49 protein-coding genes are annotated in these 49,966 nt (G+C 74.0%); 28 read left to right on the top strand and 21 right to left on the bottom strand.

What is annotated here, in order from left to right; translation table 11 throughout:
* Positions 1-76: 76 nt before the first annotated feature.
* The 3 genes from ABZ924_RS23330 to ABZ924_RS23340 form a co-directional block, all read right to left on the bottom strand.
* Positions 77-499 (bottom strand): hypothetical protein, encoded by a 423-nt coding sequence (locus ABZ924_RS23330; RefSeq protein WP_361912971.1) that lies wholly within the window; start codon positions 497-499, stop codon positions 77-79.
* Between the two features lie 117 nt (positions 500-616).
* Entirely contained in the window at positions 617-1,243 is a 627-nt protein-coding gene (locus tag ABZ924_RS23335; RefSeq protein ID WP_361912974.1) for a potassium channel family protein, read from the bottom strand.
* 311 nt (positions 1,244-1,554) lie between these two features.
* Positions 1,555-3,426, bottom strand: coding sequence for a diacylglycerol kinase family protein (locus tag ABZ924_RS23340; RefSeq protein WP_361913104.1), 1,872 nt, complete (start codon positions 3,424-3,426; stop codon positions 1,555-1,557).
* Between the two features lie 259 nt (positions 3,427-3,685).
* On the opposite strand from ABZ924_RS23340, the gene ABZ924_RS23345 reads away from it, so the two are divergent.
* The 7 genes from ABZ924_RS23345 (at position 3,686) to ABZ924_RS23375 (ending at position 12,433) form a co-directional block, all read left to right on the top strand.
* Complete coding sequence (locus ABZ924_RS23345) at positions 3,686-6,301, top strand: LuxR C-terminal-related transcriptional regulator (RefSeq protein WP_361912976.1); 2,616 nt, start codon at positions 3,686-3,688, stop codon at positions 6,299-6,301.
* Positions 6,302-6,426: 125 nt separating this feature from the next.
* Entirely contained in the window at positions 6,427-6,624 is a 198-nt protein-coding gene (locus tag ABZ924_RS23350; protein ID WP_361912979.1) for a hypothetical protein, read from the top strand.
* A gap of 44 nt (positions 6,625-6,668) precedes the next feature.
* Positions 6,669-8,078, top strand: a complete 1,410-nt coding sequence (locus ABZ924_RS23355) for a DUF2252 domain-containing protein (protein ID WP_361912982.1) — start codon at positions 6,669-6,671, stop codon at positions 8,076-8,078.
* A 55-nt stretch (positions 8,079-8,133) separates the two neighbouring features.
* Positions 8,134-9,492 carry a hypothetical protein gene (locus tag ABZ924_RS23360; protein ID WP_361912984.1) on the top strand — a complete coding sequence of 453 codons (1,359 nt, stop codon included), beginning with the start codon at positions 8,134-8,136 and terminating at the stop codon, positions 9,490-9,492.
* An 86-nt stretch (positions 9,493-9,578) separates the two neighbouring features.
* Positions 9,579-9,986 (top strand): SHOCT domain-containing protein, encoded by a 408-nt coding sequence (locus ABZ924_RS23365; protein WP_361912987.1) that lies wholly within the window; start codon positions 9,579-9,581, stop codon positions 9,984-9,986.
* Positions 9,987-10,007: 21 nt separating this feature from the next.
* Positions 10,008-10,979 (top strand): hypothetical protein, encoded by a 972-nt coding sequence (locus tag ABZ924_RS23370; RefSeq protein ID WP_361912990.1) that lies wholly within the window; start codon positions 10,008-10,010, stop codon positions 10,977-10,979.
* Between the two features lie 185 nt (positions 10,980-11,164).
* The gene (locus ABZ924_RS23375) at positions 11,165-12,433 is read left to right on the top strand and encodes a phosphatase PAP2 family protein (protein WP_361912993.1); all 1,269 of its coding nucleotides are present in this window, start codon (positions 11,165-11,167) and stop codon (positions 12,431-12,433) included.
* Between the two features lie 36 nt (positions 12,434-12,469).
* On the opposite strand, the gene ABZ924_RS23380 is transcribed toward ABZ924_RS23375, so the two are convergent.
* Positions 12,470-12,934, bottom strand: a complete 465-nt coding sequence (locus ABZ924_RS23380) for a hypothetical protein (RefSeq protein ID WP_361912996.1) — start codon at positions 12,932-12,934, stop codon at positions 12,470-12,472.
* A gap of 438 nt (positions 12,935-13,372) precedes the next feature.
* Between ABZ924_RS23380 and ABZ924_RS23385 the strand changes: the two genes are divergently transcribed.
* Positions 13,373-14,311 (top strand): Rieske (2Fe-2S) protein, encoded by a 939-nt coding sequence (locus tag ABZ924_RS23385; RefSeq protein WP_361912999.1) that lies wholly within the window; start codon positions 13,373-13,375, stop codon positions 14,309-14,311.
* A 12-nt stretch (positions 14,312-14,323) separates the two neighbouring features.
* Here the strand turns inward: ABZ924_RS23385 and ABZ924_RS23390 are convergent, their stop codons facing one another.
* From ABZ924_RS23390 to ABZ924_RS23405, 4 genes are all read right to left on the bottom strand, one after another.
* The gene (locus ABZ924_RS23390) at positions 14,324-15,070 is read right to left on the bottom strand and encodes a DUF6766 family protein (protein WP_361913002.1); all 747 of its coding nucleotides are present in this window, start codon (positions 15,068-15,070) and stop codon (positions 14,324-14,326) included.
* 81 nt (positions 15,071-15,151) lie between these two features.
* The gene (locus ABZ924_RS23395; protein ID WP_361913005.1) at positions 15,152-15,640 is read right to left on the bottom strand and encodes a hypothetical protein; all 489 of its coding nucleotides are present in this window, start codon (positions 15,638-15,640) and stop codon (positions 15,152-15,154) included.
* Between the two features lie 191 nt (positions 15,641-15,831).
* Positions 15,832-16,074, bottom strand: coding sequence for a DUF6480 family protein (locus tag ABZ924_RS23400; RefSeq protein ID WP_361913008.1), 243 nt, complete (start codon positions 16,072-16,074; stop codon positions 15,832-15,834).
* A gap of 47 nt (positions 16,075-16,121) precedes the next feature.
* The gene (locus ABZ924_RS23405; protein ID WP_361913011.1) at positions 16,122-17,099 is read right to left on the bottom strand and encodes a helix-turn-helix domain-containing protein; all 978 of its coding nucleotides are present in this window, start codon (positions 17,097-17,099) and stop codon (positions 16,122-16,124) included.
* Between the two features lie 426 nt (positions 17,100-17,525).
* Between ABZ924_RS23405 and ABZ924_RS23410 the strand changes: the two genes are divergently transcribed.
* The gene (locus ABZ924_RS23410; RefSeq protein WP_361913014.1) at positions 17,526-18,287 is read left to right on the top strand and encodes a GAF and ANTAR domain-containing protein; all 762 of its coding nucleotides are present in this window, start codon (positions 17,526-17,528) and stop codon (positions 18,285-18,287) included.
* 37 nt (positions 18,288-18,324) lie between these two features.
* Positions 18,325-19,080, top strand: a complete 756-nt coding sequence (locus ABZ924_RS23415) for a GAF domain-containing protein (RefSeq protein WP_361913017.1) — start codon at positions 18,325-18,327, stop codon at positions 19,078-19,080.
* A 45-nt stretch (positions 19,081-19,125) separates the two neighbouring features.
* On the opposite strand, the gene ABZ924_RS23420 is transcribed toward ABZ924_RS23415, so the two are convergent.
* Positions 19,126-19,905 carry a VOC family protein gene (locus tag ABZ924_RS23420; RefSeq protein WP_361913019.1) on the bottom strand — a complete coding sequence of 260 codons (780 nt, stop codon included), beginning with the start codon at positions 19,903-19,905 and terminating at the stop codon, positions 19,126-19,128.
* A 186-nt stretch (positions 19,906-20,091) separates the two neighbouring features.
* On the opposite strand from ABZ924_RS23420, the gene ABZ924_RS23425 reads away from it, so the two are divergent.
* Positions 20,092-20,454 (top strand): hypothetical protein, encoded by a 363-nt coding sequence (locus tag ABZ924_RS23425; RefSeq protein WP_361913022.1) that lies wholly within the window; start codon positions 20,092-20,094, stop codon positions 20,452-20,454.
* Positions 20,455-20,519: 65 nt separating this feature from the next.
* Here the strand turns inward: ABZ924_RS23425 and ABZ924_RS23430 are convergent, their stop codons facing one another.
* The gene (locus ABZ924_RS23430) at positions 20,520-20,828 is read right to left on the bottom strand and encodes a hypothetical protein (protein WP_361913024.1); all 309 of its coding nucleotides are present in this window, start codon (positions 20,826-20,828) and stop codon (positions 20,520-20,522) included.
* A 256-nt stretch (positions 20,829-21,084) separates the two neighbouring features.
* Here ABZ924_RS23430 and ABZ924_RS23435 point away from each other — a divergent pair, with 256 nt between their 5' ends.
* From ABZ924_RS23435 to ABZ924_RS23460, 6 genes are all read left to right on the top strand, one after another.
* Entirely contained in the window at positions 21,085-22,275 is a 1,191-nt protein-coding gene (locus ABZ924_RS23435; RefSeq protein WP_361913027.1) for a zinc-dependent alcohol dehydrogenase, read from the top strand.
* Positions 22,276-22,346: 71 nt separating this feature from the next.
* Positions 22,347-22,775: an STAS domain-containing protein gene (locus ABZ924_RS23440; protein ID WP_361913030.1), complete on the top strand. Its 429-nt coding sequence runs from the start codon at positions 22,347-22,349 to the stop codon at positions 22,773-22,775.
* A gap of 84 nt (positions 22,776-22,859) precedes the next feature.
* Positions 22,860-23,411, top strand: a complete 552-nt coding sequence (locus ABZ924_RS23445; RefSeq protein WP_361913032.1) for a hypothetical protein — start codon at positions 22,860-22,862, stop codon at positions 23,409-23,411.
* A gap of 20 nt (positions 23,412-23,431) precedes the next feature.
* On the top strand, positions 23,432-24,007 hold the full coding sequence (locus ABZ924_RS23450) for a hypothetical protein (protein WP_361913034.1): 576 nt from the start codon (positions 23,432-23,434) through the stop codon (positions 24,005-24,007).
* 94 nt (positions 24,008-24,101) lie between these two features.
* The gene (locus tag ABZ924_RS23455; RefSeq protein ID WP_361913037.1) at positions 24,102-25,034 is read left to right on the top strand and encodes an endopeptidase; all 933 of its coding nucleotides are present in this window, start codon (positions 24,102-24,104) and stop codon (positions 25,032-25,034) included.
* On the top strand, positions 25,031-25,291 hold the full coding sequence (locus ABZ924_RS23460) for a carboxypeptidase-like regulatory domain-containing protein (protein WP_361913039.1): 261 nt from the start codon (positions 25,031-25,033) through the stop codon (positions 25,289-25,291). Before ABZ924_RS23455 ends, ABZ924_RS23460 begins: the two co-directional genes overlap by 4 nt.
* Before the next feature lie 57 nt (positions 25,292-25,348).
* Here the strand turns inward: ABZ924_RS23460 and ABZ924_RS23465 are convergent, their stop codons facing one another.
* From ABZ924_RS23465 to ABZ924_RS23480, 4 genes are all read right to left on the bottom strand, one after another.
* Positions 25,349-26,527: a cytochrome P450 gene (locus ABZ924_RS23465; RefSeq protein ID WP_361913042.1), complete on the bottom strand. Its 1,179-nt coding sequence runs from the start codon at positions 26,525-26,527 to the stop codon at positions 25,349-25,351.
* A complete protein-coding gene (locus ABZ924_RS23470) occupies positions 26,524-27,225 on the bottom strand; it encodes a tRNA-dependent cyclodipeptide synthase (RefSeq protein ID WP_361913045.1) in 702 nt (233 codons plus the stop codon). The genes ABZ924_RS23465 and ABZ924_RS23470 overlap by 4 nt, the downstream gene beginning before the upstream one ends.
* Before the next feature lie 315 nt (positions 27,226-27,540).
* On the bottom strand, positions 27,541-27,837 hold the full coding sequence (locus ABZ924_RS23475; RefSeq protein WP_361913048.1) for an SHOCT domain-containing protein: 297 nt from the start codon (positions 27,835-27,837) through the stop codon (positions 27,541-27,543).
* Between the two features lie 45 nt (positions 27,838-27,882).
* Positions 27,883-28,338: a DUF6325 family protein gene (locus ABZ924_RS23480; RefSeq protein ID WP_361913051.1), complete on the bottom strand. Its 456-nt coding sequence runs from the start codon at positions 28,336-28,338 to the stop codon at positions 27,883-27,885.
* A 175-nt stretch (positions 28,339-28,513) separates the two neighbouring features.
* Between ABZ924_RS23480 and ABZ924_RS23485 the strand changes: the two genes are divergently transcribed.
* Both ABZ924_RS23485 and ABZ924_RS23490 read left to right on the top strand, forming a co-directional pair.
* Positions 28,514-29,353, top strand: coding sequence for a class II glutamine amidotransferase (locus tag ABZ924_RS23485; protein ID WP_361913054.1), 840 nt, complete (start codon positions 28,514-28,516; stop codon positions 29,351-29,353).
* 9 nt (positions 29,354-29,362) lie between these two features.
* Positions 29,363-30,028, top strand: a complete 666-nt coding sequence (locus tag ABZ924_RS23490; RefSeq protein WP_361913057.1) for a DUF308 domain-containing protein — start codon at positions 29,363-29,365, stop codon at positions 30,026-30,028.
* Positions 30,029-30,068: 40 nt separating this feature from the next.
* Here ABZ924_RS23490 and ABZ924_RS23495 read toward each other — a convergent pair whose 3' ends face one another.
* On the bottom strand, positions 30,069-34,784 hold the full coding sequence (locus ABZ924_RS23495; protein ID WP_361913059.1) for a CHAT domain-containing protein: 4,716 nt from the start codon (positions 34,782-34,784) through the stop codon (positions 30,069-30,071).
* A gap of 38 nt (positions 34,785-34,822) precedes the next feature.
* On the opposite strand from ABZ924_RS23495, the gene ABZ924_RS23500 reads away from it, so the two are divergent.
* On the top strand, positions 34,823-35,263 hold the full coding sequence (locus ABZ924_RS23500) for a hypothetical protein (RefSeq protein ID WP_361913062.1): 441 nt from the start codon (positions 34,823-34,825) through the stop codon (positions 35,261-35,263).
* A complete protein-coding gene (locus tag ABZ924_RS23505; protein ID WP_361913065.1) occupies positions 35,260-36,069 on the top strand; it encodes a hypothetical protein in 810 nt (269 codons plus the stop codon). The genes ABZ924_RS23500 and ABZ924_RS23505 overlap by 4 nt, the downstream gene beginning before the upstream one ends.
* Before the next feature lie 28 nt (positions 36,070-36,097).
* Here the strand turns inward: ABZ924_RS23505 and ABZ924_RS23510 are convergent, their stop codons facing one another.
* Positions 36,098-36,793, bottom strand: a complete 696-nt coding sequence (locus tag ABZ924_RS23510; RefSeq protein ID WP_361913107.1) for a hypothetical protein — start codon at positions 36,791-36,793, stop codon at positions 36,098-36,100.
* A 313-nt stretch (positions 36,794-37,106) separates the two neighbouring features.
* Here ABZ924_RS23510 and ABZ924_RS23515 point away from each other — a divergent pair, with 313 nt between their 5' ends.
* On the top strand, positions 37,107-38,918 hold the full coding sequence (locus ABZ924_RS23515) for a VanW family protein (RefSeq protein ID WP_361913068.1): 1,812 nt from the start codon (positions 37,107-37,109) through the stop codon (positions 38,916-38,918).
* 52 nt (positions 38,919-38,970) lie between these two features.
* Here ABZ924_RS23515 and ABZ924_RS23520 read toward each other — a convergent pair whose 3' ends face one another.
* Both ABZ924_RS23520 and ABZ924_RS23525 read right to left on the bottom strand, forming a co-directional pair.
* Positions 38,971-39,192 carry an acyl-CoA carboxylase epsilon subunit gene (locus ABZ924_RS23520; RefSeq protein WP_361913071.1) on the bottom strand — a complete coding sequence of 74 codons (222 nt, stop codon included), beginning with the start codon at positions 39,190-39,192 and terminating at the stop codon, positions 38,971-38,973.
* On the bottom strand, positions 39,189-40,433 hold the full coding sequence (locus tag ABZ924_RS23525; RefSeq protein WP_361913074.1) for a cytochrome P450: 1,245 nt from the start codon (positions 40,431-40,433) through the stop codon (positions 39,189-39,191). The genes ABZ924_RS23520 and ABZ924_RS23525 overlap by 4 nt, the downstream gene beginning before the upstream one ends.
* Positions 40,434-40,657: 224 nt before the next feature.
* Here ABZ924_RS23525 and ABZ924_RS23530 point away from each other — a divergent pair, with 224 nt between their 5' ends.
* From ABZ924_RS23530 to ABZ924_RS23545, 4 genes are all read left to right on the top strand, one after another.
* Positions 40,658-41,719, top strand: a complete 1,062-nt coding sequence (locus ABZ924_RS23530; protein ID WP_361913077.1) for a type III polyketide synthase — start codon at positions 40,658-40,660, stop codon at positions 41,717-41,719.
* 16 nt (positions 41,720-41,735) lie between these two features.
* Positions 41,736-42,953, top strand: coding sequence for a cytochrome P450 (locus ABZ924_RS23535; protein ID WP_361913080.1), 1,218 nt, complete (start codon positions 41,736-41,738; stop codon positions 42,951-42,953).
* Positions 42,950-43,486, top strand: a complete 537-nt coding sequence (locus tag ABZ924_RS23540; RefSeq protein WP_361913083.1) for a cupin domain-containing protein — start codon at positions 42,950-42,952, stop codon at positions 43,484-43,486. The genes ABZ924_RS23535 and ABZ924_RS23540 overlap by 4 nt, the downstream gene beginning before the upstream one ends.
* A gap of 82 nt (positions 43,487-43,568) precedes the next feature.
* Positions 43,569-44,597, top strand: coding sequence for a hypothetical protein (locus tag ABZ924_RS23545; RefSeq protein WP_361913086.1), 1,029 nt, complete (start codon positions 43,569-43,571; stop codon positions 44,595-44,597).
* 3 nt (positions 44,598-44,600) lie between these two features.
* Here ABZ924_RS23545 and ABZ924_RS23550 read toward each other — a convergent pair whose 3' ends face one another.
* The 3 genes from ABZ924_RS23550 to ABZ924_RS23560 form a co-directional block, all read right to left on the bottom strand.
* Complete coding sequence (locus ABZ924_RS23550) at positions 44,601-46,142, bottom strand: MFS transporter (RefSeq protein WP_361913089.1); 1,542 nt, start codon at positions 46,140-46,142, stop codon at positions 44,601-44,603.
* A gap of 154 nt (positions 46,143-46,296) precedes the next feature.
* Entirely contained in the window at positions 46,297-47,385 is a 1,089-nt protein-coding gene (locus tag ABZ924_RS23555; RefSeq protein WP_361913092.1) for an NUDIX domain-containing protein, read from the bottom strand.
* A 77-nt stretch (positions 47,386-47,462) separates the two neighbouring features.
* Positions 47,463-48,086 (bottom strand): LysE/ArgO family amino acid transporter, encoded by a 624-nt coding sequence (locus ABZ924_RS23560; RefSeq protein WP_361913095.1) that lies wholly within the window; start codon positions 48,084-48,086, stop codon positions 47,463-47,465.
* Between the two features lie 69 nt (positions 48,087-48,155).
* Here ABZ924_RS23560 and ABZ924_RS23565 point away from each other — a divergent pair, with 69 nt between their 5' ends.
* Positions 48,156-49,082: a LysR family transcriptional regulator ArgP gene (locus ABZ924_RS23565; RefSeq protein WP_361913098.1), complete on the top strand. Its 927-nt coding sequence runs from the start codon at positions 48,156-48,158 to the stop codon at positions 49,080-49,082.
* Positions 49,083-49,091: 9 nt separating this feature from the next.
* Entirely contained in the window at positions 49,092-49,487 is a 396-nt protein-coding gene (locus ABZ924_RS23570; RefSeq protein ID WP_361913101.1) for a TOBE domain-containing protein, read from the top strand.
* The last annotated feature ends 479 nt before the right edge of the window (positions 49,488-49,966 follow it).

Below are 49,966 nucleotides of genomic sequence, written 5' to 3' on the forward strand. Positions count from 1 at the left end.
GCCGCCCCGCGGGGGTGACCCGCGGGCCCGGGGGGGGGGGGGGCGGCGGTGGTCCGCGTACCGGCGCCTCGTCGCGTTACCGCATGTCCGCCGGGGAGATGATGCACAGCGCCCAGATGACGAAGCCGCTGATGGCGACGGCGATGAGCGACCAGAACGGGTAGTAGGGCAGGGAGAGGAAGTTCAACAGGATGACGACGGCCGCGATGAAGATTCCCGCGATCCGCCCCCACAGGGGTGCCTTGAAGAGGGCGGCGCCCACGATCACGGCGATGATGCCGAAGATCAGGTGAAGCCATCCCCACGCGGTCACGTCGAACTGGAAGATGTAGTGCGGCGTCCGGACGAACACTTCGTCGCGGGCGATGCCCATGATGCCGCGGCAGATGCCGAGCACCCCGGCGACGAGCAGCATCACGGCAGCGAATACCACCAGTCCTCCGGCAGCCGCCAGGGTCTTTGCGGAGTGGCCGCGTGACGTGGTCGGTGTGTTTGCCATGGTGATCCTTACTCTTTCCGGCCCCCGCTGTTCGCCTTCAGGATCAGTCCGCGGGCAGCCCGGTGCCCTCACCCGTGACGGGTGGTTCGACAGGCCGGTGTCGGTGCCGGGGGGCCGCTACTGCGGTTCCTGAGGTTCCTGCAGTTCCTGCGGCTCCTGCGGCGCCCGGGTGTCGGTGGACTGGCGTCGCACGGCCGCCTCCACCGCACCGAACAGGATCCGCGTGGCCACGCCGACGGCCAGGATGTTGCCCACCATCTGCGTCATCGTCACGATCCGCGCGGGCTCGGTGAGGGCCACGATGTCCCCGAAGCCGACGGTGCTGAACACCGTCAGCGTGAAGTACAGGGAGTCGGTGCGGGTGAGCGGCTGCGTGAAGCTCCCGGGCGTGGACGCCTCGAGGAGGTAGTACGTCGTCGCATAGAGCAGCAGAAAGAGCGGGACGGTCGTCGCGAGCGCCTCGACCGCCCGCAGCCGCGGGTGGTCGGAGCGGGCGATCGACCGGATCTGCGCGGTGAAGATGACCGCGACGGCGCTCAGGCCGAGGATAAGGGCGGTGGCGTCGACTTTCTTCCCGGTGAAGGGCAGCAGGTAGTACGCGGCGAGGAGGACGGTGACCGTGGTCAGGGACCTGACGGTCACGAACAGCGCCGCCCGGCCCGGCCGGCGCAGGCCGGGAGCCGGTGTCGCGGCTGCGCCGGGGCCGGGCGGAGGGCTGCCCTGGGCGGAGTCCGTCGTGTCCATCCTGCCTCCTGCCCCGACCCTCACCCGTCCTGGGTGACAGCATGGACCACACCGCCCCGGATCACGGCCATGCGGTGCCGCGGGCGCCGGGGTGCACACGGATGGGCGCGCGCCCCGCCGTCCCTAGTGCTGTGGCCGGAAAGGTTTGCCGGGTCGCGGCGTCCGGTGCGGTGCATCGCAAGGCGGAGGGCCTCGGCTCGTACTGGACGTACTTGCGAGGGCCGACAACGCGGCGAGGTGCCGTGCCTGGGGCACCTCCCAGCGGTAGCCGGGGGAGCGTCGCGACCCGGTGAACCTTTTCGGTCACAGAACTAGTGGGACAGGGCCGACTTGGCAGCCACGATCACCGCGCCGAGCACCAGGTTGACCGCGGCGGACGCGGCGACCAGACGGCGCGGCGCCCCAGCGCGCACGGCTCCGGCGACGGCCCAGCCGATCTGGCCGCACAGGGCGACGGCGAACGCCAGCCACACCGTCCCCTTGAGGTCCAGCCCGAGCAGGGAGCCGACCGCCACGGCGGCGGCCGGAGGCACCGAGGCCTCGATGATGGACCGCTCGCCCTTGCACACCGCCCGGAACTCGCGCCAGGTCAGGTGCCCCTCGGTCAGCGAGATGCCGAAGAGGTGCGCGTAGACGTGGGCGGCCCAGAACACCAGACCCGTGCACAGCAGCAGTGCGCCCAACTCCACCCGGGGGTAGTGCCCGAGCGTGCCCGCCCCGACGATCACGGAGGCGGCCAGCAGCGATCCGTAGACGGCGCCGGTGTAGTCGACGGGCGCCCGGTCCGGTGGGCGCCGCCAGTGCCAGTGCCGCTTGCGCACCGGTGCCCCACCGGGCTCCCCGCGCGCCACGGCCCCGGGGCCGTCCGCGGGCCCGGCGGGCGGCTCGGGTCGGCGGCCGCCCGCCGCCCGGCCCATCGTCAGGGCGAGTCTGCGCACACCGGCCCAGTCCATCGGGACGCCCGCGCGGTTCCCCGGCCGGTGCCTCGGTACGAGGACGCGCAGCGCGCCGGGCTCCACACGGCAGCGCACCGGCGCCGGCACCATGAGCGACTCGCCGTCGATCCCGACGCGCACGAGCGGCGCGTCGGAGTCCACCAGCACTTCGCGGGCCGTCAGCGCGGTCAGGCCCGCGGCGTACCGGCCGCGCAGGATGCCCGCGGCCTGGGCGGCGTTGTCCACCTTCACGCCGAGGACGCCGAGGACGCCCGCGTCGAGCCGGCTGCGCCGGCCCAGGCCCGCCGGGTCACCGGTTCCGTAGGGGTTGTTGCTGACCAGCACCGCCTGGGGGTCCTCGACCGTGGTGCCTTCGGCGTGGAGCGTCAGCCGGGGGCCGGTGTGCCGCGCCAGCAGGTCCGGCAGCAGGCTCAGCGTCGTACCGATCTTGTCGTCGCGGTACGCCGGGCTCTGCACCACCTCGGCGTAGGTGCCGAAGGAGGCGTTGTTGACGAATGCCCGCTCGCCCACGCGGCCGAGGTCCACCCGCAGTTCGATGCCGTCGGTGAGGGCGTCCAGGCAGGTCGACGGGTCGCGCCGGTCCAGCCCGAGGTCCATCGCGAAGTGGTTGCGGGTGCCGGCGCTGATGACCAGGAACGGCACCCCGCGCTCGGCGGCGACATCGGCGACCAGGGCCTGCGTACCGTCGCCCCCGGCGACCCCGAGGAGGTCGGCGCCGCGGTCCGCGGCGCGGCGCGCCAGCTCCGCGACGTCCTCGTGGCGGTCGGGGTCGAGCAGCACCACCTCGGCACCGAGCGCCTCGGCCTTCTCGCGCAGGCGGAAGGCGGCGACCTTCCCTCCCCCGGACCGCGGGTTCATGATCAGGAAGGGGTGTCGCGGCACCGGCGCCGGATACCCCGGCATGCGGGAGCGCCCCTCGTCGGCCAGGGCCGACCGCCCGGTCCCCACGGCCAGCGCCCACAGGGCCACCGCGCACAGCACGACCCACAGGAGCTCTGCGCGTACGTACGAGAGGACCACGGCGACGGGCGCCGCCACGGCCAGGACCAGGGCGATCCAGCGGACCGGCCCGCGGTGCGCCAGGAACAGCCACACCGTCGCCGCGGTGACGGCCACCCCCGCCAGGCCCACCGCCACCAGGAGGATGCTGCGCAGCCCGGCGAAGGCCAGCATGACGGCGAGCGCCGCCGTGCCCGCCAGCAGCGCCACACGGGCCTTGGCGTGCATGCTCACGCAGCCCACCTCCCTTCCGCGACACCCGTTCCCCCGTCCATTGGCGGCCGGGACCCGTCCGGCCCGCATCGCCCGGGCCGGGCGATGTGCGCGGCGTGCGATCAAGACGGCGGGGCGTGACCATAGGAGGGCAGTGCTCGGGGCCCCGCCACCGCCCGGCAGCGGCTCCGGCGGCGGGGAGCGGACACGAACACGAGGCCGAGAGAAGCGGCCCCGCACCGTGCTGAGCCGCTCCACCCGGGGGTATGACCTCATGACCGTGCCTCTGTCCGTGCCTCTGACCGGCGACCCCCTGCTCGCCGCCAAACTCGCCGTGCCCTTCCAGGCGCCCGGCCTGGTGCGCCGCCAGCGGCTGCTGAACCGGCTCACCCGGGGCACCGAAGGACCGCTGACGCTGATCACCGGAGCGCCGGGCGTCGGGAAGACCGCCCTGGCCGCCTCGTGGGCCCGGTCCGCGTCCGCGCCCGGCCCGGTGGTCTGGCTGACGCTCGACGAGGACGACACCCCGGGCGTCTTCTGGGCCTACGTCATCGAAGGGCTCCGGCGCTCCGGGGAGCTGGCCGAGGACGCCCTCGGCACACCCGTCTGCGCGGACGACGTCGACCGCTCGCTGCTGATCCGCCTGGCCTCCGCGCTCGAAGGCGCGCCCGGTCCGCTCGTGGTGGTCGTCGACGGCCTCGAAAAGGCCCGGGGCAACGCCGTGCACAGCGGCCTGCGGTTCGTCTCGGACCACGCCGGCCCGGCCCTGCGGCTGGTCCTCATCAGCCGGGAGGACCCGCCGCTGCCGCTGCACCGCTACCGGGCCGAGGGGCGCCTGCACGAAATCCGGGAGCACGACCTGGCCTTCACCCGGCGCGAGGCGGTCCAACTGCTGCGGGACCAGGGGCCCGCCCCCGACGACCACGTCGTGGACCTCCTCCTGGAACAGACCGAGGGCTGGGCCGCGGGCCTGCGCCTGTGCGCGCTCGCCATGGCGCGCTCCGAGGACCCCGCCGCCTTCGCCCGTTCCTTCACCGCGTCCGAGCAGGCGGTGTCCGACTACCTCCTCACCGAGGTGCTCGCCGTCCAGCCCGAGCCGGCCCGCGAACTGCTGCTGCGCACGGGCATCCTCAACCACGTCCACCCCGACCTCGCCGCGGCCCTGACCGGGCGCAGCGACTCCGGCCGCATCCTGCAGAACCTGGCCCGCTGCCACGCGTTCGTGGAACCGCTCCCCGGCACCCGGTGGTACCGCTTCCATCCCCTGTTCGCCGAGGTCCTGCGCGCCCATCTGCGCAGCAGGCAGCCCGAGCTGGAGCCCCTGCTGCACCGCCGCGCCGCCCGCTGGTACGCCGAACAGGGCCGCAGCGCCGAGGCCGTGGACGAGGCCGCCGCGGGCGGCGACTGGAGCTTCGCCGCCGCCCAGACCGTCCGGCACCTGCTGGTCGCCCCCATCCTCGCCGGCTCCGGGGCCTCCCCCTCCGCCGACACCTTCTCCCGCATGCCCGACGACACCCCCGGCGTCAGACCGGCCCTCGTCGCCGCCGCCTGCTGCATGGCCCGCCAGGACGTCGAGGGCTGCCGCTCCCGCCTCGCCCGCGCCGAGGGCGGACCGGACGGCGCTGGCCCGGAGGCCGAACCGGCCGACCGGCTCACCGCCGCCCTCCTGCGGCTGCTGTCCGCCCCCGGCCCCGCCGACGAGGCGGCGCACCGGATCACCGCACTGCTGGCGCGGGTACCGGCCGAGGAGTGCATCCGGCACCCCGAGATAGAACCGCTGCGCCTCTACGGCCAGGCGTGCGCCTGCCTGCGCGGCGGCCGCCTGCAGTCCGCCCGCGAGGGTCTCGAACAGGCGGTCCGGGCCTGTTCCGGCGATGCCACGGTGCTGCTGCGCCACCGCTGTCTGGGACGGCTGGCGCTGGCCGACGCCGTCGCCGGAGCCCTGACCCTCGCCGAGGAGCACGGCGCGGCCTCCCTGGCCATCGCCGACGAGCACGGCATCCCCGACTCCCACCGCTCCGGTGCTGCCGGCCTGGCGCTCGCCGCCGTGGCCGTCGAACGGGAGGAACTCGCCGCGGCGGCCGTGCAGCTGGACCGCGCCGAGCTGCTCGCCGACACCCACCGCGACCCCGACCTCCTGATCGAGCGGTCGGTGCTCCGCGCGCAGCTGGAGACCGCCCGGGGCCGCTGGGACGCCGCCCGCAGCCACCTCGACGGCCACCTCGACGAGGCGGCCGCGCCCCCGCCCGGGCCGGCCGCGCGCCTCGCCGTCGCCTACGCCACCGCGGCCCTGGCCCGGGGCGACGTCGACGCGGCGGCCACCGCCCTGGACCACGTTCCGGCGGAGGACGGCCCTCCCTCGCACACCGTGGCCCTCGCGCAGGTCCGAGCCGCCGCCGACCGTCCCGTACAGGCCCTGCAGCTGATCGAGACCGCGGAGGAGTCCGACGCGGTGACCGTCCCCGACCGGGTCCGCCTGGTCCTGCTGCGCGCCCACCGGGCACTGCTCGACGGCCACGAGGACAGGGCGCGCACCCTGCTCGTCCAGGCCCTCGACACCGCGCGCCCCGAAGGACTCAGGCGGCCGTTCACGGAGGCCGGCCCCTGGGTACGGCACCTGGCCGCCGGCCTCAACGGGCGCAGCGGCTCCTACGCGTGGCTCGCCACCCCGCACGGCCCGGCCGACCACCGGGTGGTCGAGGAGCTGAGCCGCCGTGAGCGGGAGGTCCTCCAGCAGGTGGCGCGCATGATGTCCACCGAGGAGGTCGCCGCCGAGCTGCACCTGTCCGTCAACACCGTCAAGACCCACCTGCGCGGCATCTACCGCAAGCTGTGCGTCTCCCGCCGGCGCGACGCGGTGGAACGCGCCCGCGAACTGCACATGCTGTGACGCCGCCGACACCGGCGCGGCCCCTCCTCACCTGCGACGGGTGAAGTGCGCCGGCGGGCCGCGGACCACCATGGACGAGGCGGGCCCGACGGGCTGCGGCGACCGGGAGGGAAGGACGGATGCCCATGCGCTACGAATTTCGGATCACGGGCCAGGTGTCCGAGCCGGTCTCCCATGCCTTCCCGGAGCTCAACGAGTACCCGGCGGCCCGTCAGACCCTCTTCTTCGGCACCGTGACGGACGAGGCACACCTCTACGGCCTGCTCGGGCGGTTCCGGGACCTGGGGCTGCACGTCGAGGAGATGCGACGCCTGCCCGACTGACCGGGCAGGGTCGCCCAGGACCCACGCAGGCAGGAGGCGGCGCCGTGACCACGTCCGCGGTTCCCCCGGTCCACGCCCTCACACCGGCCGAGCGCGCGGAGCGCGGCAAGCGGGCGCGCGCGAACGTACCGCGCTCCCGGCAGGCGCTGTTCGATCCGGGCGGGGACAGGCCCGATCCCGTCGAGGTGCTGCTGGCCCAGGCCGGGACACGGGTGCCGGAACTGGTTCCCATCCGGCACGGGCGCATGCTGGCCTCGCCCTTCCGCTTCTACCGCGGTGCCGCCGCCGTCATGGCATCCGACCTGGGACGCGCACCTCACACGGGCCTGACCGTCCAACTGTGCGGGGACGCCCACGTCCTGAACTTCGGTCTCTTTGCCTCGCCCGAGCGCTCCCTCGTCTTCGACGTCAACGACTTCGACGAGACGTACCCCGGCCCCTTCGAATGGGACGTCAAACGGCTCGCGGCGAGCCTCGCCGTCGCCGGCCGCGACAACGGGTTCACACCGCAGGAGCGGGCCGCCGTCGTGAGCGAAGCCGTCTCGGCGTACCGGCGGCGGATGCGACGCCTCGCCGAGATGCGCGTCCTGGACATCTGGTACGCCCGGGACGACTCCGAGGACCTCCGCCTGATCGCCGCGCAGGGCGGCGAGCGCATCCTGCGGCGTATGGACCGGGCCCTGGCCAAGGCCCGCACCAGGGACCACCGCCAGGCCCTGGCCAAGCTCACCCACCGGGTCGACGGGAAGCTGCGCATCGCGCCCGACCCGCCCCTGATCGTGCCCCTGTCCGACCTGCTGGACGACTCCGCCCGCACGGACCAGGACACCGCCGTGCGCGGCCTCGTCGAGGCCTACGCGCAGAGCCTGTCCCCCGAACGCCGCGCACTGCTCGCGCGCTTCCGCCTGGTCGACATCGCCCGCAAGGTGGTCGGCGTCGGCAGCGTCGGCACCCGCTGCTGGATCCTCCTGCTGGCCGGCCGGGACGAGGACGACCCGCTCCTGCTCCAGGCGAAAGAGGCACAGGAGTCCGTCCTCGCCCCCTACGCCGCCCCGGCCGCCTACGAGAGCCAGGGCCAGCGCGTCGTGTCGGGGCAGCGGCTGATGCAGGCCACCAGCGACATCTTCCTCGGCTGGATGCGGGCCACCGGCATCGACGGCCTGGACCGCGACTTCTACGTCCGCCAGCTGCTCGACTGGAAGGGCGGCGCCCCCGTGGAGACGATGCGCCCGGAGGGCCTGCGCTTGCTCGCCCGGGCCTGCGGCTTCTCCCTCGCCCGGGGCCACGCACGCTCCGGCGACCCCGTCGCCATCGCCTCCTACCTCGGCATGGCCGACACCTTCGACCGGGCGCTGACCGCTTTCGCCGAGGCCTATGCCGAACAGAACCTGCGTGACTACGACGCGCTCGTCGACGCCGCGCGGATCGGCCGCGTACCGACGGCCGAGGGCTGACCCACCGACCGTCCGCGGGCCACGCCGGCGGGCACCGAGAAGAGGGACGAAGAACATGGATCCGACCGCCCCGGTCCCCCCGGAAGGCCAGAGCCCCCAAGGGCCCCACCCCCCGCTGAGCGCGGAGGAGTACGCGGAGTACAGACGGCTGCACAAGGCCGCCACGGTGCGCCACCGGCGGCTGCGCTACTCGGGGGCCTCGGTCCTGCTCCTGCTCGCGCTCCTGCTGTCACCGGTCGCCGTCGTGGCGGCCTGGCTGGACGAGACGATCAGTGACTCCGACCGGTACGTGCAGACGGTGGCGCCCCTCGCCGACGAGCCCGCCGTCCAGAACGCGGTCACCGACCGGCTGACCAACCGGGTCGTCTCCAACGTCGACGTCAAGGCGATCACCGAGGCGCTCGGCCGGGCCCTGGAGAAGGCCGACGCGCCGCCCCTGATCGTGGAGAAGTCGCAGGCCCTCGAAGCCCCGTTGAAGAGCGCCCTCACCTCGGCGGTCCATGCCGTGGTGGCCAAAGTGGTGACGAGCGACCAGTTCGAGACGGTGTGGACCGAGGCCAACCGGCGCGCCCAGGCGGCCGTGGTCAAGGTGCTGACCGGTGAGGGCTCCAGCGCCGTACAGGCCAGCGGGGACACGATCGTCCTCGACCTCGGCACGCTCACCGACCAGCTCAAGAAGCGCCTCGTCGACGCCGGGTTCGAGAAGGCGTCCGCCATCCCCGAGGTGGACAAGCAGATCCCGCTGCTCAAGGTCGACAAGCTCAACCAGGCCCAGGACGCCATGCGGCTGTTGAACGTCGTCGGCGTGTGGCTGCCCGTGGTGGCCCTCGCCCTGGCGGCCCTCGCCATCTGGTGCGCCCCCGCCCACCGGGTGTGGCTGATGGCCACCGCCATCGGAGTGGGCGTGATGATGGCGGTGCTGCTCATCGCCCTGGCCGTGGCCCGGCGGATCTACCTCGACTCGGTGCCGCCGGCGACCCTGCCACCGGACGCCGCCGCCGTCATCTACGACACGCTGGTGCGGTTCCTGCGGGAGAGTGCCCGCACGCTCATCGTCGTCGCCGTGATCACCCTGCTGGCCGCGTACCTGTACGGGCCGGGGCGCGGCGCCCGCGTCGTGCGCACCGCGGCCGGCCGGACCACCGGCGCCGCAGGGCGTTCCCTCGCCCGGCTCGGCCTGCGCACCGGTTCCACGGGGCGGTGGCTGGACGGCCACCGGCGCTGGACGACCGGCGTGGTGATCGGGGCCGGAGCGCTGGCCCTGCTGCTCTGGAACCATCCGACACCCGCGGTCGTGGCCGTCGTCTCCGGGATCGTCGTCCTCGTCCTGGCCCTGCTCGGGATCCTCGCGGCCGCCCCGGGGGACGGACCGCACCCCGGCCAGGAGGCGGGCCACCCCACCCGGAGCGGGTGATGCGGACGGGGACGAGCGGAGGGAGCGTGGAGTAGGCCAAGCAGACGCCGCCCCGACCTCGGGGCGGCGGCCCGACGGAGGCGAAAATGAACGATTATCCGCTGCTCAACGCGTTCCTCACCATGCTCTACTTCTTCCTGTGGATCATGTGGTTCTTCCTGCTCTTCAAGATCATCGCGGACATCTTCCGGGATGACAGCCTGAGCGGCTGGGGAAAGGCCGGCTGGACCGTCTTCGTCTGCCTCCTCCCCTTCCTGGGCGTCTTCGTCTACCTCCTCGCCCGCGGCCGCGGCATGGGCGAACGCGATGTGAAGCAGGTGCGTGAGCAGGAGCAGGCCTTCCGGGCGTACGTGCAGCAGGCGGCCGAGACCACCCCGTCCGCGGCGCCGACGACCGGCGAGGAGCTGTCCAAGCTCGCCGCACTGCGCGACCACGGCGACATCACCCCCGCCGAGTACGAGCAGGCCAAGACGAAGGTGCTCGCATCCCACTGACCGCGACGGCGCGCAGGAGGCATGGTGGCCACTCCCGAGGGTGCGCCTGAGCTCCTCCTGCGCGCGGTCCTGCGCAGGCCGCAGCGGATGCCCGAACTGCTCGCCGACTTCGCCCTGCGGCACGCCGGACCGCGTGCCGCACGAAGCGTGGCCCGGCTGCGCGCCGAGCGGCCCGACGCGGACGCCGCCTCGCTCGGTGCCGAGGCGGTCGCGCGCGGCATGCGCAGGACGGTCAGCGAGGGCGCCTTCGTCGGCGGCCCGTTCCTGGTCTTCGTCCCGGTCGCGTTCTGCGCGGCGCTGCTGAGCCAGGCCCGGACGATGCTGGAGCTGGCCGCGCTCGCCGGACACGACCCGACGGCGCGGCGGCGGGCCGCCGAACTCCTGGTGCTGCAAGGGGTCTACGAGGACGAGGACACCGCGGAGCAGGCCCTGGCGGCGGACCGGGCCGAGGACCGCCGACCGCCCGGGCCGCCCGAGGACGGCCCCCGCCGCCGCCGGATCCCCGTGTTGACGGCGCTGGTCCTGCGCATGGCCAAACTCCTCGGGCTGATGCCGCCCCGCCGTACGGACACCCCTCCGACCGCTCGCGACCGCCTCGTCCTGGTGAGCCGCTGGGCGCTCCTGGGAGTGACGTTCCTGGTGGGCACGGTGGCCCCGCTGGTGTGGCTGCCCTACATGGCGGTGTCGTACCGCAGGGGAACCCGCCAGGTGCTGAGCCGCGCCGCGGCGTACTACCTCACCGATGCCCCGCTGCCGTCGCAGCGCGGTCCCACCTCCCGCCTGGACCCCGGCATGCTGGCCGCCGCGGCGCGGGCCGTGGGATTCGTGGTGCTTCCCGTGCTCCTGGTGCTGTTGGTCCACCTCTTCGACCTTCGGATGGCCGGAAGCGTATGGCCGGTGGCGGGCATCGTCCTGATCGCGGCGTCCATCGTGGCGGGCGCGCTGTGGCACTACGGACGCCGCCGCCGACGCCGGCGCCGTCGCCCGGACTGACCGGGTGGGCCGTGCTCCCCTCGGCGGGGGAGCCGTCTAGCATGTTCGGACCAACCATGACCAAGTTGAAAACATGAACATCGGCTGAAAAATTGATATCTGCGATAGCGCGAGCGGGTGCGCGAACAGACGGGGGAGACGGGTCCGGTGCGTGGCGCCGGCCGCGGGTCCTGCTGTGGGCCGCGGTGAGCGCGGTGGGCCTCGGGTTCCTCATCGCCCTGGAGATCGCCGCGCGCCACTACGGCGTGCCGGGGCCGATCACCGTCCAGTCGCGCGAGGTGATCTTCGCGCCGCAGTCGGGCACCGTGCTGTACGCCAGCATGGCCTTGATGCTCGTCGTGCTCCCCTGGCGGCAGCGGTTCCTCGCCGTCGGCGCCGCAGTCGGCATCGACCTGGTCTTCTGGCTGGTGCGGTGGGCGGTCGGCGCCCAGATGATGTTCGGCAACGGCGCACTGTGGGTGACCCTGGGCTGTGCCGTCATCGCCGTCACGCGCCGCACCGGGCGGGAGCGCGCCCTGCTGCTCAAGGGCGTCGGACTGGCCCTGCTGCTGGTGGCCGGCCGCAAGACCGGCTACACCTGGCTGCTGATCACCTCGAAGACCCGGCCGATGGTGCTCGACCAGTACGTGGCGACGGCCGACCACGCGCTCGGCAACCCGTCCTGGGTGGCGGGCCGGATCGTCGAGGCCACCGGCACGGTCGGCGCCCACGTCCTCGACTGGGTCTACATCCAGCTCGCCGTGGGCGCGGTCCTCGTCGCGCTGTACCAGCTGCGGGGCGTGGCGGCCGAGCGCCGCTTCCCGCGCCACCACCTCGTGCGCACGTTCCTCGTCATCGGACTGCTCGGCCCCGCCATCTACATGATCTTCCCGGTGGTCGGACCGATCTTCGCCTACGGGGCGGACGGGGGGCACTGGGCGGTGGCCGACCTCTGGCCGAACACGCCGTCGCCGGTCGGCACCCCGCAGCCGATGGCCTTCGACGGGGTCACCCCGCGCAACTGCATGCCCAGCCTGCACACGGCGTGGGCCACCGCGATCTTCCTCCACTCCCGCAAGGGCCCGTGGGCCCTGCGCTGGCTCGGCACGTTCTGGCTGATCGCCACCCTGGGCGCCACGCTCGGATTCGGCTACCACTACGGCGCGGACATCGTCGGCGGCGTGGTGTTCACGCTCACGATCGACGCGGCGCTGCGCGCGCACGACCAGGGCTGGGACCGGCGGGGCATCCGGCTGGCGGTGTACGGCACGGCCGTTTTCGCCGCGCTGCTGTCCTCGTACCGCTACCTGTCGACGCAGATGGCCGCACACCCGTGGGTGTTCGGGCCGCTGGTCGTCCTGGCGATGGGCTCGGTGATCTACGGCTACGTGCGGACCACCGGGGCCTGGGAACGGCAGGACGCGTCCGTACGGCTGCCGCAGCAGCGGCGCGAACGGCAGCCCGAACCGGTCTGAGCCGCGGCGCGCGGCGCGCGGTGACAGGGGGTGGGGTCAGGGCGCGGCGGGCGCCGCGCCCTGCACCGGGCGGGCCGGTCCGCGGCCGGGCTCGCAGAGGCGGAAGCGGTGCCGCTCGGTGGCCAGCTCATGGCCCGACGCATCACTGAACGTCCCCGTGACCTCGTACGTGTTGCCCACCGAGCGGCCGTTCGGCAGCCGCTCGGGGGGCATGCGGATCTCGTACGGTCCGCCGGCCCGGTAGCCGCCCAGGGCGGTCCGGACGGTGGAGAGCACCGCGCCGTCGCGGACCCGGGTCTCGGTGTAAGCCAAGCCGTCGATGTCCACGGCCGTCCGGAAAACGAGGGCCAGCGTGACGACCGCCCCGTGCGGCAGGTCGAACGGGTCCGGGACCGTCCCATCCGCGGGCGCCTCCAGCGGGACGTCCATCTCTCCGAACTCCTCGGACAGGAGCGCGATGCGCACCAGCCGGAACGGGGTGCCCGGTGTCGTGCCGTCCATGGCAGCCACCTGCCCCTGAACGGCTGCCGGAAACGCGGGCGGGCCGGTTCGGGCCGGTTCCGGCCGGTTCCGGCCGGGGCATGCCGTCGAGATGGCGGGGCAGACGCCGGACCCGGCTCTCGCGCCGGGCAGGACCCGGCAGGAAGGAGCGCCGATCACGGGCCACGCGCTCCCGGAATCCGCCTTGGGCACAGCGCTCCCGCGGTACGGGCCGCAGGGCTGGGCCCCGTACGCGTGGACCTCGCCGCCGGCCCGGCGACCACCGCTCCGCCGACACTGCTCGTACGGCCGCACCCGCGGACCCCGTCCACCCCGCCCGCCCCCCACCCCGCCGGACCCGCTCGGAGCCGGGTCCGGACACGAAGCGGAGGAGGACGACGCGGATCCGGACGCCGACCCGCACCGCATGCGCCCGGGGCCGCCGGGTAGGCGCGGGCCATGGACACCTACGGCATGACTCCCACGGTCACCGCAGCCGGGCCGGGGCCGCTGCTCGCGGCCGTGGAACGCCTCGAACAGTCACCGCAGGCCGACGCCTTGATCGAGCTGCTCCGCCGGGCCGTACGGGCCGTCCCGCTCGGTCCCGTCCGCGATCTGCTCCACGGCCGCCCCCTGGGCCACCCCGCCCACCCGCTGCTCGTCCAGATCCCCCTCGGGACCTGGCTCTCGGCCGCCGTGCTCGACCTCGGCCCCGGCCACTGCGGCGCCGCCCACGCCCTCATCGGGACCGGGCTCGCCGCCGCCGCGCCCGCCGCCGCGGCCGGCTGGGCGGACTGGGCCGAGCTGCCGCCCGAACAGGCCCGCACCGGCCTCGTCCACGCCCTCGGCAACACCGCCGCGGTCGCCCTCTACGCCGGCTCCTTCATCGCCCGTACCCGCGGCCGCACCACCCGCGGCAAGGCACTGGCCATGGCCGGACTGGCCACCGCCGGCGCCGCGGGCGCCCTCGGCGGCCACCTCGCCTACCGCCAGGCGGCCGGAGCGAACCACGCCGAACACGTCGCCCACCTCGTCTCCGACGGCTGGCACCCCCTCGGCGCCCTCGCCGATTTCCCCCTCGGACGCGCAGCCCGCGCCCGCGTCGACGGAGTCGACGTACTCGTCGTACGCCAGGGCGAGGACAGCGCCCACGTGCTCGCCGACCGGTGCGCCCACATGGCCGGCCCGCTCTCCGAAGGGGAGGTCGCCGACGGCTGCGTCCGCTGCCCCTGGCACGGCAGCCTCTTCCGCCTCTCCGACGGCTGGAACGTCGAAGGACCGGCCACGGCCCCCCAGCCGGCCTTCGACACCCGCATCGTCGAAGGCCGCCTCGAAGCCCGGCTCCGCCACGGCCACGAACGCCACCGCCACGACGGGCAGCGCCCGGCCGCCGCATGACGGCCGCTCCGATCAGCCCTCCACACCGGTCGCCGTGTGGGGGGCGCCGACCGGCTTGGACTCCGGGGAGCCGCGCTGGCGCAGGTACACCGACAGGATGACCATGGCGGCGACCGCCAGCAGCTCCGACTGCCAGTTCTGCAGCGACCGGTTCCAGAAGTCGGGCGTGCCGAGGTACGCAGCCCAGGAGACCGGATCCTCGAGCTGCCGCAGCTGCTGCTCGTCGTAGGCGGCCCGCCCCGCGATCGACTGGGCGAGCCAGGACAGCACGAACAGACCGCCCATCACCAGCCCCAGGGAGCGGGAGTAGAGGCGCTGGCGCCAGTCCTTCGTACGCGCCCAGCGCGGCGAGTCCGAACCGGCGTGGTCGCCCATCCGCTGCTCGCGCTCGCTCTCGGTGCCCGTTTTGTGGACCTCCTTGGACTCCGGCGATCCGCGCTGCACCAGCCACACGGTGCCGAAGATGTAGAGGAAGAACTGGAGGAACTCCGACTGCCAGTTCTCGGTGACGTCGACGGCGAAGTCCGAGGACGCGAGGTACTGGAGCAGGCTGATCTGCTGCAGCCCGTCCACGCCGAGCTGCTCGTTGAACTCCGCCCGCCCGGAGAGCGCCTGGCCGGCCAAGACGACGAGGAAGGCGGCGCCGAAGGCCAGCGTGAGGCTGTTGTCGTGCCAAAAGCCGCCCCGGCGGCCGCGTTCCCCGTCCTGTTCCCCGCCCTGGCCGTCCCGTCCTTGGTTCCGGTCCTGTTCCGCGTTCAACGGTGCATCGCTCCGATCGCGATGAAGTAGCCGAGCCCGCCCACGATCAGGACCAGGCACGCCACGAAGAGGAAGCGCATGTCAGTTGCCTTTCACGGCGCATCGGTACGGCTCGTCCGCCTCGGGCCGGCACCCCGCGGCGACGACCCGCCAGCCGCCGTCGAACCGGGAGAGGAAGAGGGTGTCCTCCTCCAGCCGGACCATCGCCTGCCGTCCGTACACCTCCGTTCCGCGCACGGTACGGGTCCGGGCACCGGGGAGGTCCTGGCCGGCGAGGGCCGAGGCGCAAGGTTTCTGCTCGCCCTCCTCCAGCTCCTGACGGGTGCCGGGTGCCAGCAGGGCGCAGGCGGCGCGGAAGTCGTCCCCCGCCACGGCCCGTGCGAAGGCGAGGGCGGAGCTCTGGGCTCCGTTCACCCGCGGGGCGGAGGCTCCACAGCCGGAGACCAGCACAGCGGCCGCCAGCGCGAGGAGCAGGTGCGGGACGGTCCGCCCGGGGCGGGGAGGGCAGGGGCGGCCGTGACGGTCGAGACGGCCGTTACGGCCGGCCCCGGGGATGTCGGCTGGGTCCATCGGCCCCTTCCTGGGGTTGCGGCGGCGTGGGCGGGCACCTGCGGGCGCCACCTCCTACGTATGCCGCAGGGAGCCGCCGCGATGCCCGCGGGCGCCGCCCAACACACCGGAACACCCCCGCTCGGTCCAGTCCGAGGTCCGGTCCGAGGGGCGTCCCGGGGATCCGTTTCTTCCTGGCCGTCCGCCAGGGATCACATGGCGACGATGACGGCGTAGGCGAGGAAGAACAGGGCGACGGCGACGGCGAGCACGACGATGAGCACGAGCGGGCCGCGGGCCCAGCCCCGCTTCAGGGGGCGGTGGGGGCCCGCACCCGTGCCGGTGCTCGCCTCGGCCGGGGGCGTCTCGCCCGGGGGGACGCTGCCGCCGGGGGTGAGTCCGGTCGTGCGGCTCGGGTCGGGATCGGGGTTGCTGGTGGGACCGTATCCGTTCATACCCGGCGGCTCCCCGCAACGGCTGCGGATATGCCTGCGGGGCAGGGTCAGCTGTGCAGGGTGACGCTCGGTGGGACGCCGTAGACCTCCCGGTAGGCGGCGGCGAACCGGCCCGTGTGTCCGAAGCCCCAGCGGGCGGCGACGGTGGTCACCGTCGCACCGCCCCCGGTATCGGCGGCGAGGAGGTCCTCGTGGGCGCGTTCCAGGCGGACGCGGCGCAGATAGGCCAGCGGGGTGGTGCCGGCGTGCCGGCGGAACGCGTACTGCAGGGCGCGCGGGGTGACGTGGGCGGCCGCGGCGATGTGCCCGAGGCCGATCTGCGCATGGGCGTTCTCCTCGATGAACACCACCGCGCGGCGCAGGGCGTCGGGGGTGGCGTCGAGCCCGTCGGCCGGGAGCGGCCCGCCGGTGAGGTTGTTGGAGAAGACGGCGAGGGCGGTCGCCGCCAGCAGGCGGCCGGTCTCGGCCACCAGCAGCGGGGGGATCCCCGCTGCCGCGGCGGAACCGAGGACGCGCCGGGCGTACTCGCAACTGCCCCGCCAGAGCCGCGCGGCCCGGGCGTCGACGGGCCCGGGCGCGGTGAAGCGGACGTGCAGCGGCTGCAGGCCGTCGGGGACCTGCGCCGCCTCGCGCAGCAGTGGGACGGCCAGGGCCGTCACCTCGAGCACCGCCGAGCGGGCGGCCAGCCGCTGTGGAGCGGCGGCCACGGCGACGAAGGGCCGGCCGGGCCCGAGGTCGCAGCCGGGGGAGAGGGTAAGGGCTCCCCGGTGCAGCTGGACGATCAGCACCGGGCCGTCCGGGTCGGGTTCGACGGTGAGCTCCCCGTCCAGCCGGAGCTCGTCGAGCCGGTAGGCGCCGCAGTCGATCCGGGTGTGGCGTACGGTCACGGCCCCGGCGCCGGGGACGGCCTCGACGCGAGCCCCGTAGGCAGCACACAGGTGCGCGCACGCCGAGGCGGTGTCGCGGTCGGCGAACCGGTGCCGGGTCACCTGGGCGGGCGGTGCTCCTGTACGGGCGGAAGCCATCGGTCCCCTGCGTTCCTGGGCGGGACCCGCCGGGCCGGCGGGCGGCTCCGGTCGCCGCCGTACGCGCCCCGGCGTTCTCGCGGCTGTACGGCGCCTACCGGACGGTGGTGGTTCAGACCCCTGGGGGGCGTCGGGCCATTTTCGCTTCCGGTACGCCCCGGGCGGCCACAGCGGCCGGGAAGGGGGGGCGCGTGTCCGCAGGACGAAGCCGCCCGCCGCTCCCCGGAAGGACGGTCGGGAACCCGAGGCGGCTGCCCGGCGGGGGTGTGGGCGGCAGCGCGGGGGGCAGGTGCAGGGGACAGCTTGACACCCGGAAACCGGCAGGCGCCTGCGTGACGACGTGACGACCTCTCCCGACCGGTGCTCCGGGTACTGTTGTCGATCAGCGGCAAGCGCCGGGGCGGCAACGGCTGGGAGGTGAGCGCTGTGGCCCACAAACCCCCCGTACCGGGCGGTGCCGGCGGAGGCGCCTTCCGGGGAGCCCACGGCGACATCATGCGCACGTTCGTGCGGGCCCTCGACGGCGTGCCCTCCGACCGCATGCCCTCCCGGCTGTGCGAGGCGATGCTCGGTCTGCTGCCGGTGAAGGGTCTGGCGGTGAGCATGATGGGCGACGGCGGCTACGCGACGACGCTGTGCGCGAGCGACCGTACCGCCAGCCGCCTCGTGGAGATCCAGTTCACCCTGGGCGAGGGGCCGGGAGTGCGGGCCGCAGAGGTGTTCGCCCCCGTGCTGGCCCCGGATCTCGCCGGCGGGGCCGATGTCCGCCGGTGGCCGCTGTTCGCCCCCCAGGCCGTCGAGGCGGGCGCCCGCGCGGTGTACTCGGTGCCGCTGGGCAACTCCACCGTCGTCGTCGGCACCCTCGACCTGTACCGGGACGCCCCGGGTATGCTCAATGCATCGGACCTGCGCGTGGCCATGCTGGCCGCGGACGCCATCACGCTGCTGCTGGCCACCTTCGACCACACCCCGACCCCCGGAGAAGGGGTCGCGGCCTGGCTCTACGAGGTCGAGAACTATCGGGCCGAGGTGTACCAGGCAGCCGGAATGATCATGGTTCAGCTCGGGCTCGGGGCCGACGAGGCGCTGGCGCTGCTCCGTGCCCGCGCCTTCCGCGAGGGTCGCACGGCAACCGCGGTCGCCCGCGATGTGATCAGCCACTCCACCGACTTCAGCCAGAATGACTAGCCAGGCGCGCACAGGCGACGGGAAGCAGGCGATCGAGATGACCCGCGAGCGAGAACTGGCCAGGGCCTTCGTCAGCCTCGCCGACACCCTGGCGCCCGGCTTCGACCCCTTGCGCCTGTTCGACGAACTCGTCACCCAGTGCGTCGCCCTGCTGGACGCAAACGCCGGCGGCGTCCTCATGGGCGATGCCAGGGGCGGTCTGCGGGTCATGGCCGCGTCCCACGAGGAGGCGGCCCAGCTGGAGCTGCTCCAGCTCACCGGGGACGGCGGCCCCTGCGTCGACTGCTACCTGAGCGGCGAGCCGCTCGCCGTGCCCGATCTCGGCGCGGAGCGCGAGCGCTGGCCGGAGCTCGTCGAGGCGGCGCTCGCCGTCGGCTACCGCTCCGCCCACACCGTCCCGCTGCGCCTGCACACGCTGACCATCGGCGCCCTCAACCTCTTCCGCCGGGAGCCCGGCCTGATCTCGCCGGCGGATGCGGACCTCGCACAGGCGCTCGCCGACTCGGCCGCCCTGTCCCTGCTGCACTGGACGTCGGAGCCGGCCGCCGACGGCGAGATCCTGGTCAGGACCCAGGCCGCCATCGCGTACAAGAACACCTTGGAGATCGCCAAGGGCATGATCGCCCAGTACGCCGACGTGCCGGTGGCCGAGGCCTCGCGCATCCTGCGCGCGTACGCGGCCGGGCAGGCCGACTCGCTGGCCCGGATCGTCCGGGCGCTGGTGGATCGGACCCTCGATCCGGCCGAGGTCGCCGCCGAGGGCGTCAGTGCGGCCGGGACACCGGGAGCGTAGCCGGCGGCGCGCTGCGCCCGGGCCCGGGAGGTGCGGGGGCGAGGTTCAGGAAGGTGCCTGGTCGAGCGTGAACAGGGCACCGTCCGGGTCCTGCAGCGTCACCCGGCGCTGCTCCAGGGAGCCGGTGTCCTCCACCACGGTGCCGCCGTGGTCCAGCGCCGCGGCGAGAGCCGCGTCCAGTGCGGTGCAGCGGAAGTGCACCAGCCAGCGGGGCCGGCGCTGAGGCTGCGGAGAGGCGGCCTCGACCGGGCCGCTGTCCAGCCGGGCGACGGCCTCGCCGTCCTGGCGGAGCACCACCCGGTCCTCCTCGTACGAGACCTCGCAGCAGCCGGCCTCGTTGTCGAGCCACTCCAGCACCTCTCCGTAGAAGAGCGCGGCGTCGAACGCGTCCCGCGTGTGGAGTTCCAGCCAGACCGGGGCACCGGACTCGCCGACCTTCCAGCCGGCGGTCACCTGGCCCTCCCAGAGCCCGAACACCGCGCCCTCCCGGTCGGACGCGAGCGCGGCCCGGCCCCGGGGCGGGTACGGGACCGGCCCGACCCCCACGGTGCCGCCGCGCTCGCGCACCCGGGCGACCGCCGCGTCCGCGTCGGCGACGGCGAAGTACGCCGTCCAGGCCACCGGGACCGCCAGCTGGGCGGCGACCTCGGCGATGCCCGCGACGGGCACGCCGTCCCGTTCGGCCACGGTGATCGCCCGGCCCAGCCCGGACGGCCGGTACGACCAGCCGAGCACGGCCCCGTAGAAGCGTTCGGCCGCCTTCCGGTCGCGCGCCGCCAGACTCAGCCAGCAGGGCGCACCCACCACGTCCGTGGACACCAGCACCCGCGCTCACCTTCCTCCTCGTGCTGGGGGCCTCGACCCGCCCCGTCCCCCGTGCCGCGGGCGTCTACCCCGCCCGCGTGGTCCCACGCAGAACGGCCGGTACGGAGCGCCGCGGCGGGGGCAGGCGGATGCTGGAGGAGGGCCTGGAGCCCCGCCAGGTCCGAGAGACCCCGAGAGGAGCCCGCCATGAGCAGCACAGAGGTGACCGTGGTGATCAGCGACTGCGCGGAGGAGGACGCCCGGGTCGTGCTGGCAGCCCTGGGAGGGGCTTTCACGACCGAGAAGTCGACGCCGCGCCCGGGCACCGGGGCAGCGAAGGCCACCACGGTCTGGACCTCCGTCTACGACGTCGCCGACCCGCGCGGGCGGGCAGCGCAGGGCCCCGCCCGGCTCGCGCACCCCGTGACCCTCGAGGCCCAGGGCGGCTACCGGGCGGTGGACCGCGTCCTGGCCGAGCTCGACTCGGCCTTCGTGATCGACGCGGTGGGGACCGCGGCGGGCGACCAGGAGAAGGACGTCCACGTACGGCTCCACGGCCGCGAGGCCTGAAGCCCCGTCCGGCACCTCAAAGCCGAGGCGGTCCGGGGCGGGACTCCAGGCCCGTCGGGACCGGCCTAATGCCCGGCCCCGCGCCGCTTCGGCGGGTTCGCCCCGTGGCCGGTCTCCCCGGCGGTGCCCTCCGTGGGCGCCACGGTGGGGGCGCTCTTGTCCCGGGAGTCCCGCTGGGCCCGCGGGCTCGGTGACAGCGCGTCCGCGGCCTCGCCCTCCTCGCCCCGTACGTCCTTGGCGCGGTCGGCGCCGGGCCCCGTACGGCCGCGGCCCGCCGACGGGGCCCGGCGCCGGCTCTGCGGGCTGTCGTCGTCGAGGGGAACTCCTCCGGCTCCGCCCTGCTCCATGTCGTCCATCGGCGCCATCTCGTCCATGGCCTCGCTCCTTCCTGGCCTCCGGCTCCCGGCCCCGCGGCCCGGCTCGCCGGTGTTCCGCCGTGCGTGTACCCGCCCGCGCCGCTCTCATGGGCCGGTCCCGGCCGGTCGTCCGCCCCGTACGCACGGCGGCGGTGCCCGTGCGCATGGCGGGGGTGAGGGCGGGCACGCGCAGGGGGCACGACCACCCTTCCCCCGCTGTCCGGCGCCGGCGCGCCGACAGCCGCCGCACCCCGCCGCGAGGAGGACGACCACCATGCGCGCACTGACCTGGCAGGGCCGCGAGGACGTCAGGGTCGAGACCGTTCCCGACCCCGCCGTCCAGGACCCCACCGACATCGTCGTCAAGGTGACGACCACCGGCATCTGCGGTTCGGACCTGCACCTGTACTCCGTGCTCGGCGCCTACCTCGAACCGGGCGACATCCTCGGCCACGAGGCCATGGGCACCGTCGAGGAGACCGGACCCGAGGTCCGCACCCTCACCCCGGGCGACCGCGTCGTCGTTCCGTTCAACATCTCCTGCGGCACCTGCTTCATGTGCGGCCGGGGCCTGCACTCCCAGTGCGAGACCACCCAGGTACGCGAACACGGCAAGGGCGCCGCCCTGTTCGGCTACACCAAGCTCTACGGGCAGGTCCCCGGCGGGCAGGCCGAGTACCTGCGCGTGCCGTTCGGCGACACCCTGCCCGTGAAGGTGCCGAGCGGCCCGCCCGACGAACGCTTCGTCTACCTATCCGACGTCCTGCCGACGGCGTGGCAGGCCGTGGAGTACGCGGCACTGCCGCCCGGAGGCTCGCTGACGGTGCTCGGCCTCGGCCCCATCGGGCAGATGGCGGCCCGTATCGCACTGCACCGCGGCGCCGGCCTCGTCATCGGCGTCGACCTGGTCGACGCCCGCCTGGACAAGGCCCGCTCCCTCGGCGTGCACACCCTGGACCTGCGCGAACTCTCCGACAACGGCTCCCTGAGCGCGGCCGTCGCGGACCTCACGGACGGGCGCGGCAGCGACTCCGTCATCGACGCGGTCGGCATGGAGGCCCACGGGTCGACCGCCGCCTCCCTGGCCCAGAAGGCCACCGCGATGCTGCCCGACGCCCTCGCCCGCCCGCTGATGGAACACCTCGGCGTCGACCGCATGGGCGCCCTCCACGCGGGCATCGACCTGGTCCGGCGGGGCGGCACCCTCTCCGTCTCCGGGGTCTACGGCGGAGCCGTCGACCCCATGCCGCTGCTGACCATGTTCGACAAGCAGATCCAGATGCGCATGGGCCAGGCCAACGTCCGCGCCTGGACGGACGACATCCTGCCCCTGCTCACCGACGCCGATCCGCTCGGCGTCGAGGGCTTCGCCACCCACACCGTTCCGCTGGAGGAGGCGCCCCAGGCGTACGCCCGCTTCCAGGCGAAGGAAGACGGGATGATCAAGACGCTGCTCGTCCCCTGAACCGCGCCGGGCCCGGCGGGCGAATGGTCCGCGGGGACCGGGGTAGGCGCCCTGCGAGTGTGGAGGTGCCCATGGCAACGGCTTCCGGACCGGTACCGGTGGACCCGGCGGGGCGCGGGCGGCTGCGAGGGCCGTCGGCCGCCGAGCGGTTCTCCGTCGAGGTGCGGCCCTCGGACGGGGTCGTCGTGCTCCTGCTCTCGGGGGAACTCGACCACGACACGGCCGACCCGCTGCGGCAGGCCCTGGCCGCCGCGCTGGCGGGAGCCGGCCCGGCCCGGTTGGTGGTCGACTGCGGCGGGCTGCGGTTCTGCGATTCGACGGGCCTGAACGTACTGCTGCGGGCCCGGATGGCGGCCCGGGCGGCGGGAGGGGGGCTGGAGGTGGCCGCGCTGCCCCGTCCGGTGGCCCGGATGTTCCGCCTCACCGGCGCCGACCAGGTCTTCCGCGTGCACCCGGACCTCGAGGCCGCACTGCACGACTCGGACCGGACGCGGACCTGACCCGAGTTCCCGGCGTCCGGGTTTGCCGGGGGCCGCCAGGGGCAGGCGCCGCAGGAGTACGGACGCGAGCCCCTGGAGGACGCGATGTCAACGGGAACCCTGCTGGCCATCATCATCCCCTGCGCCGTCGTGCTGATCGCACTTGGCGTGACCCTGTGGATGCTGGCCCGCCGTCGCCGCCTGCAGCGGGAGTTCGGACCCGAGTACGGGCGCACCGTGGAGCAGACGGGAGGGTCGCTCGCGGCCGACCGCGAGCTGCAGAGCCGCCGGCAGCGGCACGACGAACTGGACATCAAGCAGCTGCCCGTGGACCTCAGGCGGGAGTACGCCGACCGGTGGAGCCGGGTCCAGGAACGCTTCGTCGACGAGCCCGAGAGCGCGGTCGCCCAGGCCGATGACCTGGTGACCCGCCTGATGCGGGACCGCGGCTATCCGACGGACGGGTACGAGCAGATGGTGAACGACCTCTCGGTCGAGCACAGCCGGACCCTGGACCACTACCGCAGCGCGCACGCGGTGAAGGCCCGCACCGGAGGCGGCCAGGCCACGACCGAGGAACTGCGCGGGGCGATGGTCCACTACCGGGCGCTCTTCGACGAGCTGTTGATGCCTCCCCGGTCGGGGACGGACGAGTGAATGGCGAATGAGTGAGCACCATGCGAGACGAAATCCACACCGACAGCGGTGAGCTGACGACCAAGGACCTGGCCGAGCCGGGCACTTCGGACGATGCGGCGGCCGGCGGCTCCGCGGACTACCCCGCCTACCCCGGCGAGGCGACTCCGGAGGACGGCCGCCTGTCGGGCAGCACCTCCACCGACGAAGCCGCCAGGGACGAGGAGACCTCCGCCGACGAGGGCGCCTCCGCCGACGAGGGCGCCCGCCTCGACGAGAGCGCGTCCGCCGACCAGGACACCTCCGGCGGCAACGCGTCCGTGGCCGAGACCAGCACGGCCGCGGACGAGGAACCGCTGATGCCGGAGTCCGAGGCGGGTGACTTCCGCGACCAGTGGACCCGCATCCAGGGCGGCTTCGTGGACGACCCCAAGGAGTCCGTCCGTGCGGCCGACGCCCTCGTCGCCTCCGTCATGCAGCACCTGGCCGGCACGTTCTCCTCCCACAAGGAATCCCTGGAGCAGCAGTGGCAGAGCGGCGGCGAAGTGGCCACCGAGGACCTCCGCCTGGCGCTCCAGCGCTACCGTTCCTTCTTCAACCGCCTGCTGAGCACCTGAGCACCGGGCCCTCGCCGCGCCCGCCGCGTGGCGATCAACGGGACATCGGCTTTTCATGGTCCCTGGGGGCGTATTCGCACCCAGGGAGATTCCCATGCCGAACGGAAATCCGCACACGCCTGTCTCCAACCAGCCCAAGGAGCACACCACCGTCATCCCGGAGCAGCCCGTCTTCGAAGGGCCGTCCGAGGGCGTGCAGGGCAATCCCACCCCGTTCACTTCCGACGGCCTCGAGCAGGTACCAGGCCACACCCGGACCGAGTTCGACGCCGCACCGCCCGAGACATGGGTGGCACCGGCCGCCGTACTGCCGGACATCGGGCAGGCGTCCTTCGGGCCGCCCGAGGTCCTGGAGACGGTGCACGGGCCCGACGACCGGGTCCAGATCACGGACACCACCAACTATCCGTGGCGGGCGCACGCGTCGCTGCTCATCACCGCCGCGGACAACTCGCAGTGGATCGGCACCGGCTGGTTCATAGGCCCGCACACGCTGGCCACGGCGGGACACGTCGTCCACATCAAGAACAGCGGGGTCCCGGGGCGGGACGGCTGGGTCAAGAGCATCCAGGTCATGCCCGGCCGCAACGGCACGACCCTGCCCTTCGGCTCGGTCACGAGCACCAACTTCCGCTCCGTCACCGGCTGGACCAGTACCGGGGACGAGAACTTCGACTACGGCGCCATCATCATCCCCACCGAACTGGGCGCCACCACCGGATGGTTCGGCTTCGGGGTCTGGCCCGACGCCGACCTGCTCAAGACGTCCGCCAACATCTCCGGCTACCCGGGCGACAAGCCCCCGGGAACCCAGTGGTACGACGGCCGGGGCATCAGCTCGGTGAACCCGCTGAAGGTCTTCTACGACATCGACACCTTCGGCGGACAGAGCGGCAGCGCGGTCTACCGCATCCACAACGGCGGCCGGTACGGCATCGCAGTCCACGCCTACGGCGGCGCGGTGACCAACTCCGGGACGCGCATCACCAAGGCCGTCTACGACAACCTGCTGCTCTGGAAGCAATGACCTCCCACACCCTCGGCGGCGTGGTGCTCGACGCGCACGGCGATCCGGCGGCGGGCGTTACCGTCGCCCTCGCCGGCGGGCCGGGGCCCTTCCCCGACATCGCCGCCCTGACGGGCGCCGACGGCCGGTTCTCGTTCGCGGTGTCCACCGCGGGCGTCTACACGGTGCAGTGCCTGGCCCCGGACGGCAGGAGCGCCCGGGGCCAAGCCGAAGCCGTGGCCGGGACCGGAGCACCACTGGTGCTCCGGCTCGGCTGAGGCGGGCCCGAAGGCCCGCCCTGGTGCCCACGGGGGAGGGCGCCAGGGCGGGTCCGGCTACCACATGACGGGCAGGCGCTCCGGCAGCCGCTTCATGAACCCGGTGCGCCACACCAGCTGCTCCACGGGGACGGCCAGCCGCAGCTTGGGCATCGCCTCGAGCACGGCCGTGAGGCCGATCTCGGCGTGCTTCTTGCCCAGCGCCGTGGCCGGGCAGTAGTGCGAACCGCCGCCGAAGGAGAAGTGCGCGGAGGAGTTCTCCCGGTGGAAGTCCAGCACGTGCGGGTTGGGGAAGACCGCCGGGTCGAAGTTGGCGCCCTCCGGCAGGACGAGGATCAGCTCGCCCGCCCGGACCTCCTGGCCGCCGAGGACGGTGTCCTCCATGGCCAGCCGGGGCAGCCCGTCGCCGATGGACAGGTTGATGCGCAGCAGCTCGTCCACGGCCTTCGGCATGAGCTCCGGCTGCGCGGCGAGCTGGTCGAGCTCGTCGGGGTGCGTCAGCAGCGTGACCATGGCCATCGCGAGGAAGCCCGCCGTGGAGATGACGCCGGCGCCGAAGAGGGTCACGCCGACGGTGGCGAACATCTCGTCGGAGACGTGCGCGTACTCGGGGGTGCCGCGCAGCGCCGCGAGGTCACCGATCAGCCCGCCGGTGGTGTCGTCCAGCCGGTCCTTCATGTAAGCGATGTCCCGGTCCCAGTGGAGCCGGGCGGCGGGGATCTCGGTCGCCGAGTTCATGAACGCGATCGACAGGGACTCCGACAGCAGCGCGGAGTCCTCCAGCGGTATGCCCAGCATGTGGCAGTGCAGCGCCTCGCTGAACGGGTCCGTGAACATGGTGCGGATGTCCACGGGCGCCCCGTGCCTGAGCATCTTCTCGACGAGCTCGGCGGCGTACGAGCGCATGAACTCCTGCAGGCCGGGGGCCTTGGGGTTGATGGCCTTCATGACGGCCTTGCGCAGCCCCGCGCCGGTGATGTTGCCCATGTTGTTGACGACCTCGGGCGGGATCGTCAGGGCGTACTGGCGCGGCACACCGGGGTCGGAGGTGTTCTTCAGGCTGAACCGGTCGTCCTCCAGCACCTGCTTGACCAGCTCGTACGAGGAGACCAGCCAGGCCTCGGCACCGGCGATGGTGCGGACCTTGGTGATCGGCGGCAACTCCTGGACCTCGGTGGGCAGCTGGGTGCCGTCCCACGTGAAGGGGAAGTCGAGGATCGTCTCGGCGGTGGTCAACGGAGGTCTCCTTCGGCGGGGGTCACGATGGCGTGGCCTTGGTTGCGGGAAGCCCGCAGGCCGGCGCCGCGCGAGTAGAGCAGGTCGGCCATGGGCAGGGCCGCGTGGTAGCAGTTCAGCGAGGAGGGCACGCCCATGATGGCGGGCGTGTCCAGGAACAGCGGGGCCTCGGCGGACACGTAGTCGATGCACACCTGGCGCTGGCGCTCGGTCGGAGTTCCCCCGTCCAGCACCTTGGACGAAAGGAAGATGTCGACCAGGGCGTTGCAGGTCTCGCGGAAGGCGGGATCGGTGTCGAGCCGCGCGGTGAGGTCGGTGTGGATGCGGCGGTACGCGGGGATGTCGCGCAGCGCCGACATCGGCCGCCCGCGCAGCCGTTCGCCGGTCGGGTCGGTCTCGGCGACGGCGGCGGTCACCTTGGCGCGGACTCCGCGGAGGTTCTTGACGGCCTTGCGGCGGGCGTCGTCCTCCGTGTAGCCGAGGGCCTCGTACATCTCGGCCACGTACAAGTCCGTATAGATGAGGTCGACTTGCTCGAAGTTCTCGAGCCCCCAGAGCGCCAGGTCCTGTACGCGCTGGGCGGAGAAGTAGGAGTTGCCCGGGCTGATGCCGATGACGGCGTGGGCGCGTTCGTCGGCGATGACCTGGCAGTGCGGCGTGTAGGGCTCGACCGCGAACGCAGAAGTGGTTGTGGTCATGGATGTTGGTTGCATCCCTGACGCCGCAATTCCCCAAGTGGGCTCCCTGCCCAGGGTGCGGCGGCGTCGGCGACAACCTACACAGTGTGATCGTCTTGTCGCCACACGTCGTCCATATGTCGAAAGCTGTTCACGTGCGGACAAGATCGCGTTCACATGGGCGGACGGTTTCGTTCCGGAAGACGGCCCGCATGTCGACCCGCATACCGGCCGTCCGACCGGTCGACGCCGCCTCCGTTCAAGGCCGTTCGCCCAGCGGGTCGTTGGCGCGCACTTCTTCCGCTTCCGCCGCCGTGCGGGCCTCGTGGCGGTCGGTCAGCTGTTGAGGATCCGGGCCTTCTGCGCGGCGAACTCCTCCTCGGTGAGGATGCCCTGCGCCTTGAGCTCCGAGAGCTCCTTGAGCTGGCCGATCTTGTCGTCCATGCCGACCGCGGCCGGTGCGGCGGGGGCGGGGGGCGGCGGGGCCTGGGGCGGCGCGGCGTAGACCTGCTGCTGTTCCTCGGCCTGCTGGGCCCAGCGGCCCGCCTGGCGGCGGGAGACACGGTTGGAGACGGCGGTGGCCGTTCCGGCGACGACGGCGGTGCGTGCGACGCCGCGAAGGAGTCCGGGCATGGTTGCCTGCCTTGGTCGGGGGCGGATGGGGAGGCGCGAGGGGCGTCAGCCGGCGGACTCGAGCGCGTCGAGCGCGTCGATCACGTCCTGGACCGGCACGCGCCCGCTCGCGATCATCCTGGCGTCGGCACGGCGCAGAGCGGCGGCCAGGGGCGCGGCCCACAGGTTCTCGTAGAGGAGCACGGCGGCGGAATCCCCCGGCTGGAGGAGGGACCCGGCCTCGGAGAGGTCTTCCTCGCCGAGCAGTCCCGAGGAGACCCCTTCGAAGACGGTGAGGTCGGGCCGGCCGTCACCCGTCACGTCGGCGATCTCCAAGCCGCGCACCGTGCCGTCCTCGTCCTTCATGAAGAAGGCCAGGTCGAGGATCCGGATGATTCCGCGGTCCACCAGGTCGACCAGCAGGGGCATCCCCTCACCGGTCAGGTGGCTGCCCGGGAACTCGACAACCAGGTAGTCGATGGGACCCAGCTCGTGGACCGGGTCGGTGGTTTCTCTGGTCACGTCCACTCCTGTCGCAAGGCCCGTAACGGGTCCGGGGCACCTCACACGGCCACGAGCGTAGGCACCGGCGCGGCGGCGGGGGATCACCCCCGGCGGGTGATGCAGGGGCCCGGGGGCGCACCGATGATCGAAGACCAGAGGTCTTCACATGACCACGGAAACGGAGTGATCGACCATGTGCCGGTGGCTCGCCTACTCGGGAACGCCCCTGCTCCTCGACACGATCCTCTACCGGCCCAAGCATTCGCTGATCGATCAGAGCCTCCACGCGCGCATGGGTGTCGAGACGACGAACGGCGACGGGTTCGGCATCGGCTGGTACGCACCGGAGTCCGGCAACGAGACGCCCGCGATCCTGCGTGACATCGGGCCCGCGTGGAACAACCGCAACCTGCGCGAGATCGCCCAGCACGTGAAGTCCCACCTGCTCTTCGCGCACATCAGGGCCTCTACCGGCACGGCAGTGCAGCAGACGAACTGCCACCCCTTCCGGCACGGCCGCTGGATGTGGATGCACAACGGCTCCGTCAAGGGCTTCCACGAGATGCGCAGGGAGCTGTCCCTGGCCGTCGACCCCGCGCTCTTCCTGGACATCGAGGGCACCACGGACTCGGAGGTGATGTTCTTCCTCGCCATGACCCTCGGCCTGGAGGAGGACCCGCCGGAGGCGGTGGCCCGGATGGTCGGCCTGCTGGAGCAGACCGGCCGCGAGCACGGCATTCAAGCCCCCGTGCAGATGACCGTCGCCGTGACGAACGGCACCACGGTGTGGGCCTTCCGCTACGCCAGCGAGGGAGTCGCCCGCTCGCTCTACTACAGCACCAAGGTGGACTCGCTGCGGGCGCTGCACCCCGACGCCACATACCTCCAGGAGCTGTCCGAAGACACCCGGCTCGTCGTGTCGGAGCCCCTGGGGGACCTTCCCGGTGCCTGGAACGAGGTGCCGGACCACAGCTACGGGATCGTGCACGGGGGCCACGACTCGCTCCACGAGTTCGCCCCGGTCCGGCCCTGAGGAGGAGCCATGACCATGCCTGGACAACCGGAGCCCGGACAGGGACCGGAACGACCGGAACGACCGGAACGACCGGAACCGCCCCCCGACCGCGCGTATGAGGAAGTGGGCGCAGCCGTACGGACCGACCCCTTCGGCGGGCTGGCGGTCCTGGGAGCCTCGTGGAAGTGGGCCCTGGGCTCGGCGATCGTCACCCTGGTCGCCGGCATCCTCGTCCTGGTGTGGCCGGACGAGACCCTGCACATCCTGGCCGTCATCATCGGGCTTTACCTGCTGGTGGCGGGCGTGTTCCGGTTCGTGTCGGCGTTCTCCCGGCAGGAGCACGGCGAGCGGTGGCCGACGCTCCTCGGGGCGGTGGTGTTCGTCGTCGCGGGAGTGCTGTGCCTGCGCGGACCACAGCAGACCATCACCTTCCTCGCGCTGGTCGTCGGCATGGTGTGGCTCGTCTCCGGCATGCTGGGCGCCTGCCGCGCCGTCGTGGTCAAGGACCTCCCGCACCGCGGCTTCACCTTCGGCGTGGCCCTGCTCGGCGTCGTCGCGGGCATCGTCGTCCTGTGCCTGCCGCTCGAGTCCGCGGTCGCCCTGACCAGGCTGCTCGGCCTGTGGCTCGTCCTGCTCGGCGTGGCGGAGCTGGTCGCCGTGTTCGCCCTGCGCTCGGCCGTGCGGCGCGCCTGACGTCCGGCACGCCGCGGGTGAACGGGGCAGGCCCCGGGCCTCACGGCCCGAAGTGGACGTACGAGGCCCAGGCCAGCGGGCGGTACGGGTCCTCGCGGCGGATCCGGGCGACCGCCTCGTGCAGGGCGTACGGGGCGCGCGAGGGGTCGAGGGAGCCCGCACCGTCGGCGAGCGCCCCGTACAGCAGGTCCGCCACCCGCCGGGCGGTGTCGTCGCCCACCGTCCAGAGCGTGGACACGACCTGGCGGAAGTTGCCGAGCAACAGGGCGCCGGCCAGGTGGATCGCCTCGTTGGGCAGGTCGGTTCCGCCGACGGCCGTCTGACAGGCCGACAGCACCGCCAGCTCCGCCGACGCCAGGTCCAGTCGGGCCAGGTCCGTCACCGTGAGCGGCCCGTCGTGCAGGTACAGCGCCCCCAGCGCCGGGTCGGCCAGGTTCTGCCCGCCGTGGCAGGCGAAGTGCACGCACGGGTGCGAGCCGAGCAGCTCCAGGACCCGGCCGCGGGTGGCGTCCGCGCCGGAGAGCAGGGTGTGCCCGGCGGGGAAGCGCCGGCCCAGGTCCTCGGCCTCCCGGCGCACGCCGGGCAGCGCCGCCAGGGAGGGCGCGTACGCCGGCCGGTCGGAGACCGCCGCCAGCAGCAGCCGGCGCGGCCGGCCCCCCTCGACCCGCCCCTCCCGCCCGGCGCGGGCAGCCCGGGCCAGGGCGCGCAGCGTCGGCATGTACGAGGACACCACCCGCTCGGCGACGGCGTCGTCCGGGCGCTCGTCGTCGAGGTCGTGGTAGCCGGCCGCGTGCACCGGCAGCAGGGCCAGCGGCCCCGTGGCGCACCACCACAGCCGCCCGCCCCGCCACGCCGCCGCCCCGGAGGAGTCCAGGACGGGCGCGGCCACTGCGTCCCACAGCCACTCCAGGGTGTCCAGCACCGTCTGCTGTACGGGTCCGGCCGCAGCACCCGGCCGGCCGAGGCGGTCCACCGCGGCCAGATAGCGCTCCGTACGCCTCTGTGCCTCCTCCGCGTCCAGGGCGGGCAGCGGCACAAGCCGGACCCGCCCGGGCTCCACCACCAGTGCGTCACAGCGGAAGCGGCTGACGTTGACGAGGACGAGCGGGCCGCCCGCGGTCGCCTGCGACAGCTCGGCGAACGGCACCGGCAGCATGAAGTACGCGAAGCCGGGCCGCGACCGGATCTCCGTCACCAGTGCGTCCCACTCGCGGGCCAGTCGACGCTGCCGCTGCGCGGAGTCGGCGGCGCCCGGGCCGGCCGCCTCGGCCTCCTGCTCCAGCCCGGCCCGCAGGGCCACGAACCGGTCGGCCAGCTCCGGGTGCGCCCCCGCCAGTTCGCTCAGGTCGGTGCGGGAGTCCAGGGCCTGCCCCCACAGCACGGAGCGGCCCTGGTCGAGGAGTTCCACGGCCTCCTCCAGCCGCCCGCAGGCGATGGCGCAGGCCGCGGCCTCCGTCGCCACGGACGAGCGCGGCGCCAGCAGCCTCTCCCGGTCCCCGCGGTCCAGGCCGCGCCAGGCCGTCAGCGGCAGCAGCTCGACGGCCGCGGCGAAGCCGTCCGCGGCGGCCTCCCAGCCGGCCGTGCCCTCGGCTGCCCGCCGGGCCGCGAACGCCCCCCAGCGCACCGCCGCCTCCAGCCGCTCGTGCGGCGGCGAGGTCAGGCACTGCACCGCCTCGGCGTACCCGTCCAGTGCCGAAGCGGCATCCTGCTCGACCGCCGCGTCCCCGCCGCGCCCCCGCAGGACACTGCGGTCGGCCAGCATCGAGGCCAGGGACAGCAGCGCGTGCGCACGCCGCGGCGAGGCGGGGGGCAGCCCGTCGGCCACGGTCTGCGCGTGCCCGACCGCGGCGTCGAGATCGCCCGGGTCGTCGTGGAGCAGCGCCCGGTCCCACAGGGCGAGGGCGAGGTTGCCGTGCGCGATGTCGTCGGGGTGCTCCGCGGTCTCCAGGGCGAGCGCCTGCCGTCCGTACGCGACCGCCTCGTCGAGGTCGGCGGGTGCGGCGCGCACCAGGTAGCGGCTCCGCAGCCGGTTGCACAGGGCGGGCAGGGCGGTGCGCAGCAGCTCCTCGACCGCCGGTCCCGACATCTTCCGCGTCTCGTCCAGCACCCGGCGGCCCAGCTCGATCGACTGGTCCAGGTCCGCGGTGGCGCCGGCGTACCGGTAGCGCAGCACCAGCACCGTGCCCAGCGTCATCAGCCGCGAGCAGTGCGCGACCCGGTCGTACGGCTCGTCCGCCTCGACCGCCCGCCGGGCGGCGGCCACCGCCTCGTCCAGGTCGCCGCCGGCCCCGTCGCGCTCGAAGCGGCGTACGTAGGCCGCGGCCAGCGCCGACAGCTCCGCGCCCCGCTCGGGCTCCGGCTGCAGCAGGGCGCCGAAGCGTCCGTCCGCGGCGGCGCGCAGCTCCTCGGCGCCGGCGTCCGGCATCCCGAGCAGGATCCGCAGCTGCTGCAGGTGGGAGTCGGGGCCGTACGCACCGACGCGCAGGTGCTCCACGGCCCGGTCCAGGTCCGCCGGATCGCCCGCCTCCTCGAAGCGGCGCAGCAGCAGCGACCCGAGGCGCGCCTCGACGGAAGGGCGGCGCGGGTGGTCGGCCGGCATGCCCTCCAGCACGCGCCGGCCGAGGTCGACGGCCGGGTCGAGCAGCGCCGGATCGCCGGTCGCCTGGTAGCGCTCCAGGGCCTCCTTCAGGCGGTGCTCGTACCGGAGGACCGCGGCGGACCCGGCTCCCTGGCGGCCCGCCTCCTCGGGCGGCACGCCGGGCTCCTCGTGCGGCGAGATGAACTCCAGGTTCCGGTAGAACGGGTCGAGGCCCTCCTCCCGCTCCCGGTGTTCCCGCAGGCGCGCCGTGGCGGTCTCCAGCAGGGTGCTGACCTCCTCCCGGCGCCCGTCGCCCGCGGGGAGGACGGAGGCCAGCGCGGAGAGGCAGGCGTGGGCCTGCCGCAGGTCGTACTCGCTGCCCGTGGACTCCTGGCGCATCATCAGGGCGAAGCCGAGGTTCCGCGCGGTCTGCAGGTACTGCTCCCCGGGCGGCTGCACCAGGGACAGGGCACTGCGCAGCCGTTCGACGCCCTCGTCGAGGTCGGCCGTGGACCGGGACGCATCGCCGGCGCGCAGCCGCCACCGCGTCATCAGGTTCGATCCGAGGCTGTGCAGGCAGTGCCACTGCTGGTCGGGCCGGGGCGGGCGCAGGCCGACGAGTTCGCGGTAGAGGGCGATCGCGGAGTCCACGTCCGCCGCGTCCCCCGCCCGCAGGTACCGGGCCTCGGTGGCCTGTGCCAGCACCAGCAGGTACGCCACCTGGTTGGCGGGATCCCCGATGTGGCGCAGGCGTACGGCCTCCCGTGCGAACAGCAGGGTCGCCTCCAGGTCCGCCGCGTCGGCGGTGCCCGTCCGGTACCGGGCCAGCAGGGCGGTGGCCAGGAGGGCGCTGTACGGGCCCCGGTCGGCGAAGTCCTCGGGCAGCTCGGCCAGGGCCTGGCCCAGCAGCTCGATGCCCCGGTCGCGGGCGAGCGGATCGTGCTGCTCCCGGGCCCGCAGGACCATCAACCGCGCCTGCTCGGCCCGCTGGTGGGCCGTGGGCGGCTCCGGTCGCGGCGCGGGCACCTGCGGTGCGAGCGTGCGGCGCTCCTGCCGCAGCGACGCCAGCAGCTCCGCCCACTGCGCGGCCTCGTGCCGGTCCGCCAGTCCGTCCGGGGCCGTGGCCGACTCCACCGCGCCGATCGCGCCGTCGAGGTCCGCGGGGTCCCCGGTGACCTCCCGGCGGTGGTGGTACGCCGACGCCAGGGACGTGAAGATCCCGCCGCGCGAGGTGCGTTCGGGCGCGACCCCCGCGTCGACGGCGGACCGCAGCAGGGCGATCGCCTCGTCGAGGTCCTCGAGCGCCTGCGTGTGCCGGTACCGGAGGTGCAGTGCGCCGCCCAACTGGGCCAGGGCGTCCACCCGTTCGGGGCTCCGCTCCGGCCGGACCGCCAGCAGCTTGCGGCACACCTCCACCAGGACCGCCACGTTCCCCGGGGTGTCGTCGAGGACGCTCAGGCGGGTCAGCGTCGCGCCGAGCGTCAGGAGGTACCCGTCGCGGTCCCGTCCGGCCGCCGGCGCCCGGGCCAGCGCCTCCCGGCCCCAGGCGACGGCGTCGTCGAGGAAGCCCCTAGCGCCCGTCCGTTCGAAGTGCTCCAGCAGCCCGGCGGCGAGCGCCACGCACAGCGGCCCGCCGTACTCGTGGCCCCTCGGGAGGTCGGACACCGCGTTGCGCAGGGCGATCAGGGCCGCCAGGTCGTCCTGGCCCTCCTGCCGCGCCACGTCCCTCAGCACGAGGGCCGACTGCGCCCGGCTGACCGGATCGGCGCCGAACTCGACGGCCAGCTCCCACAGTCGGGGGTCGACCGCCTCCGGAGCGACGTCGTGCCGCAGGGCGACGAGCCGTACGGTGGTCCCCAGGTCCGGCAGCGGGCTCTGTAACCTGAGGTCCTGCGCCTGCGCCACCCGCAGCCGCCCCACGTGCAGCACGGCCCGCGCCCGCGGCTCGGACCCCGGTGGCGCTCCGGCGGCCGCAGCCAGCAACTCCTCGGCGTCCGCCTCGAGTCGGCGGTCCTGGAGGGCCTCGGTCCGCCCGGACCCCAGGTACTCCCGCACCGCCTCGTCGATCCTGTCCTGCGCGCTGCCCCGCCGACGCCGCCACATGGCCCGCTGCCCCTCCCCGCCGCCGAAGACCACCGTAGCCCCGTGCCGCGGGACGCTGCCAGTGGGTAGTCTCACCACGGATCGGGCGGCGCGGCCGGAGGGGGCGGGAGCAGGTGGCGGCGGAGGAACCGGCAGGGCAGCCGACGGGGCAACCCACGGAAACGGAGGCGCTGGCCCTGTGGTGCAGCCGCCTCGCCGCCCTGCGCGAGCAGGCACGCGTGACGGGCGTCTCCGAGCGGCTGGAGCGCGATGCGGCCCGGGTCCGCGAGGGCGGCTCCGCGCAGCGCGCCGTACGCAAGTGGCTGCAAGGCCAGGCGGGTTCGGCCGCCCCCGACACGCCGCAGCGCAGTTGGTCGCAGGCCCCGGGCTCCGGCGCCGCGATGGTCGGCTTCCCCGGATCCCCGCGCACACCGTCCGCGGGCGCCGGCCGGTACGGCTGCCCCAGCGGCCGCTGCGCGCGGACCGCCGGACGCGATGCGCAGGGCCACGTCCCGCTCTGCCACGCCTACGGCGCGGCCATGCGGCCCCTCGCCGCCCCGGCCGACTCCGCGTGATCACCGGCATCCTCGCCGAGGTCGGCCGGCACGTCAGCAGCCGCTGGTTCCGCTCGGTCCTGCTGCCCGGTCTGCTGCTGGTGCTCCTCGCCGCCGCGGGCCGCCACCTCGGCCACGCGCACGCCCTCGACACCGGCTCCCTCGCCGTCCGGCTGGACGCCCTCGCAGGGCGCTGGCGCTCCGCACCCGTCCGGGCGGCCGTGGACCTCGCGGTGCTGCTGCTCGCCGCGGGACTCGCCGGCACGGTGGCCGGCGTACTGGGCCGCGCCCTCGAACGGGTCTGGCTGTATCCGGGGGAGTGGGGGGCCGGACGGCGCCGGCGCCGGGCGCTGCGGGCCGCCGAGCGGCGGGACGGGGCGGTGGTCGAGGCGTACCTGCCGCGGCGTCCCACCTGGATGGGCGACCGGGTGCGGCTGGTGGAGGCCCGGATCCGCGCCCAGTACTGGTTCGACGCGGCCGCTGCCTGGCCGCGGGTGTGGCTGCTCGTCGCCGAGGAGGTGCGTGCGCCCGTGGTGGCGGCCCGCGCCACCTTCGCCGAGGCCGTCACCCTCGCCGGATGGGGCTGCCTCTACCTGCTCACCGGGCTGTGGTGGTGGCCCGCGCTGATCGCCGGCACGTGCGTGGCCCTGGCGGGGTGGCGGCGCTCGCGCGCGGCGCTGGAGGAGTTCACCACCCTGATCGAGGCGGTGCTCGACCTCCACCACCGGGCCCTGGCCGAAGCCCTGGGCGTGCCGCTGGGGCCTTCGGGGATCACCGAGACCGAGGGCCGCGCCGTGGACGACATCCTGCGCAAGGGCGGCGACTGACGGCGAGTGACCCGGCGGCCTGCGCCGCCTATACCGTCTTCACCTGTGCCTGAGCCTGCGCTTGGGCCTGCGCCTGCGCCTGCGCCTGGGCCTGCAGCGTCGTGGGCGCCGACGCCGTCGACGGCGTGCCGGCGGCCACCGGGCCGGCCGCCGGGGGCAGCGCGAACAGGCGCAGGAAGAACTGGGCGAGCGGTCCGATGGCCAGCGCGTACGCGACCGTGCCCACGCCGACGGTGCCGCCGAGGAGGAACCCGGCCGCGAGGACCGTCACCTCGATCCCGGTCCGCACCAGCCGCAGCGACCGCCCGGTCCGGTGGTGCAGCCCGGTCATCAGGCCGTCGCGGGGGCCGGGCCCGAAGGCGGCGGCGATGTAGAGGCCGGTGGCGACGCCGTTGAGGACGATGCCCGCCGCGAGCATGCCGGCCTGGAGCGCGACGCCGTGCACACCGGGCACCACCGCGAGCGTGGCGTCCATGGACAGCCCGACGGCGAACACGTTGGACACGGTGCCGAGCCCGGGCCGCTGCCGCATCGGCACCCACAGCAGCAGCACCAGCGCACCCACCGCCACGGAGACGGTGCCGATGCTCCACCCGGTGAGCTCGGCGAGCCCCTGGTGGAAGACGTCCCACGGGTCCAGGCCCAGCCCCGCCCGCACCAGGAGCGCCGAGCTCGCGCCGTACAGGGCGAGGCCCGCGTAGAGCTGGAGGAGCCGGCGGGCCAGACGCCCGGTGGGGCGTGCGGAGGTGGAGGTGCCCGAGGTGCCGGGGGTGCCGGGAGTGGCGGAGGCGGAGCGCACGGCGGAGCCTTTCGTGGAAGCCAATGACCGATGGATCACACGGTGTGGCACCTCCCTGAGCGCGGGACAGGGCCAATCCGAGGTAAGTGGCCTTACTTCTCCGCCACCGGTCGCCGCCTGCCGTCGGACGGCCCTCGACTCCGTGAGAACACGCACATTTTTGGCCTGTTTGGTCCGAATTGGTGAATCCTGGTCGGTGACCCGGCGCCCCCGCGCCCGTTCCAGTCACGGGAGAGACATGCGACGCGTACACCGCCTGAAGAACAACTGGCGGACGGCCCTGCCCGTCGCGGGCGGCGCCGCCGTCCTCGGCTTCGGCGGCCTCTACCTCGTCGGCCTCGCCGCGGCGGGCGACGCCATCGCCGACGGCACGACCGTGCGCGGCGTCGACCTCGGCGGCATGAGCCGTACGCAGGCCAAGGCCGCGCTCGACCGCACCCTCGGCCCGGCCGCCGCCGCCCCGATCGCGCTGCGGATCGAGGACCGGACCGCCCAGGCCGCGCCCGCCGCCTTCGGCCTGTCCGTCGACACCGCGGCCACCGTCGAGCGCGCCGCCCGGACCGCTTCCGACCCGCTGACCGTGATCGGGCACCTGTTCGGTCCGGCCGAGGGGCGCGAGATCGAGCCCGTCGTCCGGACCGACGGCCCCACCGACCGGGCCGCGGCCGAGCACCTCGCCGCCTCCGGGCGCACGCCCCGCGACGGCGCCATCACCTTCCAGGACGGCACGGCCCGGGTGGTCGCCCCCGCGGCGGGCGTCACCGTGCGGGCCGACCGGGCGGCCGCCGCCGTACGGGCCGCCTACCTGAGCCCGCAGACCGGGCCCGTGGCGGTGCCGGTGGAGCTCACGCAGCCGGCCGTGGACGCGGGGGAGACCGCGCGGGCCATGAAGGAATTCGCCGGGCCCGCGATGTCCGGCCCCGTCACCCTCACCCTCGCCGGGAAGCCCGTCACCCTCACCCCGGCCGTGCTCGGCCGCCACCTCACGATGAAGGCCGACGGCAGCGGCACGCTCGTCCCGCAGCTCGATGCCGAGGGGCTGCTGGCGGACCCCGAGGTCTCCCGGCAGCTGTCCGCCCTCACCGCGCCCTCGCGCGGCGCCACCTTCCGGGTGGACGCGGCGGGCCGGGCCGTCCTCGTCGAGGACGGTCGCAGCGGGATCCGGGTCACCGCCAAGAACCTGGGCGACGCGGTGATGCCGCTGCTCACCCGTACGGGCGCCGCCCGCACCGGAGAGCTCGCGGCGACGACCGTGCCGCCGAAGCTGACGGCCGCGCAGGCCCGGCGCCTCGGCATCAAGGAGCAGGTCTCCTCCTTCACCGTCCGCTTCCCGGTGGCCCCGTACCGCACCACCAACATCGGGCGCGCCGTGGAGCTGATCAACGGCTCCGTGGTCATGCCGGGCGAGACGTGGAGCTTCAACAAGACGGTCGGCGAGCGGACCAAGGAGAACGGCTTCGTCGACGGCATCATGATCAACGACGGCCGGTTCGTGAAGTCGCCGGGCGGCGGCGTCTCGGCGGTCGCGACGACCATGTACAACGCGGCGTTCTTCGCGGGCGTCAAGCCCGTCGAGCACGGGGCGCACTCCTTCTACATCGAGCGGTACCCCGAGGGCCGCGAGGCGACGGTGGCCTGGGGCAGCCTCGACCTGCGCTGGCTGAACGACTCGGGCCACGCGGTCTACGTCAAGGCCGAGTCCACCGACTCCTCGGTGACCATCAGCCTCCTCGGGACGAAGAAGTACGACGAGATCCGCTCGGTCAAGGGCCCGCGGACGAACACCGTCCCCCCGGCCAAGATCACCGGCTCCGGGCCGGCGTGCGAGGTGCAGACGCCGCTGGAGGGCTTCGACGTGGCGGTCGACCGCGTCTTCGTCCAGGGCGGCCAGGAGGTCAAGCGGGAGACCTACCGCACGCACTACACCCCGCGCGACGAGGTCACCTGCGACCCGCAGACCCCGGCGGCCCCGTCGGCGTCGGCCACCCCGGCCGCTCCGCCGGTCCGGGCTGCTGCCGCGGCCGCGCCGGCTCCCGGCCGCACGGCCTGAGCCCGGGCCGCCGCAGGCGCCCCCTCACCCCCCGCCCGGCCTCCCCTTCCCCTCAGTGGGTGAAGGGCGAGGCCGGGCGGGCACGCCAGGAATGCGCCGGATGGTGGACGACGGACGGCAGGTTGCGGTCCCAGTGGGCGCGGTGCCGCCTGGGGCGGGACGCTCCGCCCACCTCGGACGCGCGCGCCAGCATCAGCAGGGCGGCCGTGAGGGCCGCCAGTTCTATGTGGTCCGGGGTGCCCCGGACCACGCGTATCCGGTGCCGGCCCGTCACCAGGACACCGGCAGGGTCTTGGGGCCGCGGATCAGCCCGCCGCGCTGCCATTCGACCTGCTCCGGCGGGACGGCCAGGGCGAGGCGCGGGTAGCGCTCCAGCAGCGTCCTGAGCATGAGCTCGGACTCCATCCGGGCCAGCATCGAGCCGACGCAGTGGTGCGGGCCGTTGCCGAAGGCCATGTGGGCGATGGGGCCCCGGTCGAAGTCGAGCGTGTCCGGATCCGGGAAGACCTCGGGGTCGCGGTTGGCCGCGAGGTACGAGGAGTAGACCGCCTCCCCGGCCTTGATCCTGACGCCGGCGATCTCGAGGTCCCGTGTCGCGATCCTCGGCAGGCCCACGCCGCTGCGGTGCGGGATGAAGCGCAGCAGCTCGTCGACCGCCTGCGGGATGAGCTCCGGCTCGGCGCGCAGCCGCTGGAGGTGCTGCGGATGGGTGAGCAGCGCGTAGACCATGTTGGCGCTGTTGTTGCGGACCGCGTGCGCACCGCTCACCAGGATTGCGGTGGCCAGGGAGACGGCCTCGTCGTCGGTGATCTCGCCGGCCTCCGCGGCGGCGGTGAGCACTCCGCCGAGGTCGTCGCTGTGCTTCTTGCGGCGCATGTCGAGCAGGGCGACGACGGTCTCGCGGACCGTCTTCAGGGCGTCGACGCTCTGCGCGGGGGCCGGGCCCGGCGTCATCGCCACGTTGGCCCAGGAGGTCATGTCCGCCCGCATCTCCTGCGGCATGCCCAGCAGGTCGGCCACGGCCGCGAGGGGGAGCGGGCCGTGCAGGTGTTCGACGAGGTCCGCCGGCGAGCCGTGGCGTTCCATCGCGTCCAGGAGGCCGTCGAGGGTCCGCTGCACCGTCGGCTGCAGCTTCTTCATCGCCTTGCCGGTGAAGGCGCGGGCCACCACCCGCCGCATGTCGTTCAGGCGCGGCGGGTCGGCGTAGTTCAAGGACGCCTTCTGCGAGGCGATCGCATGCGGGGAGGAGGCGGTCACCGACCGGCCGACCAGCTCCGACCTGCTGAAACGCGGGTCGGTCGTGGCCGCCTTGACGTCGGCGTAGCGCGCCATCAGCCAGGCGCTGCCCTGGCCGTACGGCAGCTGCACACGGGTGGCCCGTCCGTCCTTCAGCCGGTCGTGGAGGAACGGGTCGAAGTCCAGGGCCTCGAAGTCGTCCAGGCTCCATACGTGCACCGGTTCGTCGGGGTCCGGCTCCGTACCGGGTGCCGGAGCCGTGCGCGGTTCTGACGTCATGGTTCATCTCCCTGCGTGGATGTCACCCCCCAAGGCGCGTTTCCGCGGGGAAGTCGGCTTCCGCGGGGAAATCGGCAGACCCATCCCTTCCCGCTCGCCACACGCGTCGCTGCCTTCCCCGCGCAGCGTCACCGGATTGGCCCATGTCCCCCAACGCCGTAGTCCCGCGCGCGCTTCGGCCGTAGGTCCGTGAGGCTGTGTCAGACACGAAAGGAGAGCCACCCATGGCGACTCTGTGCAGGCCAACGGTGTCCGTGCCCGAGCACGTGATCACGATGGAGCAGACCCTCGATCTGGCCCGGTCCGTCCACGCGGACCATCCGCAGCTCGACCTGGCACTGCGCCTGATCCGGAACACCGGCGTCGCGAAGCGGCACATCGTGCAACCCATCGAGGAGACGCTCAAGCACCCGGGTTTCGAATCGCGCAACACCGTGTACGAGGCCGAGGCCAAGGCCCGGGTCCCTGCGGTGGTGCGGCAGGCGCTCGAGGACGCCCAGCTGCGGGCCAAGGACATCGACATGATCATCTACGTGTCGTGCACGGGCTTCATGATGCCCTCGCTGACCGCCTGGATGATCAACGCGATGGGCTTCCGCACGGACACCCGGCAGCTGCCCATCGCCCAGCTGGGCTGCGCGGCGGGCGGGGCGGCGGTCAACCGGGCCCACGACTTCTGCACCGCCTACCCAGAGGCGAACGCGCTGATCGTGTCCTGCGAGCTCTGCTCGCTGTGCTACCAGCCGAGCGACCTCGAAGTCGGCAACCTGCTCTCCAACGGCCTGTTCGGCGACGGAGTGGGGGCCGCGGTCGTCCGCGGCCGCGGCGGCACCGGCATGGAACTGCACCGCAACAGCTCGTACATCATCCCCCAGACAGAGGACTGGATCATGTACGACGTCAAGTCGACCGGGTTCCACTTCAAGCTCGACCGACGGGTGCCGGGCACCATGGAGCCGCTCGCCCCCTCGCTCAAGCAGCTGGCAAAGGCCCACGGGTGGGACGCCGCCGCCTTGGACTTCTACATCATCCACGCCGGCGGGCCCCGCATCCTGGATGACCTGAGCAAGTACCTCGGTGTGGCACCCGAGGCATTCCGCTTCAGTCGGGCCACACTGACCGAGTACGGCAACATCGCCAGCGCCGTCGTCCTGGACGCGCTGCGCCGACTCTTCGACGAGAACGGCACCGCCGACGCCGCGAAGGGCCTGCTGGCCGGCTTCGGCCCGGGCATCACCGCTGAGATCTCACTGGGCAGCTGGACCTCGGAACGAGGAACCGGGTGAGGGAGGAATCCGAACCATGCTGAAGGACGGCCCCGCAACCGCACGGCCACCCATCACGCACTGGCCCACCCCGGCCCTGGACGGGGTCGACTTCGACCCCGTCCTCGCCGGTCTGATGCAGGCGGGGCCGGTCACCCGGATCCGGCTTCCCAACGGTTCCGGATGGGCCTGGCTCGTCTGCCGGTACGACGACGTGCGGATGGTGGCCAACGACCCGCGCTTCAGCCGCAAGCTGGTCGCCGAGCACGACGTCACCCGCCTGGCCCCCCACTTCATCCCCGCGCCGGGAGCCGTCGGCTTCGAGGACCCTCCCGACCACACCCGCCTGCGCCGCACGGTCGCCGCCGCCTTCACCACCACCGGGGTGGAGCGGCTGCGCACCCGGGCCAGGCAGATGCTCGACGCGATGGTCGACCGGATCCTCGAGGACGGGCCGCCCGCCGACCTGACCGAGCGCCTCCTCGCCCCCTTCCCGCTCGCCGTGGTCTGCGAGCTGATGGGCGTCCCCGAGGAGGACCGGCCCATGGTCCACGAATGGACCACCCTGATCCTGTCCTCGGCCCAGGGCGCCGAACGCAGCGAACAGGCCAAGAACGAGGCGCTCGCCTACCTGGGCGCCCGCCTGGGCTCCGGAACCGTCGCCCACGACGACAGCGTCATCGGCCTCCTCGACCAGGCCGTCCGCGACGGCGAGGTCACCCTGGAGGAGGCCACCGGCCTGGGCCTGCTCATCCAGATCGGCGGCGAGGCCGTCACCAACAACGTCGGCAACATGGTCTACATCCTGCTCACCCGACCGGACCTGATGGAGCAGATGCGCAGCAAGCCCGCGCTGCGCCCCTCGGGGCTGAACGAGCTCCTGCGCTACATCCCGCACCGCAACGCGGTCGGGCTCTCCAGGATCGCCCTGGAGGACGTCACCATCGCCGGCCAGCGCATCCGCGCCGGCGAAGCGGTCTACATCTCCTACCTCGCCGCCAACCGCGACGCGGACGTCTTCCCCGACCCGGACGAACTGCACCTGGACCGCAGCCCGAACCCGCACGTCTCCTTCGGGTACGGGCCCCACTTCTGCCCCGGCGCCATGCTCGCCCGCCTCGAATCCGAACTGCTCCTGGACGCGCTCCTCGACCGGTTCCGGGACCTCCGCTTCACGGTGCCCACCAACGAACTGCGCTGGCGGCCCGGCGCGCTCATCCGCGGTCCCGAAGGCCTGCCGGTGACCTGGTCATGACCGCGCACGTCGCCCGCGACGGCTTGCTCGTGCCGCCGGGCCACGGCCGCACCCTGCACACCGAGGCCCAGCAGGTCACGTTCAAGGTCACCGGGGAGCACTCCTCGGTGGCCTCGAGTTTCGAGGTGGTCGTCCCGCCCGGATTCGACGTGGGCGCCCACCGGCACATGCGCAGCGAGGAGCTCTTCTACGTCCTGGAGGGTGAACTCGACGTCATGGCCTTCGAGCCGCGCGTGCGCAGCGGCGACAACTGGCGACACTGGGAGTCGCTGGACGGACGCCAGGTCGTGCGGGCCGGCCCCGGAACCGTGATCGTGGTTCCGCCCGGCTGCCCGCACGCCTTCGCGAACCCCACCGGCGAGCCGGCCCGCATGTTCTTCCAGGCCTCACCGCCACCCGATCACGAGCGGTACTTCGAGGAGCTCCTCGCCCTGCTCGACGCGGGCACCACCCCCGATCCCGCCGCGATCCTCGAACTGCGGTCCCGTTACGACATCGAACAGCTCACGCCCCTGCGCCACGAGCTGTCCTGACCGCCACCGCGCCTGCCGCACCGGCACGCGCCACACACCACAGCCCCACCTCAACCCACCCTCATGCTCGGGAGAAGAATTCATGCTGCTCACCCGCCGCAAACTCCGCACCGCCACGTACGCCCTGGCCGGCACGGTCGCTGCCGCCGCCTCGCTCGCCGCGGGCCCGGCCCGCGCCGCCGACGCGCTGCCGTCCCACTGGTGCTACGTCAACGGGGTCGAGGCCCCGCCCGGTGACCGGGTGAACGGCACCCCGGGTCCCGACGTCATCCTGTGCGAGAACGACGTCGAGAACACGATCATCTACGGCGGCGGGGGCGACGACAACATCCGCGTCAAGGGCATGCTCGTCGACTCCCAGGTCCTCGGCGGCGAGGGTGACGACACGCTCCAGGTCAACAACCTCTACCCGCGCAACGGCAACTCCTCGGTGCGCGGCGGGTCCGGCAACGACACCATCATCACCGCCCTCGTCGTCGGCACGGCCGAGCACGGGGCCACCGTCTACGGCGACCACGGCGACGACAACATCACCACCGGCAGCGTGCTCGGCGAGCCCGGCGAGTACCAGCGCGGCGGCGGCCAGGTCTTCGGCAACGACGGCAGCGACTACATCCGCACGGGCAACGTCGACCTCGGCGGCCGGATCCTCGGCGGCAGCCAGGCCGACATCATCGAGCCGAAGTCGGTGGGCGCGGAGTCCGCGGGCATCGTCCAGGGCGGCCCGGGTAACGACACCGTCCGCGGCCAGAGCGACACCGTCCTGACGATCGGCCCCGGCTACGGCCAGGTCGACGGCGGCCTCGGCGCCAACTCCTGCAAGCTGAAGCACTACTCGACCGGCGACCGGGTCCGCAGCTCGGTCGCGAACTGCGCGGTGGCGGCGGTCTCCGAGGAGGCCGCCCCCGCGAAGCCGGCGGCCCCCTCCACCTCCACCCCCGCGAAGCCGGCGGCCCCCGCCTCCTCCGCCGCCAAGCCGTCGACCTCCGCCGCCAAGCCGTCGACCTCCACCTCCAAGCCGTCGAACTCGGCCTCCAAGCCCTCGAACTCGGCCTCCAAGCCCTCGAAGCCGGCCGCGCACGCGGGCGCGCGGCCGCAGCACCGCCCCTAGCGCTCAGCCGTCCGAGGGCCGGCGGCCCGCAGGAGCGCCGTGCGTGCGCTCCATCGACAGGCCGCCGGGCAGCAGGAGCATCGTCAGCACGGCCCCGGCGCTGAAGATCGCCGCCGAGGCCGTGAAGACGGTGTGGTACCCCTCCAGAGCAGCCCGCGCCAGGAGCTCCGGCGCGGGCTGTCGGCCTGCCAGGGAGCGGCTCACCGACACGGCGGCCAGGGTGCTCATCAGCGCCGTGCCCACGGAGCCGCCGATCTGCCGCATGGCGTTCACCGTCGCCGACCCCACCCCGGCGTCGCGCGGGTCGATGCCCGCCGTGCCCAGGTTCATGGCGGCCGCGGTGATCAGCCCCATGCCCAGGCCCGTCAGCACCTGCCCCGGCAGGACGTCGACCACGTACGGGCCCGTCGCCGACAGGTTCGTCATCCACGCCATCCCGCAGGCCGCGAGCACCATCCCGGTCACGATGCGCGGGCGCCCGCCCACCTTGCCGAGCAGCCCCATGTTGCTGCCGATCGCGCTGATCATGGTGCAGCCGGACATCGGCATGAAGGCCAGTCCGGTGTGGGCCGGGCCGTAGCCGCGGGTGTGCTGGAGGTAGTACGTGAGGAACAGGAACACCCCGAACATGCCCACGCCCGTGATGAACACGGACGCCAGGGCCGTGGCCCGGACCCGGTCGAGCACGATCCGCAGCGGCAGCAGCGGGTGCGGGCTGCGGCCCTGCCACCAGGTGAACGCGGCGAGCAGCACGGCGCCGGTCAGCAGGAAGCCCAGTGCCTCCGCGCCCTGCCAGCCGTGCGGGCCGGCCGTCGCCAGGCCGTAGACCAGGCAGAACAGTCCCGACGAGCCCAGTACGGTGCCCGGCAGGTCCAGCTTCGGCGGGGCGGCCGGGGCCTGGCGGCGCAGCAGCAGCGTCCCGCCCGTGACCGCGACGCCGGCGAACAGCACGTTCACGTACAGGGTCGAACGCCAGCTCAGGTGCTCGGTGAGGACGCCGCCGAGCAGCAGCCCCACCGCACCCCCGGACGCGGCGAGCGACCCGAACACCCCGAAGGCCTTGCCGCGTTCGGCGGGCGAGGAGAACGTCGTCGTCAGCAGCGACAGCGCGGCGGGGGCCAGCAGCGCCGCGAAGACCCCCTGCAGCGCCCGCGCCGTGACCAGGACGCCGAAGGTGGCCGCCGCACCGCCGAGCGCGGAGGCCGCGGCGAATCCCAGCTGCCCGATCAGGAAGGCCCGGCGGCGGCCGATCAGGTCGGCGAGCCGCCCGCCGAGCAGCAGCAGACTGCCGAAGGCGATGGCGTACGCGGTCACCACCCACTGCCGCTGCTGGTCGGAGAAGCCGAGGCCGTCCTGGATGGAGGGCAGCGCGATGTTCACGATGGTGGCGTCGAGGACGACCATGAGCTGGGCGAGCCCGATCACGGCGAGGATCCACCAACGGCGCGGATCGGGCGGGGCCTGGGCGCCGGCGACTGCCGGTCCGGGGCCGGTGGTGGGGCCGAAGGCTGGTCCGGGGGCCGGACCGGTCGGTTCTGCGGACATGGCCGTCACTCCAGGGGTAACGCTCGTCCTCGCAGGCGAGAGTGGGTGTGCGGGCGCGGCTGCGCTCCGGTTCGACGATGCGTGAGACGGGCCCGCCGCCCGCGCGCCACGCCACGATGCCGCCCGGATGGACCAGCGCCGACGCCCGCTCCCGCTAACCGGAGCGCTTCTTCACCGCGGCCGCGCCGGCCGTGTGCTCGGCGGCTGCGGCGCCGGCCGGTGCCGGGCGCCCGGCGTGCAGCTCCAGCGGGCCCGTGCCCCGGTCCCGGGCCCGCAGGCACGCCTTGATCTGCCGCCGCAGCGAGGGCTTGACCAGGCCGCGCAGCTCGCCGGGGTCCGCGGCCCGCCAGCGCAGCAGCTCGATCGGCGACAGCCGGATCCGGGCGAGGGTGTCGGCGGCCAGCACCCCGCCGTCGTAGAGGAAGCGGATCCGGGCCGGCCGGCCGGGCTTGTGGGACCAGTTCACGCCGAGGAGGCGGCCCGGCTCCAGGTCCAGGCCGAGCTCCTCGCGGACCTCGCGGCGGGCCGCCTCGCGCGGGGTCTCGCCCAGGTCGCTGTCGATACCGCCGCCCGGCAGGTTCCAGCGGCCCGGCCGCCCGTACGAGGGCTCCACCAGCAGCACCCGGCCCGCCGCGTCGGTGAACACCACGCTCGCCGCGGTCAGCGCCTTGGGCCGGACCGCCCGGTGGCTCGCGGAGTCCAGGGCCCCGGCGTGCTCCAGCGCCGCACGGTGCACCGGGTCCAGGCCGGCCGGGGATCCCGTGTGGGGGAACCCGCCGATGAGGTGGGCGACGCTGCCGGCGTTGAGCGCGGCCAGTCCGGCCCGCAGCCGGGCCGCGGCCCGCTTCGGCAGCACCCCGTACGCCTCCTGCGGCGCGAGTCCGCGCCCTGCCGAGGGCAGCTCCGGCGGCAGCGGCCCGGCCAGCCCGACCAGATGGACGTGGACCACGCAGGCGCGCCCGGCCGGCTCCGCCGCAGGCCGCGAGTCGACGACGAGCAGCCGGCCGACGGGCGGCACGCCCGGGCCCAGCAGCTCCTCCAGGATGCGGGCCAGCCCCTGCTCCGGTGTCTCGGCGCCCGCTACGAGACCACCCGGAAGGCTGGCCTCCGCCCCGTCGACGCCGGCCGACACGAGGACCAGCCCGGCCGGGTCCATGACGATCGCGGAGACGGCCACCAGCGGGCCAGGGGCCGCGGCGGAGACGGGGGCGGGACGGTCGGGGCGGGCGGGACGGTCGGTCACGGCGTGCTCCGGGGGACGTACGGCGGGCGGCGGCTGGGGCCGGGCCGGGCCCCGCAGCGACCGTACCGCCCCACGGGTCAGGCGCCCGCCAGCAGCATTCCGCCCATCGTGACCATGGTCGCCGCGACGAAGCCGTCGAGCACCCGCCAGGCGGCGGGCCGCGCCAGTACGCCGCTGAGCAGCCGGGCCCCGTAGCCCAGGGTGCCGAACCAGGTCAGGCTGGCCAGCCCGGCGCCGATGCCGAAGGCCCAGCGCAGCTCGCCGCGGTCGGCGGCCAGCGAGCCCAGCAGCAGGACGGTGTCCAGGTAGACGTGCGGGTTGAGCCAGGTCATGGCCAGACAGGTCAGGACGGCCCGGCGGCGCGATGCGGCCGCGGCCCCCTCGGTCTCCAGGGCGGCCCCCGGAGTCGGCCGCAGCAGCCGCCGGGCGGCGAGCACTCCGTAGCAGACCAGGAAGCCGCCGCCCGCGATGCCGACGGCGGTGAGGGCGGCCGGCCAGGCGGTGACGAAGGCGCCGACGCCGGCGACGCCGAGGGCGATGAGGACCGCGTCGGAGACCGCGCAGATGGCGACCACGGCCAGGACGGCGTGGCGGCGCGCCCCCTGCCGCAGGACGAACGCGTTCTGCGCCCCGATGGCCACGATGAGGGAGAGTCCGGTGCCGAAGCCGGCGAGGGCCGCCGTGATGATGCCGTTGGTCATGCGTTCGACCATATGAGCCGCCCGGGGTGCAGTACAGCTAAGGATTTTTACGTACCCTTAGCGTTCGTGATGGACGAGCTTCCCCTGGACCAGGTACGGACCCTGCTCGCGGTGGTGGACGAGGGCACCTTCGACGCCGCGGCGGCCGCGCTGCACGTGACGCCCTCCGCCGTCAGCCAGCGGGTCAAGGCCCTAGAACAGCGGACCGGGCGGGTCCTGCTGATGCGGACCAAGCCGGTGCGGGCCACCGAGTCCGGGCAGGTGGTCGTCCGCTTCGCCCGCCAGCTGGCCCGCCTCGAACGCGATGCGCGGGCCGAGCTCGGCATGGCGCAGGAGGCGGGCGGCCCGGTGCGGCTGCCCATCGCCGTCAACGCCGACTCGCTCGCCACCTGGTTCCTGCCCGCGCTGACCCGGGTGCCGCAGGACCCGCCGGTCCTGTTCGAGCTGCACCGCGAGGACGAGTCGCACACGACGGCCCTGCTGCGCGAGGGCCAGGTGATGGCGGCGGTCACCTCCTCGCCCGATCCGGTGGCGGGCTGCACCGTGCGCCGGCTGGGCCTGGCGCGCTACCTGCCGGTCGCGAGCCCCGGCTTCGCCGCCCGGCACCTGCGCGGCGCGGGCGGTCTGCCGCGCGCGCTGCGGCAGGCCCCGGTGATCGTGTTCGACCGGCGGGACGTGCTCCAGGACACCTTCGTACGGGCGCTGACGGGAGACGGGGCCGCGGGGGCCGGCGCCGGGCCGCTGCGCCACCACGTGCCCACCTCGGAGGGGTTCTGCGACGCGGTCGCCGCGGGCCTGGGCTGGGGGCTGGTGCCCGAGCCGCAGGCCGCGCCGCTGCTCCGCTCCGGAGAGCTGGAACTGCTCGTGCCGCGGCGGCCGCTGGACGTCCCGCTGTACTGGCAGCAGTGGAAGCTGGAGTCGCCGGCGCTGTCGACGGTGGCCGAGGTGGTCGCCGCCGCGGCGGCGGAGGCCCTGCTGCCACCGGGGGCCCCGTAAGCTGCGGTCATGGACTCCTACACGATCGGCCAGGCGGCGCGGCTGCTCGGCGTGAGCGTCGACACGGCCCGTCGCTGGGCGGACGCCGAACGGTTCCCCACCCGCCGGGAGGGGACCCGGCGGATGGTGGACGGGCCGGACCTGGCCGCGTTCTGCGTGGAGGTCGCGCAGGAGGGCGCCGGCGACGGCGAGGAGGCCCCGTACACCTCGGCGCGCAACGCCTTCCCGGGCATCGTCACCGCCGTCACGCTCGGCGACGTCGCGGCCCAGGTCGAGATCCAGGCGGGGCCCCACCGGGTGGTGTCGCTGCTGACCCGCGAGGCGGTGGAGGAACTCGGCCTGGAGGTGGGCGCCCGAGCCGTGGCCCGGGTCAAGTCAACGAGCGTCTTCGTCGACCGCACCTAACGGCTCCCGCCATGCCAGCCCCCCGCCGGGCCGGGCTCCGCCCCGGACCCCGCGCCTCAATCGCCGGCGGGGCTGATTGCGGGCCGGCGGAGCCGGAGTGGCCTTCGGGCGCCCTTCGAAGCCGAGGGTCGGCCACACCAGCCCCGCCGGCGTTTGAGGCGCGGGGTCCGGGGCGGAGCCCCACACCACCCGGCTCCGCCGCCCCTTGAGGCCCGGGGTCGGCATCTCCACCCTCGCCCGCCCTTCGCATCCGGGGTCCGGCATATCCAGCCTCGCCGGCGTTTGAGGCGCGGGGTTTGGGGCGGCGCCCCAGCAACCCCGGCTCCGCCCGCCTTCGCAGCCGAGGGCCGGCACAACCAGCCTCGCCGGCGTTTGAGGCGCGGGGTTTGGGGCGGCGCCCCAAGGAACCCGGCTTCGCCGGGCACCGGGCTCCGCCCGGACCCTCCCCCCGAATCCCAGCGGGGGGTCCCCCACGCAAA

This window comes from Streptomyces sp. NPDC046876, from assembly GCF_040645035.1.
Taxonomy (GTDB): domain Bacteria; phylum Actinomycetota; class Actinomycetes; order Streptomycetales; family Streptomycetaceae; genus Streptomyces.

Bases quoted from the DNA above. Each gene is read 5' to 3' on its own strand.
- ABZ924_RS23525 (WP_361913074.1), bottom strand. From the start codon at position 40,433: ATGACGTCAGAACCGCGCACGGCTCCGGCACCCGGTACGGAGCCGGAC.
- ABZ924_RS23370 (WP_361912990.1), top strand. From the start codon at position 10,008: ATGGTGGCCACTCCCGAGGGTGCGCCTGAGCTCCTCCTGCGCGCGGTC.
- ABZ924_RS23530 (WP_361913077.1), top strand. From the start codon at position 40,658: ATGGCGACTCTGTGCAGGCCAACGGTGTCCGTGCCCGAGCACGTGATC.
- ABZ924_RS23425 (WP_361913022.1), top strand. From the start codon at position 20,092: ATGAGCAGCACAGAGGTGACCGTGGTGATCAGCGACTGCGCGGAGGAG.
- ABZ924_RS23400 (WP_361913008.1), bottom strand. From the start codon at position 16,074: ATGAACGGATACGGTCCCACCAGCAACCCCGATCCCGACCCGAGCCGC.
- ABZ924_RS23455 (WP_361913037.1), top strand. From the start codon at position 24,102: ATGCCGAACGGAAATCCGCACACGCCTGTCTCCAACCAGCCCAAGGAG.
- ABZ924_RS23360 (WP_361912984.1), top strand. From the start codon at position 8,134: ATGGATCCGACCGCCCCGGTCCCCCCGGAAGGCCAGAGCCCCCAAGGG.
- ABZ924_RS23345 (WP_361912976.1), top strand. From the start codon at position 3,686: ATGACCGTGCCTCTGTCCGTGCCTCTGACCGGCGACCCCCTGCTCGCC.
- ABZ924_RS23350 (WP_361912979.1), top strand. From the start codon at position 6,427: ATGCGCTACGAATTTCGGATCACGGGCCAGGTGTCCGAGCCGGTCTCC.
- ABZ924_RS23535 (WP_361913080.1), top strand. From the start codon at position 41,736: ATGCTGAAGGACGGCCCCGCAACCGCACGGCCACCCATCACGCACTGG.
- ABZ924_RS23540 (WP_361913083.1), top strand. From the start codon at position 42,950: ATGACCGCGCACGTCGCCCGCGACGGCTTGCTCGTGCCGCCGGGCCAC.
- ABZ924_RS23460 (WP_361913039.1), top strand. From the start codon at position 25,031: ATGACCTCCCACACCCTCGGCGGCGTGGTGCTCGACGCGCACGGCGAT.
- ABZ924_RS23545 (WP_361913086.1), top strand. From the start codon at position 43,569: ATGCTGCTCACCCGCCGCAAACTCCGCACCGCCACGTACGCCCTGGCC.
- ABZ924_RS23395 (WP_361913005.1), bottom strand. From the start codon at position 15,640: ATGGACCCAGCCGACATCCCCGGGGCCGGCCGTAACGGCCGTCTCGAC.
- ABZ924_RS23405 (WP_361913011.1), bottom strand. From the start codon at position 17,099: ATGGCTTCCGCCCGTACAGGAGCACCGCCCGCCCAGGTGACCCGGCAC.
- ABZ924_RS23330 (WP_361912971.1), bottom strand. From the start codon at position 499: ATGGCAAACACACCGACCACGTCACGCGGCCACTCCGCAAAGACCCTG.
- ABZ924_RS23365 (WP_361912987.1), top strand. From the start codon at position 9,579: ATGAACGATTATCCGCTGCTCAACGCGTTCCTCACCATGCTCTACTTC.
- ABZ924_RS23560 (WP_361913095.1), bottom strand. From the start codon at position 48,086: ATGACCAACGGCATCATCACGGCGGCCCTCGCCGGCTTCGGCACCGGA.
- ABZ924_RS23515 (WP_361913068.1), top strand. From the start codon at position 37,107: ATGCGACGCGTACACCGCCTGAAGAACAACTGGCGGACGGCCCTGCCC.
- ABZ924_RS23440 (WP_361913030.1), top strand. From the start codon at position 22,347: ATGGCAACGGCTTCCGGACCGGTACCGGTGGACCCGGCGGGGCGCGGG.
- ABZ924_RS23430 (WP_361913024.1), bottom strand. From the start codon at position 20,828: ATGGACGAGATGGCGCCGATGGACGACATGGAGCAGGGCGGAGCCGGA.
- ABZ924_RS23445 (WP_361913032.1), top strand. From the start codon at position 22,860: ATGTCAACGGGAACCCTGCTGGCCATCATCATCCCCTGCGCCGTCGTG.
- ABZ924_RS23475 (WP_361913048.1), bottom strand. From the start codon at position 27,837: ATGCCCGGACTCCTTCGCGGCGTCGCACGCACCGCCGTCGTCGCCGGA.
- ABZ924_RS23335 (WP_361912974.1), bottom strand. From the start codon at position 1,243: ATGGACACGACGGACTCCGCCCAGGGCAGCCCTCCGCCCGGCCCCGGC.
- ABZ924_RS23470 (WP_361913045.1), bottom strand. From the start codon at position 27,225: ATGACCACAACCACTTCTGCGTTCGCGGTCGAGCCCTACACGCCGCAC.
- ABZ924_RS23565 (WP_361913098.1), top strand. From the start codon at position 48,156: ATGGACGAGCTTCCCCTGGACCAGGTACGGACCCTGCTCGCGGTGGTG.
- ABZ924_RS23435 (WP_361913027.1), top strand. From the start codon at position 21,085: ATGCGCGCACTGACCTGGCAGGGCCGCGAGGACGTCAGGGTCGAGACC.
- ABZ924_RS23380 (WP_361912996.1), bottom strand. From the start codon at position 12,934: ATGGACGGCACGACACCGGGCACCCCGTTCCGGCTGGTGCGCATCGCG.
- ABZ924_RS23485 (WP_361913054.1), top strand. From the start codon at position 28,514: ATGTGCCGGTGGCTCGCCTACTCGGGAACGCCCCTGCTCCTCGACACG.
- ABZ924_RS23570 (WP_361913101.1), top strand. From the start codon at position 49,092: ATGGACTCCTACACGATCGGCCAGGCGGCGCGGCTGCTCGGCGTGAGC.
- ABZ924_RS23490 (WP_361913057.1), top strand. From the start codon at position 29,363: ATGACCATGCCTGGACAACCGGAGCCCGGACAGGGACCGGAACGACCG.
- ABZ924_RS23550 (WP_361913089.1), bottom strand. From the start codon at position 46,142: ATGTCCGCAGAACCGACCGGTCCGGCCCCCGGACCAGCCTTCGGCCCC.
- ABZ924_RS23340 (WP_361913104.1), bottom strand. From the start codon at position 3,426: ATGCACGCCAAGGCCCGTGTGGCGCTGCTGGCGGGCACGGCGGCGCTC.
- ABZ924_RS23385 (WP_361912999.1), top strand. From the start codon at position 13,373: ATGGACACCTACGGCATGACTCCCACGGTCACCGCAGCCGGGCCGGGG.
- ABZ924_RS23450 (WP_361913034.1), top strand. From the start codon at position 23,432: ATGCGAGACGAAATCCACACCGACAGCGGTGAGCTGACGACCAAGGAC.
- ABZ924_RS23415 (WP_361913017.1), top strand. From the start codon at position 18,325: ATGACCCGCGAGCGAGAACTGGCCAGGGCCTTCGTCAGCCTCGCCGAC.